The organism is Lysobacter sp. DMC104 (genome assembly GCF_056313665.1).
This window is the reverse complement of sequence record NZ_JBQUZW010000018.1, coordinates 1-56,295: the sequence shown is the minus strand read 5'-3', so window position 1 is coordinate 56,295 and position 56,295 is coordinate 1. Positions and strand designations below refer to the sequence as shown.

51 protein-coding genes and 1 pseudogene (1 of these 52 only partly in view) are annotated in these 56,295 nt (G+C 69.4%); 27 read left to right on the top strand and 25 right to left on the bottom strand.

The window, feature by feature from the left end:
• From ACT53R_RS18455 to ACT53R_RS18420, 8 genes are all read left to right on the top strand, one after another.
• On the top strand, positions 1-167 hold the end of the coding sequence (locus ACT53R_RS18455) for a CaiB/BaiF CoA transferase family protein (protein WP_476173381.1). 1,006 nt of this gene lie to the left of the window's left edge; only the last 167 of its 1,173 coding nucleotides appear in the window; the start codon falls outside the window, past its left edge; it ends in the stop codon at positions 165-167.
• A complete protein-coding gene (gene hutI, locus ACT53R_RS18450) occupies positions 164-1,399 on the top strand; it encodes an imidazolonepropionase (protein ID WP_476173380.1) in 1,236 nt (411 codons plus the stop codon). The genes ACT53R_RS18455 and hutI overlap by 4 nt, the downstream gene beginning before the upstream one ends.
• Positions 1,400-1,424: 25 nt before the next feature.
• Positions 1,425-2,630, top strand: coding sequence for a dipeptidase (locus ACT53R_RS18445; protein ID WP_476173379.1), 1,206 nt, complete (start codon positions 1,425-1,427; stop codon positions 2,628-2,630).
• 61 nt (positions 2,631-2,691) lie between these two features.
• On the top strand, positions 2,692-3,615 hold the full coding sequence (locus tag ACT53R_RS18440; RefSeq protein ID WP_476173378.1) for an STM4015 family protein: 924 nt from the start codon (positions 2,692-2,694) through the stop codon (positions 3,613-3,615).
• Complete coding sequence (locus ACT53R_RS18435; RefSeq protein ID WP_476173377.1) at positions 3,612-4,787, top strand: STM4014 family protein; 1,176 nt, start codon at positions 3,612-3,614, stop codon at positions 4,785-4,787. The genes ACT53R_RS18440 and ACT53R_RS18435 overlap by 4 nt, the downstream gene beginning before the upstream one ends.
• Entirely contained in the window at positions 4,780-5,649 is an 870-nt protein-coding gene (locus ACT53R_RS18430) for an STM4013/SEN3800 family hydrolase (protein WP_476173376.1), read from the top strand. The genes ACT53R_RS18435 and ACT53R_RS18430 overlap by 8 nt, the downstream gene beginning before the upstream one ends.
• Entirely contained in the window at positions 5,646-7,016 is a 1,371-nt protein-coding gene (locus ACT53R_RS18425; RefSeq protein WP_476173375.1) for an STM4012 family radical SAM protein, read from the top strand. Before ACT53R_RS18430 ends, ACT53R_RS18425 begins: the two co-directional genes overlap by 4 nt.
• A gap of 31 nt (positions 7,017-7,047) precedes the next feature.
• On the top strand, positions 7,048-7,929 hold the full coding sequence (locus tag ACT53R_RS18420) for an STM4011 family radical SAM protein (RefSeq protein ID WP_476173396.1): 882 nt from the start codon (positions 7,048-7,050) through the stop codon (positions 7,927-7,929).
• Positions 7,930-7,990: 61 nt separating this feature from the next.
• On the opposite strand, the gene ACT53R_RS18415 is transcribed toward ACT53R_RS18420, so the two are convergent.
• The 5 genes from ACT53R_RS18415 to ACT53R_RS18395 form a co-directional block, all read right to left on the bottom strand.
• Entirely contained in the window at positions 7,991-8,176 is a 186-nt protein-coding gene (locus ACT53R_RS18415) for a 30S ribosomal protein THX (RefSeq protein ID WP_476173395.1), read from the bottom strand.
• A 126-nt stretch (positions 8,177-8,302) separates the two neighbouring features.
• Entirely contained in the window at positions 8,303-8,716 is a 414-nt protein-coding gene (locus ACT53R_RS18410) for a MerC domain-containing protein (protein WP_476173374.1), read from the bottom strand.
• 2 nt (positions 8,717-8,718) lie between these two features.
• Positions 8,719-9,495 (bottom strand): metal ABC transporter permease, encoded by a 777-nt coding sequence (locus ACT53R_RS18405; protein WP_476173373.1) that lies wholly within the window; start codon positions 9,493-9,495, stop codon positions 8,719-8,721.
• A complete protein-coding gene (locus ACT53R_RS18400; RefSeq protein WP_476173372.1) occupies positions 9,492-10,400 on the bottom strand; it encodes a metal ABC transporter substrate-binding protein in 909 nt (302 codons plus the stop codon). The genes ACT53R_RS18405 and ACT53R_RS18400 overlap by 4 nt, the downstream gene beginning before the upstream one ends.
• 13 nt (positions 10,401-10,413) lie before the next feature.
• Entirely contained in the window at positions 10,414-11,829 is a 1,416-nt protein-coding gene (locus ACT53R_RS18395; RefSeq protein ID WP_476173371.1) for a hypothetical protein, read from the bottom strand.
• Positions 11,830-12,047: 218 nt separating this feature from the next.
• Between ACT53R_RS18395 and ACT53R_RS18390 the strand changes: the two genes are divergently transcribed.
• Positions 12,048-14,090, top strand: a complete 2,043-nt coding sequence (locus tag ACT53R_RS18390) for a TonB-dependent receptor (protein WP_476173370.1) — start codon at positions 12,048-12,050, stop codon at positions 14,088-14,090.
• A 167-nt stretch (positions 14,091-14,257) separates the two neighbouring features.
• Here the strand turns inward: ACT53R_RS18390 and ACT53R_RS18385 are convergent, their stop codons facing one another.
• Positions 14,258-14,764, bottom strand: a complete 507-nt coding sequence (locus tag ACT53R_RS18385; protein ID WP_476173369.1) for a transcriptional repressor — start codon at positions 14,762-14,764, stop codon at positions 14,258-14,260.
• Between the two features lie 58 nt (positions 14,765-14,822).
• Positions 14,823-16,235 carry a glutamate--tRNA ligase gene (gene gltX, locus ACT53R_RS18380; protein ID WP_476173368.1) on the bottom strand — a complete coding sequence of 471 codons (1,413 nt, stop codon included), beginning with the start codon at positions 16,233-16,235 and terminating at the stop codon, positions 14,823-14,825.
• A 93-nt stretch (positions 16,236-16,328) separates the two neighbouring features.
• Here gltX and lpxH point away from each other — a divergent pair, with 93 nt between their 5' ends.
• Positions 16,329-17,072 carry a UDP-2,3-diacylglucosamine diphosphatase gene (lpxH, locus tag ACT53R_RS18375; RefSeq protein WP_476173367.1) on the top strand — a complete coding sequence of 248 codons (744 nt, stop codon included), beginning with the start codon at positions 16,329-16,331 and terminating at the stop codon, positions 17,070-17,072.
• 144 nt (positions 17,073-17,216) lie between these two features.
• On the opposite strand, the gene ACT53R_RS18370 is transcribed toward lpxH, so the two are convergent.
• The 5 genes from ACT53R_RS18370 to folC form a co-directional block, all read right to left on the bottom strand.
• On the bottom strand, positions 17,217-17,411 hold the full coding sequence (locus tag ACT53R_RS18370) for a hypothetical protein (RefSeq protein ID WP_476173366.1): 195 nt from the start codon (positions 17,409-17,411) through the stop codon (positions 17,217-17,219).
• A gap of 157 nt (positions 17,412-17,568) precedes the next feature.
• Complete coding sequence (locus tag ACT53R_RS18365; protein WP_476173365.1) at positions 17,569-18,384, bottom strand: ferritin-like domain-containing protein; 816 nt, start codon at positions 18,382-18,384, stop codon at positions 17,569-17,571.
• Positions 18,385-18,474: 90 nt separating this feature from the next.
• Entirely contained in the window at positions 18,475-19,944 is a 1,470-nt protein-coding gene (purF, locus tag ACT53R_RS18360) for an amidophosphoribosyltransferase (protein WP_476173364.1), read from the bottom strand.
• Between the two features lie 87 nt (positions 19,945-20,031).
• On the bottom strand, positions 20,032-21,285 hold the full coding sequence (locus ACT53R_RS18355; protein ID WP_476173363.1) for an SPOR domain-containing protein: 1,254 nt from the start codon (positions 21,283-21,285) through the stop codon (positions 20,032-20,034).
• A gap of 74 nt (positions 21,286-21,359) precedes the next feature.
• Positions 21,360-22,661: a bifunctional tetrahydrofolate synthase/dihydrofolate synthase gene (gene folC, locus ACT53R_RS18350; protein ID WP_476173362.1), complete on the bottom strand. Its 1,302-nt coding sequence runs from the start codon at positions 22,659-22,661 to the stop codon at positions 21,360-21,362.
• A gap of 49 nt (positions 22,662-22,710) precedes the next feature.
• On the opposite strand from folC, the gene ACT53R_RS18345 reads away from it, so the two are divergent.
• A complete protein-coding gene (locus tag ACT53R_RS18345; protein ID WP_476173361.1) occupies positions 22,711-23,580 on the top strand; it encodes an aldo/keto reductase in 870 nt (289 codons plus the stop codon).
• Positions 23,581-23,682: 102 nt separating this feature from the next.
• On the opposite strand, the gene ACT53R_RS18340 is transcribed toward ACT53R_RS18345, so the two are convergent.
• Entirely contained in the window at positions 23,683-24,333 is a 651-nt protein-coding gene (locus tag ACT53R_RS18340; RefSeq protein ID WP_476173360.1) for a histidine phosphatase family protein, read from the bottom strand.
• Positions 24,334-24,337: 4 nt separating this feature from the next.
• Positions 24,338-25,915: a phosphoglycerate dehydrogenase gene (gene serA, locus ACT53R_RS18335; RefSeq protein ID WP_476173359.1), complete on the bottom strand. Its 1,578-nt coding sequence runs from the start codon at positions 25,913-25,915 to the stop codon at positions 24,338-24,340.
• A gap of 389 nt (positions 25,916-26,304) precedes the next feature.
• Between serA and ACT53R_RS18330 the strand changes: the two genes are divergently transcribed.
• The gene (locus ACT53R_RS18330; protein WP_476173358.1) at positions 26,305-26,550 is read left to right on the top strand and encodes a hypothetical protein; all 246 of its coding nucleotides are present in this window, start codon (positions 26,305-26,307) and stop codon (positions 26,548-26,550) included.
• Between the two features lie 73 nt (positions 26,551-26,623).
• Here ACT53R_RS18330 and ACT53R_RS18325 read toward each other — a convergent pair whose 3' ends face one another.
• On the bottom strand, positions 26,624-28,816 hold the full coding sequence (locus tag ACT53R_RS18325) for a S46 family peptidase (protein WP_476173357.1): 2,193 nt from the start codon (positions 28,814-28,816) through the stop codon (positions 26,624-26,626).
• 196 nt (positions 28,817-29,012) lie between these two features.
• Between ACT53R_RS18325 and tdh the strand changes: the two genes are divergently transcribed.
• Positions 29,013-30,035 carry an L-threonine 3-dehydrogenase gene (tdh, locus tag ACT53R_RS18320; protein ID WP_476173394.1) on the top strand — a complete coding sequence of 341 codons (1,023 nt, stop codon included), beginning with the start codon at positions 29,013-29,015 and terminating at the stop codon, positions 30,033-30,035.
• 133 nt (positions 30,036-30,168) lie between these two features.
• On the opposite strand, the gene ACT53R_RS18315 is transcribed toward tdh, so the two are convergent.
• The gene (locus tag ACT53R_RS18315) at positions 30,169-30,876 is read right to left on the bottom strand and encodes a TorF family putative porin (RefSeq protein ID WP_476173356.1); all 708 of its coding nucleotides are present in this window, start codon (positions 30,874-30,876) and stop codon (positions 30,169-30,171) included.
• Between the two features lie 217 nt (positions 30,877-31,093).
• On the opposite strand from ACT53R_RS18315, the gene ACT53R_RS18310 reads away from it, so the two are divergent.
• From ACT53R_RS18310 to ACT53R_RS18280, 7 genes and pseudogenes are all read left to right on the top strand, one after another.
• Positions 31,094-31,948 carry a response regulator gene (locus ACT53R_RS18310; RefSeq protein WP_476173355.1) on the top strand — a complete coding sequence of 285 codons (855 nt, stop codon included), beginning with the start codon at positions 31,094-31,096 and terminating at the stop codon, positions 31,946-31,948.
• A gap of 53 nt (positions 31,949-32,001) precedes the next feature.
• Positions 32,002-32,361 (top strand): response regulator, encoded by a 360-nt coding sequence (locus ACT53R_RS18305; protein WP_476173354.1) that lies wholly within the window; start codon positions 32,002-32,004, stop codon positions 32,359-32,361.
• An 8-nt stretch (positions 32,362-32,369) separates the two neighbouring features.
• Positions 32,370-32,882, top strand: coding sequence for a chemotaxis protein CheW (locus tag ACT53R_RS18300; protein ID WP_476173353.1), 513 nt, complete (start codon positions 32,370-32,372; stop codon positions 32,880-32,882).
• An 85-nt stretch (positions 32,883-32,967) separates the two neighbouring features.
• Entirely contained in the window at positions 32,968-35,199 is a 2,232-nt protein-coding gene (locus tag ACT53R_RS18295; RefSeq protein WP_476173352.1) for a methyl-accepting chemotaxis protein, read from the top strand.
• A gap of 31 nt (positions 35,200-35,230) precedes the next feature.
• Positions 35,231-38,830 carry a hybrid sensor histidine kinase/response regulator gene (locus ACT53R_RS18290; RefSeq protein ID WP_476173351.1) on the top strand — a complete coding sequence of 1,200 codons (3,600 nt, stop codon included), beginning with the start codon at positions 35,231-35,233 and terminating at the stop codon, positions 38,828-38,830.
• A gap of 136 nt (positions 38,831-38,966) precedes the next feature.
• The gene (gene kbl, locus ACT53R_RS18285; RefSeq protein WP_476173350.1) at positions 38,967-40,169 is read left to right on the top strand and encodes a glycine C-acetyltransferase; all 1,203 of its coding nucleotides are present in this window, start codon (positions 38,967-38,969) and stop codon (positions 40,167-40,169) included.
• Between the two features lie 10 nt (positions 40,170-40,179).
• Positions 40,180-40,565, top strand: a pseudogene (locus tag ACT53R_RS18280) (HNH endonuclease).
• A gap of 4 nt (positions 40,566-40,569) precedes the next feature.
• Here ACT53R_RS18280 and ACT53R_RS18275 read toward each other — a convergent pair.
• From ACT53R_RS18275 to ACT53R_RS18255, 5 genes are all read right to left on the bottom strand, one after another.
• Entirely contained in the window at positions 40,570-40,884 is a 315-nt protein-coding gene (locus tag ACT53R_RS18275; protein ID WP_476173349.1) for a hypothetical protein, read from the bottom strand.
• Between the two features lie 118 nt (positions 40,885-41,002).
• Positions 41,003-41,737 carry a pseudouridine synthase gene (locus ACT53R_RS18270; protein ID WP_476173348.1) on the bottom strand — a complete coding sequence of 245 codons (735 nt, stop codon included), beginning with the start codon at positions 41,735-41,737 and terminating at the stop codon, positions 41,003-41,005.
• A complete protein-coding gene (locus ACT53R_RS18265; protein WP_476173347.1) occupies positions 41,734-42,222 on the bottom strand; it encodes a DUF3592 domain-containing protein in 489 nt (162 codons plus the stop codon). The genes ACT53R_RS18270 and ACT53R_RS18265 overlap by 4 nt, the downstream gene beginning before the upstream one ends.
• Before the next feature lie 76 nt (positions 42,223-42,298).
• Positions 42,299-42,826: a hypothetical protein gene (locus ACT53R_RS18260; RefSeq protein ID WP_476173346.1), complete on the bottom strand. Its 528-nt coding sequence runs from the start codon at positions 42,824-42,826 to the stop codon at positions 42,299-42,301.
• 201 nt (positions 42,827-43,027) lie between these two features.
• Positions 43,028-44,146, bottom strand: a complete 1,119-nt coding sequence (locus ACT53R_RS18255; RefSeq protein WP_476173345.1) for an OmpA family protein — start codon at positions 44,144-44,146, stop codon at positions 43,028-43,030.
• A 438-nt stretch (positions 44,147-44,584) separates the two neighbouring features.
• Between ACT53R_RS18255 and ACT53R_RS18250 the strand changes: the two genes are divergently transcribed.
• The 3 genes from ACT53R_RS18250 (at position 44,585) to ACT53R_RS18240 (ending at position 48,303) form a co-directional block, all read left to right on the top strand.
• Entirely contained in the window at positions 44,585-46,612 is a 2,028-nt protein-coding gene (locus tag ACT53R_RS18250) for an oxidoreductase (RefSeq protein WP_476173344.1), read from the top strand.
• Between the two features lie 445 nt (positions 46,613-47,057).
• A complete protein-coding gene (locus ACT53R_RS18245; protein ID WP_476173343.1) occupies positions 47,058-47,531 on the top strand; it encodes a cell wall hydrolase in 474 nt (157 codons plus the stop codon).
• Between the two features lie 157 nt (positions 47,532-47,688).
• Positions 47,689-48,303, top strand: coding sequence for a glutathione S-transferase family protein (locus ACT53R_RS18240; RefSeq protein WP_476173342.1), 615 nt, complete (start codon positions 47,689-47,691; stop codon positions 48,301-48,303).
• A gap of 88 nt (positions 48,304-48,391) precedes the next feature.
• Here ACT53R_RS18240 and ACT53R_RS18235 read toward each other — a convergent pair whose 3' ends face one another.
• The 4 genes from ACT53R_RS18235 to prpB all read right to left on the bottom strand — a co-directional run bounded on the left by ACT53R_RS18235 (position 48,392) and on the right by prpB (position 51,718).
• Positions 48,392-48,946 carry a 3'-5' exonuclease family protein gene (locus ACT53R_RS18235; RefSeq protein WP_476173341.1) on the bottom strand — a complete coding sequence of 185 codons (555 nt, stop codon included), beginning with the start codon at positions 48,944-48,946 and terminating at the stop codon, positions 48,392-48,394.
• 22 nt (positions 48,947-48,968) lie between these two features.
• Positions 48,969-49,445 carry an ion channel gene (locus ACT53R_RS18230; RefSeq protein WP_476173340.1) on the bottom strand — a complete coding sequence of 159 codons (477 nt, stop codon included), beginning with the start codon at positions 49,443-49,445 and terminating at the stop codon, positions 48,969-48,971.
• A gap of 184 nt (positions 49,446-49,629) precedes the next feature.
• Entirely contained in the window at positions 49,630-50,787 is a 1,158-nt protein-coding gene (gene prpC / locus ACT53R_RS18225; protein WP_476173339.1) for a bifunctional 2-methylcitrate synthase/citrate synthase, read from the bottom strand.
• A gap of 46 nt (positions 50,788-50,833) precedes the next feature.
• The gene (gene prpB, locus ACT53R_RS18220; RefSeq protein ID WP_476173338.1) at positions 50,834-51,718 is read right to left on the bottom strand and encodes a methylisocitrate lyase; all 885 of its coding nucleotides are present in this window, start codon (positions 51,716-51,718) and stop codon (positions 50,834-50,836) included.
• Between the two features lie 147 nt (positions 51,719-51,865).
• On the opposite strand from prpB, the gene ACT53R_RS18215 reads away from it, so the two are divergent.
• The 4 genes from ACT53R_RS18215 (at position 51,866) to ACT53R_RS18200 (ending at position 56,135) form a co-directional block, all read left to right on the top strand.
• Positions 51,866-53,068: a citrate synthase family protein gene (locus ACT53R_RS18215; protein WP_476173337.1), complete on the top strand. Its 1,203-nt coding sequence runs from the start codon at positions 51,866-51,868 to the stop codon at positions 53,066-53,068.
• A gap of 167 nt (positions 53,069-53,235) precedes the next feature.
• The gene (locus ACT53R_RS18210) at positions 53,236-53,574 is read left to right on the top strand and encodes a hypothetical protein (protein ID WP_476173336.1); all 339 of its coding nucleotides are present in this window, start codon (positions 53,236-53,238) and stop codon (positions 53,572-53,574) included.
• A 479-nt stretch (positions 53,575-54,053) separates the two neighbouring features.
• On the top strand, positions 54,054-55,106 hold the full coding sequence (locus tag ACT53R_RS18205) for a hypothetical protein (RefSeq protein ID WP_476173335.1): 1,053 nt from the start codon (positions 54,054-54,056) through the stop codon (positions 55,104-55,106).
• A 786-nt stretch (positions 55,107-55,892) separates the two neighbouring features.
• On the top strand, positions 55,893-56,135 hold the full coding sequence (locus ACT53R_RS18200) for a SymE family type I addiction module toxin (RefSeq protein WP_476173334.1): 243 nt from the start codon (positions 55,893-55,895) through the stop codon (positions 56,133-56,135).
• Positions 56,136-56,295 lie beyond the last annotated feature (160 nt).

Here is a 56,295-nt window from a genome sequence, read left to right as displayed (position 1 = left end):
GCATCGAGGCGGACGGCATCCCGATGATCGCCAGCCCGCTGCGGATGTCGGCCACGCCGATGACCGACCCCGTGCGTCCGCCGTATCTCGGCGAACACGCAGAGGCGATCTGCGCGCAGGCGGGGTTCGATGCGAGCGCACTGAAAGCTGCGGGAGCGATCCGATGACGACCGAACACCTCCGCTTCGACACCCTGCTGCTCGGCGCGCATCTCGCCACGCTCGACGGCGACGGTTACGGCGCGATCGAAGACGGCGCGATCGGCTGGCGCGACGGCGTGCTGGCGTTCGTCGGCCCGCGCGCATCGCTGCCGGCCGCGCCGGAAGCGCTTGCGGATGAAGTGATCGAGGTCGATGGCGGCTGGATCACCCCCGGGCTGGTCGACTGCCACACGCATCTGGTGTTCGCCGGCGATCGCGCGCACGAATTCGAGCTGCGATTGCAGGGCGCGAGCTACGAGCAGATCGCGCGTGCCGGCGGCGGCATCGTCTCGACCGTGCGCGCGGTGCGCGCCGCGGACGAGGACGCGCTGCTCGCGCAGTCGCTGCCGCGCGCGCGGACGCTTCTTGCGGACGGCGCGACGACGCTGGAGATCAAGTCCGGCTACGGCCTCGATTTCGAGAGCGAACGCCGCATGATGCGCGTCGCGCGCCGCATCGGCGAGACGCTGGGCGTGACGGTACGCACCACGTTCCTCGGCGCGCACGCGCTGCCGCCCGAGTTCGCCGGCCTACCCGACGCCTACATCGACGCCGTGATCGACTGGCTGCCGCGGCTGCACGCCGAAGGCCTGGTCGATGCAGTCGATGCGTTCTGCGAAGGCATCGGCTTCACGCCCGCGCAGACGCGGCGCGTGTTCGAGGCGGCGCGCGCGCTCGGCCTGCCGGTGAAACTGCACGCCGACCAGCTCAGCGACCTCGGCGGCGCGGCGCTGGTCGCCGAATTCGGCGGGCTGTCCGCCGATCATGTCGAATACACGAACGACGAGGCCGTGCGCGCGATGGCCGCCGCCGGCACCGTCGCAGTGCTGCTGCCCGGCGCGTTCCACTGCTTGCGCGAAACGCAGCGCCCGCCGATCGACGCCTTCCGCACGCACGGCGTGCCGATAGCGGTCGCGACCGACGCGAACCCCGGCACCTCACCGCTGCTGTCGCTGCGGCTCGCGATGTCGCTGGCGTGCACGCATTTCCGGCTGACGCCCGAGGAAGCGCTGCGCGGCGCGACCGTGCACGCCGCGCACGCGCTCGGGCTGCACGATCGCGGCGTGTTGCAGATCGGGATGCGCGCAGACCTCGTGCTGTGGGACGTGCGGCGCCCGGCCGAACTCTGCTACTGGCTCGGCGGCGATCTCGCGCGCCTCGTCGTCGCGGGCGGACAACGCCTGTCCGCGTCCTTCTGATCACAATCGAACACCGGAGCGCACCATGCGACGCCCCTTGTTGCTGACCGCCCTCGTCGTCGCGCTGACGACCAACCTCGCCCATGCCGTCGATGCGCCCCCCGCCGCGCGCAAGCTCGCGCAGGACGCGGTGATCGTCGACACCCACATCGATGCGCCGACCGAACTGGCGAAGCGCTGGCTCGATCTGTCGCAGGCGCAGGCGCGCGAGTTCGATTACCCGAAAGCGCGCGCCGGCGGCCTCGACGTTGCGTTCATGTCGATCTACACCTCGCCCGGCCAGGATGCCGACGGCAGCGCATGGAATGTCGCGCATCGCATGATCGACGGCGTGCAGGCGCTGGCCGCGGAGCATCCGGACAAGTTCGCCGTGCTGCGCTCGCCGCGCGACGTCGATCGTCTGCGTCGCGGCGGCCGCGTGCTGCTGCCGATGGGCATGGAGAACGGCGCACCGATCGGCGACGACGTCGCGAAGCTGCGCGTGTTCTTCGATCGCGGCGTACGTTATGTCACGCTCGCCCACAGCGACAACAACCGCATCGCCGATTCGTCCTACGCGACGGAAAAACATTGGCACGGGCTCAGCCCGTTCGGCCGCGAAGTGGTCGCCGAGATGAACCGGCTCGGCATGATGGTCGACGTCTCGCATCTGTCCGACGACGCGGTCGCGCAGTCGGTCGCGCTCAGCCGCGCGCCGGTCGTCGCCACGCACTCGGCGTTCCGCCACTTCACGCCGGGCTTCGAGCGCAACCTCAGCGACGAACTCGCGAAAGCCATCGCCGACAAGGGCGGCGTGATCCAGGTGCCGTTCGGCAACGCCTTCGTCGACCCGGCCTCCGCCGCACGCACGCAGGCCTACTTCGTCGCCTACAACGCCTACCAGCGCGAGAAGGCCGCCGGCCGCACCGCGCAGACCGTCGCCGAGTTCGACGCCGCATGGGAACAGTCGCATCCGCCGCTGCCGGTGAAACTCGACGCGGTGCTCGACCAGATCGACTACGGCGTGAAGCTCGTCGGCATCGACCACGTCGGCCTCGGCTCCGACTTCGACGGCGTCGACGGCGCCCTGCCCGACGGTCTGAAGACCGTCGCCGACTATCCGAACCTCATCGCCGGCCTCCAGGCCCGCGGCTACCGCGACGATGACCTGCGCAAACTGCTCGGCGGCAACCTGCTGCGGGTGTGGCGCGCGGTCGAAGCGGGAGCCGCGACCGAAGCCCGAGCGCACTGAATCCACCGAGTCCATTCTCTTCTTTCCATTCCCTGACCGGCGTCCGCGCCAAGGACCTTCCATGACCGTCAACGAGACCCTCGAACGCTTCTTCGACAAACCCGTCATCGAGTTCCGCATGGGCGACACCGTCGCCGACCGCAACGCCGTGCGCACCCACGCCTTCCGTCTGGCGCAGGATTACGACTCGGCCGAGAGCCAGCGCGAACTGCTCGACGCCTTCCTCGCGCAGGTCGACACGACCGCTCTCGACGCGCTGATCATCGGCGCGTGGAGCGAAGCGCACGACACCTCGCCGCAGGACTACCTCGACGCGCTGATCGAACGCCGCGCCGAACTGCCGGCGCTGCGCGCGCTGTTCGTCGGCGACATGACGTTCGAGGACTGCGAGATCTCGTGGATCATCCAGGGCGCCTACAACGCGCTGCTCGCGGCATTCCCCGATCTGCAGGTCCTGCGCATCCGCGGCAGCACCGACCTGACGCTCGCGTCGTTCACGCACGCGGCACTGCAGGAGCTGGCGATCGAGTGCGGCGGCCTGCCCGAAGGCATCGCCAACGCGATCGCGGGTTCGACGCTGCCGGCAGTGAAGCGGCTCGAACTGTGGCTGGGCGACGACAACTACGGCTTCGACGGCGACGTGGAGACCTATGCGCGGCTGCTCGATGCGATCGACGCGTCGCGCCTCGACTACCTCGGCCTGCGCAATGCGCAGATCAGCGATGCGCTGGCGCAGCACCTCGCCGGCTGCGATTGGCTGGGTCGCCTCGACACGCTGGACCTGTCGATGGGCACGATCGGCGATCTCGGCGCGCAGGCGCTGTGCGAAAGCCCTTACCTCTCCGGACTGAAGACGCTCGATCTCAGCCATCACTACATCAGCGACGCCTGGCAGGCGAAGCTGAAGGCGCTGTCGTGCCGCGTGGTGCTGGACGACCCGCAGGACGAGGACGACGGGGAGCGTTACGTCGCCGTCGCCGAGTGAACCGCCGCGACGCGCCACTGGCGGTGTTCGGCGCGCCCGGGCATCGCCGCATCCAGCGGCTCCAGGACGCGCTGCGCGAGCGCGGCCTGCGCCGGGCGGCGGTGATCGACTACGCGGAACACCTGTGCGCGCCTGCACCGCCGCTCGTGCTGCCGTCGGCCGACGACGGCACGCCGACGATGGTCAAGCTCGACGCACCGGCCGCGGGCGCCGGCCTGTACGAACGACTGGTGCAGCGCGGCCATCGGCTGCTCGATCGTGACGGCGCGCCGCCGATCGACATCGACGGCCATGCGCTCGCGCATCGCGACCTGTGGTTCGCGGGCTTCGCCGACCTGCTGCGCACGATCGCGCATGAGGCAGAGACCGTCGCCGGTCCGATCCGCTGGCTGAATCCGGTCGAGGACATCCTGCGCATGTGCGACAAATGGGCGTGCCGCGAAGCGCTGGCCGCGTCCGGCGTCGACGTACCGCCCGCGCTCGGCCGCGTGGCGTCCTACGCGCACCTGCGCGATCTGCTCGATGCGCACGATTGCGACCGCGTGTTCGTGAAGGCGCGCTACGGCTCGGCCGCGGCGGGCGTGGTCGCGTATCGCCGGCATCGCGACGGGCGCGAACTCGCGTGGACCACGGCGGAAGTCGTCGACACGGGCGGACGCACGCAGTTGTTCAACCGACTCTCGCCGCAGCGCTGCACCGACCGCGCACGCATCGCCGCGCTGATCGACGCGCTCGCTGCGCAGGACTGCTATGCCGAGACGTGGATTCCGAAGCCGCGCGCCACGGGTTTCGCCGGTTGCTGCTTCGACCTGCGCGTGATCGCCTTCGCCGGCGAGTCGCGACAGCGCATGGCGCGCATCGCGGACGCACCGATGACCAACCTGCATCTCGGCAATCGGCGCGCCGATCCGACGTCGCTGCTCGACGAAGACGCATGGACGAAGGTCGACGCCACGGTGCGCGCCGCAGCACAGGTGTTCCCCGGCAGCACGATGATCGGCTTCGACGTGATCCCGGGGCGCGACCGCTGCATCGTGCTCGAAGCCAATGCCTTCGGCGACGACGTGCAGCACGCGCGCTGCGATGGCGCGGAGCCGGCGGACGACCAGGCCGACTGGGTGCTCGCCGGTCTCGCGCAGGCCTCCGCACACGAGACGCGCGCCCATGGCTGACGCGCGCGTGCCCGTGCTCGACATGCACGCGATCGTCGGCAGCCACGACGTGCTGTTCGTCGTGCTCGACACGCTGCGCTTCGACGTTGCGCAAGCCTGCTTCCGCGCCGGCCGACTACCGACGCTGGCGCCGCACCTGCCGGCGGCAGGATGGGAGCGGCGGCACACGCCGGCAACGTTCACCTATGCCGCGCACCGCGCGTTCTTCGCCGGCTTCCTGCCGACGCCCGCAGCGCCGGGGCCGCATCCGCGCCTGTTCTCGCTGGCGTTCGGCGGCAGCGAGACGGTCGACGGCAACACCTTCGTGTTTTCGGACGACGGCGGCGCGGATCGCGCGGACATCGTCGGCGGCTTCGCGGCGCTCGGCTACCACACACTGTGCATTGGCGGCGTCGGTTTCTTCAACCCGGCGAACGCGCTCGGCCGCGACCTGCCGGGGCTGTTCGCCGAAGCGCACTGGCATCCCGGGTTCGGCGTGACCGCGGTCGATTCGACCGAACGCCAGGTTGCACTCGCCTGCACACGACTCGACGCCGACGACCTGCGCGGCCGGCGCTGCTTCACCTACCTCAACGTGTCGGCGCTGCACCAGCCGAACCGGCATTACCTGCCCGGCGCCGTCGAGGACAATGCGGACACGCAGGCCGCGGCGCTCGAATACGTCGATGCGGCACTCGCACCGCTGTTCGCGGCCGCACGACGACGCGCGCCGACGTTCGTGATCGTCTGCTCCGACCACGGCACCGCCTACGGCGAAGACGGCTATCGCGGTCATCGCCTCGCGCACGACGTGGTGCTGCACGTGCCGTACACGCATTTCCTGCTTGGACACGCACCTAACGGAGGCGACCTCGACGCATGAACGCCGCCACGCCCTTGCCGTCGCTGGACACGCTGCTGCAACTGCCGCCGTACCAGGCGTATTCGTACTCGTATCCGCACAAGACTGCATATCGCACACTGCCCGAACCGCGTGGACTGCGCGAGGTCTGGGCCGACGAAGCGCGCGACGCGCTGTTCCTGTACCTGCACATCCCGTTCTGCCCGTACCGCTGCGGCTTCTGCAACCTCTTTGCGCTGGCGAAGCCGAACGACGATGTGGTCGAGCGTTACCTCGACCAACTCGCGCTGCAGTTGGCGGTCACCGTCGACGCGCTCGACGGCCCGCGCTTCGCGCGCTTCGCACTGGGCGGCGGCACGCCGAGCTATCTGACCACGCCGCAACTCGAACGCCTGTTCGCGATGCTGCAGCGCCACGGCACCGACCCGCGCGCGCTGCCGTCGGGCATGGAAGTGTCGCCCGACACCGCCGATGCGGAAAAGATGGCGCTGTGCCGCGAGGCCGGCATCGATCGCGTCAGCATGGGCATCCAGAGTTTCGGCGACGCCGAGGTGCGCGCGCTGGTGCGGCCGCAGCAGCGCGACGAGGTCGAACGCGCGATCGCCGCGATCCGCGCGCAGCGTTTCCCCACGCTCAACCTCGACCTGATCTACGGCATCGCCGGACAGAGCGTCGACAGCTTCATCGCTTCGATCGACAGCGCGCTCGCATTCGCGCCGGAGGAACTCTATCTGTATCCGCTGTACGTGCGACCGCTGACCGGGCTCGGGCGCATGGCGGGACGCGACGGCCGCACGCGCTTCGCAGTGCAGGCCGAGCCGCAGGACGATCGACCGGCACTGTATCGCGCGGGACGCGATCACCTGCTCGCCGCCGGCTACACGCAGGTGTCGATGCGCATGTTCCGCGCGCCGCACGCGCCCGCGGGCGACGCCGGCCCTGCCTACTGCTGCCAGGACGACGGCATGGTCGGCATCGGCTGCGGTGCGCGCTCCTACACGCGCGGCCTGCATTACGCGAGCGAATACGGCGTGTCGCGACGCAGCGTCGCCGAGATCCTCGCCCATCACCTCTCGCTGACCGCCGACGATTTCGCGCAGGTGCGGCACGGGTTCATGCTCGACGGCGACGAACAGCGGCGGCGGTACGCGATCCAGTCGCTGCTGGTGAAGCCGGGACTGTCGTTCGAGGCGTGGCGCGCACGCTTCGGCAGCGAACTCTTCGACGACCTGCCGCAGCTGGCGTCGCTGGAGCCGCTCGGCCTCGCGCGACGCGACGGCGCGCTGCTCGCGCTCACCGACGCGGGCTTCGCGCACGCCGACACGATCGGCCCGTGGCTGGCGTCGCCGGCCGTGCTCGCGCGGATGGCCGAACATGCACCGCGCTGACATGCACGTCCCGCAGGCCGTGATCGACACGATGCAAGCAGGCGGCGTGCCCGGGCATCTTTCGCTGCTGTATCGCGGGCGGCTGAGCAGTTGCAATTACGACTGCGCCTACTGCCCGTTCGCGAAGACCCGCGACACCCGCACGACGCTGCAGCGCGACGCCGCGGACCTCGCGCGTTTCGTCGACTGGGCGACGACGTGGCAGCGGCCGTTGTCGATCCTGTTCACGCCGTGGGGCGAAGGCCTGGTGCGGAAGCACTATCGCGAGGCGATGATCGCGCTGAGCCGCCTGCCGCATGTGCGGCGGGTGGCGATCCAGACCAACCTCTGCATCGGCATGCGCTGGCTGGACCGCGTCGATCCGCGCGCGTTCGCGCTGTGGTGCACCTGGCATCCCACGCAGGTGCCGCTGGCGACGTTCGTCGCGCGCTGCCGCGAACTGCACCGGCGCGGGCTGCGCTTCAGCGTGGGCATGGTGGCGCTGCGCGACGCGTTCGACGACATCGACCGGCTGCGCGCGGCGCTGCCCGACGACGTGCCGCTCTGGCTCAACGCCTTCGACGGTCGCGATGCGGACTACTACATGGCCGATGACGTGGCGCGGCTGCGCCGCATCGACCCGCACTTCGGTTTCAGCCTCGATCCGCCGCCCAGCCTAGGCGCGCCGTGCGCGACCGGAGAATCGGTGCTGTCGGTCGACGGCGACGGCGGCGTACGCCGCTGCCATTTCGTCGCCGAATCGCTGGGCAACCTGTACGACGGCAGCTTCGTGGCGCAGTTGCGCCCGCGCGCCTGTCCGAACCGCGCCTGCGACTGCTTCATCGGCTACGTGCACCGCCGCGACCTGCCGTTCGCGACCGACTACGCCGGCGGGCAACTGGAACGGGTGCCGGCGCGGCCGCCGGGCGCCTGAGCCCGGAAACGCGAAACCCCGCCGGAGCGGGGTTTCGTGGCAACCGATCGGGAAGGCCCGATCAGTCCTTGGCAGCGACCTTCTTCACCGCGGCCTTCTTGGCCGGCGCCTTGGCGACCGGCTTGGCGGCGGCCTTCTTGGCGACCGGCGCAGCGCCGGCGGCCAGGCCGGTGGCCTTCGGACGGGCGTTGCCGTAGCTGGAGTTGTAGCGCTTGCCCTTGGCGGTCTTGCGGTCGCCCTTGCCCATGTCGAAACCCTCGATAGCTGTCGTGTTCGGTGTGATCGTGTTGGTACGGATCCGCGGCGATGCGCGGGCCGCGAATGCTACCACGCGGGGGGCCTCCGCGGGCCCGGGCCGGTCCGGCACCGGGATTCAGCCGGCGTCGGCGGCGGCTTCGGCGGCAAGATGGGTCAGGCGCAGGTTGGCCAGGTGGGCCAGCGCCACGAACGTCCCGCCCACGGTCATCACGATGGCGTGCGGCACCACCGTGGCGTGCAGCGGTGCATACAGCACGCCGAACCACAGCGCCGTCAGTCCCGGCAGCAGCAGGCCCAGCGCCCGCACCTCGCGGTGGCGCCGGTAGCCCCAGACCACGCTGAACAGGCCGACCATCGAGGCGAAGACGACGAACCATTCCTCGGCGTCCTTGCTCAGCCAGGTCGCGACGCCGATGCTCGGCAGCAGCGCGATCAGCAGCGGCAGCAGCGCGCAGTGCACGGCGCAGAGCAGGGAGCCGACGGCTCCCATGCGGTCGAGCAGGACGCGGTAGCGGTGTTCCAGGGCCATCGTCATTCCGTGGGGGCGGACCGGCCGCGTCCAAGGGCGAACACCTGCGCCAGCAGCGCGCAGCCGACCAGCGTCCAGACGATCATCGCGCCGCTGGGCAGGTCCAGCAGCGCCGACAGCGCCAGCCCCGAAACGTAGCCGAGGATGCCGATGGCATAGGCGATGCCCAGCCGGCGCCCCAGCGCCACCGTGCCCAGCGCGGGCACGATCAGGCTGGCGAACACCAGGTACACGCCCACCAGCTGCACCGAGGCGGTGATCGCCAGCGCGAACAGCGCGTAGAACAGCAGGCCGCGCGGTTCGCCGCGCTTCCAGACCATCACCGCCAGCAGCGCCGCCGACAGGATCGCCGCCGGAATCAGTTGACCGTAGCTCACCCACAGGATCTGCCCGACCAGCAGGTCCTTCAGGTGTTCGCCGCCCTGCGGGTTGTTGGCCAGCAGCAGCAGGCCGCCAGTCGCGGCCAGCACGAACAGGGTGCCGATCAGCGGTTCCTGGTACTTCGGCCAGCGCTTGTCGGTCCAGGCCAGCAGGCCCGCGCCGGCGAGACCGGCCACCGCGGCGGCGATCTCGACCCCGAAGCCATGCTCGTCGACACCGAGATACTGCGCGAGGATCACGCCGAGACCCGCGATCTGCGCGATCGCCAGGTCGATGAAGATGATGCCGCGCGCCAGCACCTGCCGGCCCAGCGGCACGTGCGTGGACAGCACGATCAGCCCGGCCAGGCACGCCGGGCCGAGGATCGAGAGGTCGAGACCGTCCCAGTTGAGCGTCACTTGGCGGCGCCCAGCAGCTTGGACAGGGTCGAGTCGAACAGGCCGAACAGATCCTTCGACTGCGCATCGCCGCCGACGGTGTACGGCAGCGTCACCGCGGGCACGCCGGTGCGGCCCGCCAGCCAGTCGGCCGGCTTCGGATCCTGGTAGGCGGCGCGGACGATCGCCAGCGTGTTCGACGCCTTGGTGGTCGCGATCAGGCTCGACAGATGCGCACTGGTGGGCGGCACGCCGGGCTTGGGTTCGAGCGCGCCGATCTGCTGCATGCCCAGCCAGTCCCACAGGTACACCCAGCTGATGTGGTGGACCACGACCTTGCGGCCGCGCAGCGGCGCGGCCTGTGCCTGCCAGCGCTTCATCGCGGCCGCCCAGCGGCCGGAGAAATCGGCCAGCCGCTGCTGGTACACCGCGGCGTTGGCGGGATCGAGCTGCGCGAGGCGCGCGTCGAGGCGCTGCGCGATCACCAGCACGCGGCGCGGATCGAGCTGCACGTGCGGGTTGCCATCGGGATGCACGTCGCCGTTGGCGCGGTCCAGCGCGGTCGGCTTCTCCAGCGTCTTCACCTGCATCGCGGCCATGAACGAGCCGTTACCGGACGCCACCTTCGTGTTGCCCGACTGGCGGATCAGCTGCGGCAGCCAGCCCACTTCCAGTTCGGCGCCGGTGCAGACCAGGAGGTCGGCGGCGCGCAGCTTGGCGATCAGGCTGGGCTTGGCCTCGATGACGTGGACGTCCTGCAATGCGGAGGTGGCGACATCGACGTCGACCTTGTCGCCGGCGAGTTCGTGGACGAGCGAGCCCCACTCGGGCTCGCAGGCGAAGACGCGCAGCTTCGCCTGCGCCGGGGCGACGACGGCGGCGCCCAGCAGCAGAGAAAAAAGCACGCGGGAAGCGAAGGACGTCATGACGGTCGATTCCTCAGAACTTGTGGGCGCCGTGCGCGCCGAGGCTGGTCTGGTACTGCAGGGTGACGGCGGTGTCGGTGTCGTCGGCGTTGGGGCGGTCGCGGCTCAGCTGCAGGCGGAACAGGCTGAATTCGCTGTTGCGCCAGGTGACTTCGGCGGTGTGGCGGTCCGGATCGAACGGACTGGCGAACGGGCCGCCGTCGTCCGCCCACAGGCGGTCGTAGCGATAGCCGACGTCCCAGGTGCGGTTGAAGCGGTACACCGCTTCGAGATAACCGCCGCTGCGGCGGCCGTCCCACGGCAGGACGTTGTTGGCGTCGAGCGGATCGACGTACTGGCCGTCGCGGTCGTCGCGCATGTACTCGCCGCGCACGGTCACGCCGCCGTCCTTGAAGTTGCCCTGCGGCGCCCACTTCCAGGTCGCGTCGGCGACGTAGAGCCGGCCTTCGCCATCGAAACCGTCCTCGGCGCCGGCGGCGTGCGTGCGCAACATCGACAGGCCCGCCAGCCATTCGCTGTCGCTGCCGATCGAGCCGCCCACGTGCGCGAACAGGCTGCGCGTGCCGATGCCGCCATGCTGCGCGCCGCCCGACGGGAAGCGATCACCTCGGAACACTTCGCCGCCGAATTCCAGGAAGAACGGCGTCGGCGCCAGCCAACGCACCTGCACGCCGTCGTCGCCGTACTGATTGCCGAGGAACGCCTGGTAGGCCAGCGGCCGGTCGGCGAAGTTGTCGGTGTGGGTGTGGTGGCTGTTGAGGTAGCCGATGTTCGAGTAGAACCGGCCCATGCGCAGGTTGAAGCCGGCCGGCAGCGCGGTCGCATCGACGAACGCCTCCTCGATGCCGACTTCGTCCTGCCCGTCCTCGGTGCCGACGGCCAGCGTGAGCTGACCGTAGAACTTGTCGTCGATGTTCGCGGACATCGACAGTTCGCTCTCGCCCAGCGACAACCCCTGCGGCGACGGCCCACCCTCGCCCACCAGCGGAAAACCGCTGCGCACGTAGGCATCGGGATCGAGCGAGTGATGGCTGTAGCTGCCGTTGAGGATCAGGCTGATCGCCGGATTGAAGGCGTTGGCGTTGCCGCCCGACGACGACGCGGACGCCTCGGGCGCGGCGGCGACGGAGGTCGAGGAACCAGCGTCCGTCGCGACATCGGCCGGTGCGCTCACGTCGTCCGCAGCGACGGCGGCGACGTCATCGGCCGGCGCGGCCGGCTGCGGCGCGGCGGGTGACGCGGTGCCGCGGAGGCGGGCGATTTCGGCGCGATTCGCCTCGGTCTCGCGGCGCAGGGCCTCGACTTCGGCGCGCAGGGCGCGGAGCTGTTCGGCCATGGCATCGACGGTGACCGCAGGCGGATCGGCCGCGAAGGCCGGTGCGCTCGACAGCGCGGCGGCGACGCAAAGCCCGGACAGGACAGTTCTCATGGCGCTCCGAAGGCGTGGTTTTGCATGGTTATAACGTAACAATCATCGCACAGCCGGGGCCGGCTTTGGATGTCGGCCCCAGGCGGATTCAGCCGGGGACGATCCGGACGCGACCCGTTGCGGCGATATCTGCGCCCTCGGGCATGACTTCCGGGGGGTTGCGTCAATATGTAACGTTATAACATTCTTTGACGACTTCCTCCCGATCCAGAGCCGCCATGTCCGACCGCCCTCTTCCTTCTCTTGCCCGCACCCCGGCCCGCAACCGCCTGTGGATCGCGATCGCGCTGCTGCTGCCGGCCCTGGCCTCGGCGCAGGACGCCGCGCCGCCGGCCCGCGACACCCCCGACCAGGACAGCCGCCACACCGAGGCGCACGACCTCGACGCCGTGATCGTGACTGCCAGCCCGCTGCGGCAGACCGCCGAACAGCTCAGCCAGCCGGCCGAGGTGCTGACCGGCGAGGCGCTGGACCGCGCCAAGGCCGGCACGCTCGGCGACACCCTGAGCAAGCTGCCCGGCGTCCAGACCTCGAATTTCGGCGCCGGCGTCGGCCGGCCGATCATTCGCGGCCTCGACGGCCCGCGCGTGGGCGTGCTGTCAGGCGGGCTGAGCAGCCAGGACGTGTCTACCATCAGCCAGGACCACGCGACCGCGGTCGAACCGTTCCTGGCCGACCAGATCGAAGTGCTCAAGGGCCCCGCCACCCTGCTCTACGGCAGCGGCGCGATCGGCGGCGTGGTCAACGTCGTCGACGGCCGCATCGCGGAGCGGGCGCTCGACCAGACCGTCACCGGCCGCGCGGAGCTTCGCTACGACACGGTCAACGACGGCACCACCGCGATGGCGCGCGTGGATGCGTCCGGCGCCGACGGCGCGCTGGTGCTGCATGCCGACGGCGTCTATCGCGAACAAGGCGACTACGACACGCCGCGCGGCACGCAGCAGAACAGCGACGTGCGCACCCGCACCGGCGCGCTGGGCGCCTCGTGGGTCGGCAAGGACGGTTTCCTCGGCTTCTCGGCCTCGCGCTACCAGGACCGCTACGGCAATCCGGGCGAGCCCGGCGACGCCGCGCTGGGCGAGCCGGCCGTCTATCTCGACATGCTGCAGACGCGTTCCGAAGTGAAAGCGGGCGTGAACCGTCCGTTCCTGATTTTCGAGAGCCTGCGCGGCAGCGTCGCGCGCACGAACTACGAGCACACCGAGTTCGAAGGCAGCGTGCCGGGCACGCATTTCGTCAACGACGCCACCGACGGCCGGATCGAGCTGACGATGCAGCCGTTCGGTGCGTGGACCGGCGCGCTCGGCGGGCAGTTCGGCGACCGCACGTTCGAGGCCATCGGCGAGGAAGCCTTCGTGCCACGCACCAACACGCGTTCGCGCGGGTTCTTCTGGATCGAACACGGCGACTACGGCGCGCTGCAGTTCGATCTCGGCGCACGCATTGATCGCGTGCGCACCTCGCCGGATGGTGGCCGCGTCCGCGATTTCTCGCCGAACAGCGTCTCCGCCGGCGCGGTGTGGAAGTTCGCGGACGCGTGGCGGCTGAGCCTCAATCTCGATCGCGCCGAACGCGCGCCGGCCGAGGAAGAGCTGTACGCCGACGGTCCGCACGCGGCCACGGCGTCGTACGAGATCGGCAATCCGGACATGCGCAAGGAGCGCGCCGACCAGGCGGAACTTGGCCTGCACTACCACGGCCAGCGCTTCGAGGCGAAGGCCGCGGTGTACCAGACCGACTTCAAGGGCTTCATCTATCTCGTCGACACCGGCACGACCACGCCCGATGCCGAGGCACTGCCGATTCGCCAGTGGTCGCAGGCGGATGCGCGCTTCCGCGGCATCGAGGCCGAAGTCACCGCGCACCTGCTGGACGACGCGCGCGGCAAGCTCGACCTGCATGCCTTCGGCGACCGCGTGCGCGGCACGCTGGACGGCGGCGAGCACCTGCCGCGCGTGGTGCCGGACCGGTTCGGCCTGGATCTGCGCTGGACCGCGGATGCGTGGCGCGCCAGCGTCGGCGCCACCCGCGTGATGCGCCAGGACCAGCTGGCGCCGGGCGAAACCGCGACCGCGGGCTACACCTTCGTCGACGCGCACTTCGCCTACCACTGGGACACGCCGACGCTCGGCTGGGAAGTGTTCGCCGACGGCACCAACCTCACCGACCAGGTCGGTCGCGTGCATACCTCGTTCCTCAAGGACACCGTGCTGCTGCCGGGCCGCGGCGTCGCCGCCGGCATCCGCGTCTTCTTCTGATCCACGGTTTCCGCAGCTCCGCCTTTCCGCGCGCCCCCTGCGCGCGTCGCGTGCCCGAAGGACCTCTCCCCCTCAGGGCATGCGGCGCGCGCAGTCTTTCGCGACGACGGCGACTGCGTCGTCGGCGATGCGCAATGCGGGGAACGTCGTGCGTGAAGGACGCGCGATCAGCGCGGCGCGGTGGCGCAGCGCGCGCAGAGACCGTGCACTTCCAGCGTCTGCGCCTGCGGCACGAAGCCGAGCGCGCGGGCCATTTCGTCGAGCAGCGCGACGATGCGCTCGTCTTCCAGTTCGACCGCCGCATGGCAGCGGTCGCAGATCAGGAACGGCACCGAATGCTGCGCCGTGCTCGGGTGATGGCAGGCGACGAAAGCGTTGACCGATTCCAGCTTGTGGATGAAGCCGTTGGCGAGCAGGAAATCCAGCGCGCGGTAGACCGTCGGCGGTGCCGCGGAGCCGGCGCTGTCCTCGTCGTCCAGCTTGTCGGCGCGGATGCGATCGAGCAGGTCGTAGGCCTTGATCGGCTTGCCCTGGGCAGCGATCAGGCCCAGCACCTTGGCGCGGATCGGCGTGAGCCGCAGCCCGCGCTCGCGGCAGGCGCGTTCCACCGCGGCCACGAAGCCCGGGGCGTCGTGGACATGGTGGTGCGGGTCGGTGCAGTGATCGTGTGCCATGGCTGGATGATGGCGACGTGCGCGGGGCGACTCAACCCCGCGCCGACGGACGCGCCGCTCAGCCCGCCGCCGCGATCTTCGCCAGCGCGGCGTCGATGCGCACCAGCGCCTCGTCGCGACCAGCGAGGAACACGGTGTGCGAGATGTCCGGGCTGACCTGGGTGCCGGTGATCGCCACCCGCATCGGCTGCGCGACCTTGCCCATGCCGATGCCCAGCGCCTCGGCGACGGCGTGCAGCGCGACGCTCACGGCCTCGGCGCTCCAGTCGCCTGCGTCGATCGCGGCCAGGCGGTCGCGCGCCTCGCGCAGCGGCGCGGCGGCCTCCGGCTTCAGGTGCTTGGCGACTGCGGCCTCGTCGTAGGTCGTCAGCGGCCCGAACCACACCGCGGCGCGCTCGGCCATGTCCTTCAGCGTCTGCACGCGATCGCGCAGCGCGACGACGAGATCGGCCGGCTTCGGGCCCTTCGCCAGGTCGTAGCCCGCGCGCTCCAGATGGAAGACGAGATGCTTGCCCACCGCCTCGGGATCGTCGCTCTTGAGGTACTGCTGGTTGAGCCAGCCGAGCTTCGCCATGTCCAGCCGCGACGCCTTCGGGTTCACGTCCTTCAGCTCGAACAGCGACACCATCTCGTCGCGAGTGAAGATCTCCTGGTCGCCGTGCGACCAGCCCAGCCGCACCAGATAGTTCAGCAGCGCATGCGGCAGGTAGCCGGCGTCCCGATAGCCCATCACGTCGGCGGCGCCGGTGCGCTTGGACAGCTTCGCGCCTTCCTCGTCGAGGATCATCGGCAGGTGCGCGAAATTCGGCACGGTCGCGCCCAGCGCCTTGTAGATATTGATCTGTCGCGGCGTGTTGTTGACGTGGTCGTCACCGCGCACCACGTCGGTGATGCCCATGTCGATGTCGTCGACGACGACGGCGAAGTTGTAGGTCGCGTAGCCATCGGAGCGGAAGATCACCAGATCATCGAGCTCGCTGTTGGCGATCTCGATGCGGCCCTTGACCTTGTCGTCCCACGCCACGGTGCCGTCGAGCGGATTCCTGAAGCGGATCACACGATTCGGGTCGTCGCGGAAGCCGGCGTTCGCGTCGCGGTACGCGCCGTTGTAGCGCGGCTTGAGTTTCGCGGCCTCGGCCGCCTCGCGCATCGCCTGCAACTCGTCCTTGGTCTCGTAGGCGTAGTACGCGGTGCCCGCGGCGACCATCTGCTCGGCGACCTCGCGGTAGCGGTCGAGGCGATGGGTCTGGTAGATCGGGCCTTCGTCGTAGCCGAGGTCCAGCCAGTCCATCGCGTCGAGGATGGCGTCGATCGCGCCCTGCGTGCTGCGCTCGCGGTCGGTGTCCTCGATCCGCAGCACGAACTGGCCGCCGTCGTGGCGCGCGGCCAGCCAGCAGTACAGCGCGGTGCGGGCGCCGCCGATGTGCAGGTAGCCGGTGGGACTGGGGGCGAAACGGGTGCGGGTGGTCATGGCGACGGCATCGGCTGCGTGAAGCCGGCCATTTTACCCGACCGCCGGTGCCGCCCGGTCCGCGGCAGGCGTCGCCGCCCTACAATCGCTGCCATGACGACCCTGTTCATTTCCGACCTGCACCTCGACCCCGAGCGCCCCGAGGTCACCCGCCTGTTCGGCGACTTCATCGACGGCGAGGCGCGCACGTCCGATGCGCTCTACATCCTCGGCGACCTGTTCGAGGCCTGGGTGGGCGACGACGATCCGTCCGAGACCGGCGCCTTCGTCGCGTCGAAACTGCGCGCGCTGGCGGACGCTGGCGTGCCGGTGGCCTTCCAGCACGGCAACCGCGATTTCCTGGTCGGCCGCGAGTTCGCCCGTCGCGCCGGCGTGCGCCTGCTGCCCGAGCACGCGGTGATCCTGCTGTCCGGCAAGCCCGCACTGCTGATGCACGGCGACACCCTGTGCACCGGCGATGCGGCCTACCAGGCGTTCCGCGCGCAGACCCGCGCGCCGGCATGGCAGGCGCAGTTCCTCGCCCAGCCGCTGGCCGCGCGGCTCGCGTTCGCGGCGCAGGCGCGCGCGGCGAGCCAGCAGCGCCAGCAGGCGATGAAGAGCGACGACCGCACGCAGTTCGAGACGATCACCGACGTCGCGCCCGACGCCGTGCACGAGACCCTCGCCCGCTACGGCGTGGACACGCTGATCCACGGCCACACCCATCGCCCGGCGATCCACGCGCTCGACGTCGACGGCCGCGCCTGCCGGCGCATCGTGCTGGGCGACTGGTACACGCAGGGCTCGGTGCTGCGCGTCGATGCACACGGCGCGATGCTGTCCGCCCTGTCGCTCTGACCGGGCGGCACCGCGGCCTCCAAGCCATCCCCATCGCGGCAACGCGCCTGCGTCGGGCACGCGGCATGCAGGCGCCCGGCTTGGCCACAGCAACAGGGTTGGAAAACGCGAAGGCGGGGATCGCCGCCGTCGCGCGCGATGCGATCAGGCCGTCGGAGAGACGGTCGGCGCAGGCGGCGCTGAGCGGTGCTTGTGCAGATACAGCAGGGTCATCACGCCACTGATCACGGAACCGACCAGATACGGGATCGCGATGAACAAGCCAAGCACCAGGAACACGACGGTGAGCGTGTTCAACACGAGCAATACGTCCCGCTTGCGGCGTTCCAGCGACATCATGGCGTTCTCCTGATCCTGTTGGTGTGCGGCGGACCTGTCGCGGTGGATTCGGACGGCCCGGCCCCATTATGCGTACACCCCGGGGCTCGCGACAGCGCCGTTGGTCGCCTGCCGGGCGGATCGATGCGCCCCGCGGCTGCTCCCGGCGATGCCCGGATCACGCCATTTCCGCCACCGCACTCTGCAGTGCCGCGAGCTCTCGTTCACTGAAGCCGGCCGCGCTCCGCGCATCGAGATTGAACGGGCCGTGGAGCACGCCGCGGCCGTACTCGACGAGCAGCCGGCGGAACGTCGGTTCGGGATCGACGCCCTCGCGTTCGCAATGCCAGCGGAACCAGCGCGAGCCCGCGGCGACGTGGCCCACTTCCTCGCGCAGGATCACCTCGAGGATGTCGGCGGTCGCGTGGTCGCCGAGCTGCCGCAGCTTCAGGATCATGCCGGGCGTGACGTCCAGCCCGCGTGCCTCCAGCACGCGCGGCACCAGCGCCATGCGTTCCAGCCCGGAATGCGCGGTCTTCTCGGCCATTTCCCACAGGCCGTTGTGCGCGTCGAAATCGCCGTAGTCGTGGTCAAGCGCTTTCAGTCGCTCGCGCAGCATGACGAAATGCCGCGCCTCGTCGTGCGCGACCTGCGCCCAGTCGGCGTAGAAATCGCGCGGCATGCCACGGAAGCGATACACCGCATCCCAGGCCAGATCGATCGCGTTGAACTCGATGTGCGCGACCGAATGCAGGAACGCGGCGCGACCTTCGTTCGTGCCGAAGCCGCGACGCGGCAACTCGCGCGGATGCACCAGCCGCGGACACGCGGGACGGCCGGGCATGCGGATGGGCTCGGGTGGCGGCGCGTCGTCGTCGATGGCGAGTTCGCCACGGGCGAAGGCCTCGGCCGTGGACAACGTCAGCGCGACCTTGTCCTCCGGCGTCGCGGCGCAGAGGCAGGCGTGGGCGGCGGTGAACAACATCGATTCCATCGCTTCGGCTTTTCGTAGGAGCGACGTGAGTCGCGACTCGGTGTCATGGATCGCCAGGTCGCGACTCACGTCGCTCCTACAAGAAGCGCTTCACCCCGCCATCCGCCGCTTCTTCTTCGCCTCGTCGGAACGCAACTGACGCAGGCGCTCGAAGTAGCCGGGTTCGATACCGGTGACGTATTCGCCGTTGAAGCACGAGCTGTCGAACTTGCGGCCCGGGAACTTCGGGCCGGCGACGGCGGCTTCGAGGTCGGCGAGGTCCTGGTAGACCAGCCAGTCGCAGCCGAGCAGATCCTGGATCTGCTGCTCGGTGCGGTTGTGCGCGACCAGTTCGTCGGCCGACGGCATGTCGATGCCGTACACGTTCGGGTAACGCACCGGCGGCGCGGCGGAGGCGAGATAGACCTTCTTGGCGCCGGCATCGCGCGCCATCTGCACGATCTGTTGCGACGTGGTGCCACGCACGATCGAATCGTCGACCAGCAGCACCACGCGATTGCGGAATTCGAGCGGGATCGGATTGAGCTTGCGGCGCACGGATTTCGCGCGCTCGCCCTGCCCCGGCATGATGAAGGTGCGGCCGACGTAGCGGTTCTTGATGAAGCCCTCGCGGTACTTCACGCCGAGCACGTTCGCGATCTCCAGCGCGGCGTCGCGCGAGGTGTCGGGGATCGGGATGACGACGTCGATGCCGTGGTCGGGCCGCTCGCGCAGGATCTTCTCGCCGAGGGTCACGCCCATGCGCATCCGCGCCTTGTGCACCGAGATCTCGTCCATCATCGAATCGGGGCGCGCGAAGTACACGAACTCGAAGATGCACGGCCGCAGGTCGCCTTCGGCGCACTGGCGCGAATGCAGTTCGCCGCGAGGCGTGATCACCACCGCCTCGCCCGGCGCCACGTCGCGCAGGCGCTCGAAGCCGAGCACGTCCAGCGCCACCGACTCGGAGGCCAGCGCGTATTCGGTGCCGGCGTCGGTCTGGCGGCGGCCCAGCACCAGCGGACGGATGCCGTTCGGGTCGCGGAACGCCACCAGGCCCAGGCCCAGCACCACGGTCAGCACCGCGTAGCCGCCCTTGGCGCGGCGGATCACGTTCTCGATCGCGCGGAACGCGGCGTCGGGCGTCAGCACGCGCTGCTTGTCCAGCTCGTGCGCGAACACGTTGAGCAGCACTTCCGAATCGGACTCGGTGTTGACGTTGCGGCGGTCCTGTTCGAACACCTCGCGCCGCAACGTGTCGGTGTTGATCAGGTTGCCGTTGTGCGCCAGCGCGATCCCGAACGGCGAATTCACGTAGAACGGCTGCGCCTCGTCGCTGCCCTCGCTGCCCGCGGTGGGATAACGGCAGTGGCCGATGCCGACGCGCCCCTGCAGCAGCGCCATCTCGCTGGCGCGGAAGGCGTCGCGCACGAGGCCGTTGCCCTTGACCACGCGCAGCGCGGTGCCGTTGGCGGTGGCGATACCGGCGGCGTCCTGTCCGCGATGCTGGAGCACGGTGAGCCCGTCGTAGAGCTGGGCCGCGACGTCCGTGGTGCCGACGATGCCGATGATGCCGCACATGGTTGGGGACTCCGGGTCACGCGAAAACGCGCCTCGCGGGCGCGGGACACACGATGGCCGCTGCGCCGGACCGGGCCGGCGCGACGGTCAGGGATACGGGCGGACGATGCCGTCGACGCCGACCTTCGCCTGCACCTGCGCCTTGAGCTGGTCGGCGGCGGCGCGATCGACGGCGGGACCGACGCGGACGCGGGTGAGCTTGCCCTTGTCGGTGCTGACGGTCTCGGTGAAGGCGGTGAAGCCGGCGGCGCGGAGCTTCTCGCGCAGGGCGCCGGCCTCGGTGGCGTCGGAGAACGCGCCGACCTGCACCGCGAAGCCGACCTTGGCGGCAGCGGGCACGGTCGCAGCCGGCTTGGGCGCCGTCGGCTTCGGCGCGACGGGCGTCAGCGCGGAGGATTTCGGCGCGACCGGGGTCAGCGGCTGCGAAGCGGCGGTCGATGTCGGGGCCGGCTTGGCCGGGACAGGCGCGGGCTTCGTCGTGGCGACCGGCGGGGTCGGCGCAGGCTTGGCCGGCGTGGTCGCGGTCGGCTTCGGTTCCGGCTTCGCGGCGACCGGCGGGGCGGGCTTCGGTTCCGGCTTCGCGGGCGCGGGCTTCGCCGGCTCGGTCGCGGTCGGCTTCGGCGGCTCGACGGGCGTGGCGGCGGCGGTCGCGGGCGCCGGAGTCGTTGTCGCGGCCGGCGCAGGCTCGGCATCCAGCGCCACCACGCGCACCGGCACGTCGCTGCGCACTTCCAGCGCCTTCAGGCGGACGCTTTCGGCCTCGGCGCGGGTGGCGTACGGCCCGATCCGCACCCGGAACGCGGGCTTGCCGTTGACGGTCGTGGTTTCGCTGTAGGCCGGCAGGCCGGCGTTCTTCGCCAGCGCGACCACGGTGTCCGCGCCCTTCTGGGTGGCGTAGGCGCCGAAGTGGACGGCGTAGTCGCCGGCGGCGGTGGTCGGCGGCAGCGCGCTGGCCGGGGCGGTCGCATCCGCGGGCGTCGTGCCGGCAGCGGGCGGGGTGGTGCCATCCGCGGGCGTCGTGCCGGCAGCGGGCGGGGTGGTGCCATCGGCGGGCGGCTGGCCGGGGACGGCGGCGGGATCGGTGGGCGTCGCGGTGGCGGCGGGACGATCGACCGGCGTCGCATCCATGCCCACCGCACCACCCTGCGGCACCTGACCCGGGGCCGCCAGCGGCAGCTCGCGGGTCTCCATCTCGCCGGCCGGGGCGTCGGGCATCTTGAGCGACACGTCCGAGACGCCGCTGTCGGGCGCCGGGCCCTTGACCAGCATGGGCAGGAAGATGACCGCCAGCGCGACCAGCACGGCCGCGCCGATGAGGCGCTGTTTGAGGGCAGTGTCCATCGACGACGGGGGTCCGCAGGAAAGGCGGGCGGATTATACCCTCCGGCCACCGGGCCGACCGGCCGCGGACCGTCTCAGGCGTCCCCTGCTTCAGCCGCCAGCGCCGCGGCCGCGGTGTGGAACGAGCCGAACACCAGCACGCGCGTGCCCGGCGTCGCGGCGGCGCGGGCGGCGGCCAGGGCGTCGGCGACACTCGCGCAGCGAGTGCCCGCGGCGGCGGGGGTGCCCGCGAGCGCGCCCGCGAACGCGTCCACGTCGCGTCCGCGCGGGCCGGCGTCGGCGAGGCCGGCAAGCCACCAGCGGTCGACCTGCGGCGCGAGTGCATCGACGACGCCGACGATGTCCTTGTCGGCCAGCGCCGCGAAGACCGCGAATGTCGGGCCGGCGGCCGGCGACGCCGCCAGCGCCTCGGCCAGCGCGCGCGCCGCCTGCGGGTTGTGGCCCACGTCGACCAGCACCTCGACGCCGTCGCGCACGAACCGTTGCAGTCGTGCCGGCACCCGCACCGCGCCCATGCCGTCGACGAAGGCCGCATCGGGCAGTTCGTCGGGCAGCGCATGCAGCGCGGCGATGGCGACCGCGGCGTTGCGCAGCTGCACCGGCACCGCCAGCGCGGGCATCGGCAGCTCGAATTCGCGGCCGAGCGTGCGCCAGCGCCAGTGCGCGGTGCCGCCGTCCTCGGCGTCGACCGGCTCGAAGAAGAAATCGCAGCCGATGCGCACCGCCGACGCGCCGATCGCGTACGCACGGCCGAGCACGCTCGACGGCGGATCGTCGTCGCCCAGCACCAGCGGCGTCCATGCGCGGGCGATGCCGGCCTTCTCGGCGCCGATGGCCTCGATCGTGTCGCCCAGCCAGTCCTGGTGGTCGAGATCGACCGTGGTGATGACGGCGACGTCGGGATCGACGAGGTTCACCGCGTCGAGACGCCCGCCGAGACCGACTTCCAGCACCGCGAGATCGAGATCGCGGCGCGCGAACAGCCACAGCGCGGCCAGCGTGCCGTACTCGAAGTACGTCAGCGGCACGGCGCCGCCGGGCATCGCGTTGCGCGCGGCGTCCACGGCCTCGAACGCTGCGACGAGCGACGCGTCGTCCGCGTCGATGCCGTCGATGCGCACGCGTTCGTTGTAGCGCAGCAGGTGCGGCGAGGTGTAGGCGCCGACCCGCCAGCCGGCGGCACGGGCGATGGCTTCGATGAAGGCGACGGTCGAGCCCTTGCCGTTGGTGCCGCCGACGGTGATCACGCGGCGCGCGGGTTTCGGCAGCGCCATGGCGTCGGCGACGGCGCGCACGCGCTCCAGTCCCATTGCAATCGTTTTCGGGTGCTGTGCCTCGATGAAGGCCAGCCAGTCGGACAGGGTGCGCGTGGTCATGCCGCTATTATCCGGCGCGGACACCCCGCCCGGCCACCGCGAGACCCGCATGCCCCTGCCCGCGCCCATCCTCGGTTCGATGCGTTTCGGCGACTGGGGCGCGCGGCTGTCGCCGGACGCCGTCGCCGACCTGCTGTCGGCGGCCTTCGACCACGGCATCGATACGCTGGACCTCGCCGACATCTACGGCGGCCACACCACGAACGCGCTGGTCGGCGCCGCGCTCGCGCGCCGGCCGGGCTTGCGTGCACGTCTGCACCTGGTCGCGAAGATCGGCATCGTCATGGCGTCCAGCCCCGGCAACCCGCGCGGCGTGCAGCACTACGACCTGTCGATCGCGCACCTGCGCCGGGCACTCGACGACACGCTGATCGCGCTCGGGACCGACCGCGTCGACACGCTGATGCTGCACCGCTTCGATCCGCTGCTGGACCCGGCGACGATCGCCGACTGGGTGCGCGACGAACAGCGCGAGGGCCGCATCGGCGCGTTCGGCGTGTCGAACTTCGATGCGCAGGCGCTGCCGCTGTTCGACGGCCAGTTGTCGATCGTCGCGAACCAGATCGAACTGTCGCTGGCGAACGCGCGTGCGCTCGACGACGGCACCCTCGCCGCCACCCGCGCCCGCGGCGCCGAGGCACAGGCGTGGTCACCGCTGGGCGGCGGCGCGTTGCTCGATCCGCATTCGCCGATGGGCAGTCGCCTGCACGCGCCGCTGCAGGCGATGGCCGCGGAATTCGGCCTCGATCCCGCGTCACTGCTGCTGCGCTGGGTCGCGACGTTGCCCGACACCCGCGTCGTGCTCGGCACCGCAAATCACACCCGCCTCACCGACGCCGTCCGCGCCTGCAGCGAACCGCTGCCGCGCGATGCGTGGTACGCGCTGTACGAAGCGGCGCGCGGACATCCCGTGCCGTAGTCCCGTAGGGCGGGTCTTGACCCGCCATTCTGATCGGAAGAGGCGGGTCAAGAGCGGCGGGTCAAGACCCGCCCTACGGCGTCTTGCGGGATGGCGATCCGATCACAGCGCCCGATGCACCGCTTCCCCGAACAAGGCCGTGTGATGCGCGCAGTCGTTGAGCCGCACCACTTCCATGCGCGCGGCCTCGGGGCCTTCGAGCAGGTTCAGCGTCGCCGGCGCCTGGCGGAAGCTCCACAGGCGGTTGAGCGGAATGCCGAGGATCCGGCACAGCAGCACGCGGTTGACCGCATCGTGCGCGACGATCAGCAGCGTGTCGCCGTCGCCGAGACCGGCGGTGGCGCGCTCGAACGCAGGCCACGCACGATCCAGCACCTGCTGCAGCGATTCGCCGCCGGCGCCGGGCATCTGCACCGTCTCCGGCGCTTCGCGCCAGTCGCGCAGGCGCTCCGGATCGCGTTCGCGGATCTCGCTGGCGAGCAGGCCTTCCCACTCGCCGTGCGCGATCTCGAGCAGGCCGGCGTCGGTGCCGAGCTGCGCCTTGCGCGCATCGCCGAGCGCGAACTCGGCGGTGGTGCGGGCGCGGGTCAGCGGCGACGCGATGGCACGATCGATGCGCACGTCGGCGAGGCGCGCACCGAGGGCGCGCGCCTGGCCTTCGCCCGTGGGCGACAGCGGGATGTCGATCTGGCCCTGGTAGCGGCCTTCGGCGTTCCACGGCGTTTCGCCGTGGCGTGCGAGGAGGACGCGCATGGGATCAGACCTGCTGCAGCGAGAGGATGCCCGGCGTCGCCTTCAGCGTCGCGAGCTGGTCCTCGGTGAGCGGCTTGTCGACCGTGATCGCCGCGCGTGCCTGGCCGTCGCCGGCGGCACCGAGCGCGAAGTTGACGATGTTCACGCCGGCCGCGCCGAGCTGCGAACCCACCAGGCCGATCATGCCAGGGCGGTCCTCGTTGCGCATCAGCAGCACGTGCGCGAGCGGGTCGAACTCGATCTCGACGCCGTCCAGACGCACGACGCGCGGGCCGCGATGCAGCGTGGCCTCGATCTCGCGGGTGCGGACCTTGCCGGTGCCGTTGTCGCCGACCACGCGCACCTTCAGCAGGCGATCGAAACCGTCGCCATCGCCGCCGACGGTCTCGGCCACGGTCAGGCCGCGCGCGGCCGCTTCGGCGAGCGCGTTCACGGGCGTGACGCGACCGGACGCGGTGCCGAGCAGCGCGGCGACCAGCAGGCGGGTCAGCGGGCGGGTGTCGAGCGCATCGGTGCGGCCGGCGTAGGTGATCTCGAGGCGCGTCGGCGCGCGGACGAGGCGCACGGCGAGACGGCCGAGCGCGGACATCAGCGGCATCCACGGGCCGACTTCGCGCGCGGCTTCGGCGGTCAGCGGCGGCAGGTTGACGCAGCCGGCGACCGCGCCGGTGGCGACGAAATCGATGATCTGCTTGGCGAGGATGGTGCTCACCGCCTGCTGCGCTTCGCTGGTGGACGCGCCGAGGTGGGGGGTGAGGATCAGCTTCGGATGCGCGCGCAGCGGCGAATCGGCCTGCAGCGGCTCGGTCGCGAAGGTATCGAGCGCGGCACCGGCGAGATGGCCTTCGTCCAGCAGCGCGAGCAACGCGTCTTCATCGACCAGCCCGCCGCGCGCGGCGTTGACGAGGTACGCGCCCTTCTTCATCTGGCGCATGCGCGCCTCGGACAGCAGGTTGGTGGTGTCCTTGGTGCGCGGGATGTGCAGGGTGATGATGTCGGCCCAGGCCAGCAGCTCGTCGAGCGTCTTCAGCGCGACGCTGCCCTTGGCGGCGGCGTTGGGCGGCAGGAACGGATCGTAGGCGGCAACGTCCATGCCGATGCCCTGCGCCTTGCGCGCGACGGTGCCGCCGATGCGGCCCAGGCCGATCACGCCGAGCTTCTTCCCTTCGAGTTCGAAGCCGGTGAGGCCAGCCTTCGGCCACTGCCCGGCCTTCATGCCGGCGTCGGCCTTCGGGATGTGGCGGGCCAGCGCGAACAGCAGCGAGATCGCGTGTTCGGCGGCGGCGAGGGTGTTGCCGTCGGGGGCGTTCATCACCGCGATGCCGCGGGCGGTGGCGGCATCGACGTCGATGGTGTCGACGCCGGCGCCGGCGCGGCCGATGACCTTCAGCTGCTTCGCGGCCTCGATGGCCTCGGCGGTGATCAGCGTGGACGAGCGCACGAGCACGGCATCGACGCTTTCGAGCGCCGCGGCGAGCTTCGCGGGGTCCTTGATCGGATCGGAGATTTCGACGGTCCAACCGGCGTCACGGAACATCGCCAGGCCGTCTTCGTGGATACCATCGCATGCCAGCACTTTCATTGGGGTCGGCTCCTGAGTGGGGAAGAAATCCCGCGGAGCCCTGCTGGCCGGCACTGCGCAAACATCGTGGATCGATGCGTGGACCGATGACGCTGGTCCGGGGGATCGGCTGCAGCCGTGACGGCTGGACAGGCGATCCACCTGCGGGTCGGGAGACGGGGCCGGCTGGCATGGGAATCCGCGACCCGGAAAGCGTAGCAGAGGCGGCACCGGCATGACCAGCGCGGCCGCGACCGGCCGTCGGAATCCTCCGGCGCTGCCATGACGGCCGTCGCGCGCGGGCGAAAACGTGATCGCAACACCGGCATCACGACATGCGAACACCGGCGCGGCTACAGTCGGGCGGCCGGGCCCTGTCCCCGGCATCCGTACACACAAGGAGTCCCGTGATGAAGACATCGATCCTGCGCGGCCGCCGGCCGTGGCTGCTCGCCCTGTTCGCTTCCCTCGCCCTCGGCACGGCGTTCGCCGCGAACCCGGGGCCGACCTCGATCGGCGAGTTCTACTACTACTTCGACACCAGCGGCAACACGATCGGGTACCGCGCGATCGACTGCAACGGCAACCTCACGGCATGGGGCAAGACCAGCGCGCGCTATTCCAACGGCTACGCGATCTGCCTGCCGCGCGACTGACCGCCGGGCAGAACGTCGCACGCGAAAACGCCGGCTCGCGCCGGCGTTTTCGTGTTCGCGATGCGGGCGTCGATCACTTCTTCGCCGGCACGCCCAGTTCCTGCAGCAGCTGCGGCGCCGGGAACACTTCCTGCATGATCCAGCGCATGTAGCGCTGGTCGACCGAGATCATGCGGTTGATGCTGCCGTCGTACACCCAGTTGGAGCTGACCGACTCCCAGTTGCCGTCGAAGGCCAGGCCGACGAGGCGGCCGTTGCCGTCCAGCACCGGCGAACCCGAATTGCCACCGGTGATGTCGAGGTCGGACAGGAAGTTCACCGGCACGGTGCCCAGCTTCTTGTCGGCGAGCCCGCCGTAGCGGCGCGCCTTGATCGCCTCCAGCAGCGAGGCCGGGGCGTCGAACGGGTCCTGGCCGGTCGCCTTCGCCGCGACCTCCTCCAGCAGCGTGAACGGCTTCTGCCGGGTGCCGTCGCGCTTGGTGTAGGCGACGACGTTGCCGAACGTGATGCGCAGCGAACCGTTGGCGTCGGGATACACCGCTTCGCCGCGGCTCTTCTTGTAGTCGGCCACTGCCTGCAGGTAAACCGGGCGCGCGGCCAGCGCATCGCCGGCGCGTGCCTTGCGTGCTTCCTCGAGGCGCAGCAGGGTCGGCATCATCGACACGACGTAGCGGATCGCCGGGTCCTTGCTGGTCTCGAACGCCTTGCGGTCGGCCTTCATCCAGCGCAGGCGCTCGTCGGTGGCGCCCAGCTTGCTGGTGCCCATCGCCTTCAGCGCGGCGGCGATGGCCTTGTCGTCGCTGCCCTTGAGCCAGGCGTCGAGCGGCGCGAGGCGCTGCTCCTTCGGCAGCTTCACGTATTGCTGCAGCCAGTAGCGGGTCAGCTCGCGATCCATGCTCGGCGCGTAGCGGCGCTCCATCTGGCGCAGGTCGCCCTCGATGCGCGCGTAGTCGCGCTGCTGGTAGCCGGGCTCGCGCTCGGCGTCGGGCTTGGCGCGTTCGATCGCCAGCCGGTACAGCTGCACCGCGGTAGCCAGCACGCCGTTGCGGCCCAGCTGGGCCAGCACGAGGTCGCGCTCGCGGGTGGCGGCGGCCTGGGTCTGCAGGCCGACCAGGGTCTTGTACGCCGCCAGCGCCGGCTCGCCGGCGCGGCCGCGCTTGCGCAGGAACATCTGCACCGCTTCTTCCTGCTTCTGCTTGATGCCGATCGCGCCCATGCGCTCGAAACCTTCGAGCTGGCCGTCGTAGTTCTTCAGCGTGTTCTCGAGGCTGCGCACGATGCTGGCGTACTTCACCGCGACGTCGGGGTTCTTGCGACCCTCGGCGTCGACCAGCGCGACCATCGCCTTGTAGTGGCGGCTGATGGTGGGATAGGACCAGTCCACCGTCTGCACGAACTCGTCCGCCAGCGCGTAGCGGTTGGTGCTGCCCGGGTAGCCGGCGACCATCACGAAATCGCCCGCGGCCAGCGGCTTGTCGGCGAGCTTCAGCCACTGCTTCGGGCGATACGGCACGTTGTCGGCTGAATACGGCGCCGGGCGGCCGTCGCGGGCGACGTAGGCGCGGTAGAACGAGAAGTCGCCGGTGTGGCGCGGCCACATCCAGTTGTCGACCTCGCCGCCGTAGTTGCCGACGCTGCCGGGCGGCGCGTAGACCAGGCGCACGTCCTTGATCTCGAGGTTGCGGAACAGCCGGTAGGCGCCGCCGCCGGCGAAGCTGTACAGGCGACAGCGGAAGCCTTCGGTCTTCTCGCAGTCGGCGATCAGGCGCTTCTCGATGGTGTCGTAGGCCTGGCTGCGGGCCAGCGCGTCGGGCGCCGCGGCGATGGCCGCCTGCACCTGCGAGGTCACGTCGTCGATGCGGTCGAGCACGAAGATGCGCGCGCCGGGGCCGGCGCTCAGCTCCTGCGCCTGCGTGGCGGCATTGAAGCCGTTCACGATCAGGTTCTTCTCCGGCGTGGAGTTCAGCTGGATCGCACCGTAGGCACAGTGGTGGTTGGTCGCGAGCAGGCCCTGCGGCGAGACGAAGCTGCCGGTGCAGCCACCCAGCGAGACCACGGCGCCCAGCGGGTCGCCGGTGAGGTCGGCCATCTGCTTCGGGGTCAGCTTGAGCCCTGCGGTCCTGAGCGGCCCGGCGATCTCCGGCAGCTGCTGCGGCACCCACATGCCTTCGGCAGCGCGGGCGGAGGGCGAGGCGGCACCGGCGGCGGCGGTCAGGGCGGCGACGGCGAGGACGAGGGGACGCGTGGCGGAACCGGGACGGGACATGGGCAGGTCTGGCGCGGGACAAAGAGCGCGAGTGTATCGGCTGGCCGGTGACACCCGCCATGCCCGTTAGTCACACCCCGGCCACGTCGCGCGCGCCGCCCGGGCATGCCCATCGGCACGGTCCGGACGCCACGGCCCGGGGCTTATAATCCGCGCCCCCAGTAGTACGAACGGGCAGGCCATGGCCGCGACGATGATGAAGGCGCTGGTGAAGCGCGAAGCCGCCAGGGGCATCTGGATGGAACAGGTGCCGGTGCCCTCCCCCGGCGCCAACGAGGTGCTGATCAAGCTGGAGAAGACCGCGATCTGCGGCACCGACCTCCACATCTACCTGTGGGACGAGTGGAGCCAGCGCACGATCCGGCCCGGACTGGTGATCGGCCACGAGTTCGTCGGCCGCATCGCCGAGATCGGCCCGGGCGTCACCGGCTACCGGCCGGGCCAGCGGGTGACCGCCGAGGGCCACATCGTCTGCGGCCACTGCCGCAACTGCCGCGCCGGCAAGCAGCACCTGTGCCCGAACACAGTCGGCATCGGCGTGAACCGCGACGGCGCGTTCGCCGAATACATGGTGATCCCGGCCAGCAACCTGTGGCCGATCCCGGACCAGATCCCCAGCGAGCTGGCCGCGTTCTTCGACCCTTACGGCAACGCCGCGCACTGCGCGCTGGAGTTCGACGTGGTCGGCGAGGACGTGCTGATCACCGGCGCCGGCCCGATCGGGGTCATGGCGGCGGGCATCTGCAAGCACATCGGCGCCCGCAACGTGGTGGTGACCGACGTCAACGACTACCGCCTGAAGCTGGCCGCCGACATGGGCGCCACCCGGGTGGTGAACGTTTCCAAGGCCTCGCTGAAGGAAACGATGGCCGACCTGCACATGGAAGGCTTCGACGTGGGCTTGGAGATGAGCGGCAACCCGCGCGCCTTCAACGACATGCTCGACTGCATGTACCACGGCGGCAAGATCGCCCTGCTCGGCCTGCAGCCCAAGGGCGCAGGCATCGACTGGGACCGGATCATCTTCAAGGGCCTGACGCTGCACGGCATCTACGGCCGGCGCATGTACGAGACCTGGTACAAGATGACCCAGCTCGTCCTCTCCGGCTTCCCGCTGGGCAAGGCGCTGACCCACCAACTGCCGATCGACGAGTTCCAGACCGGCTTCGACCTCATGGAGTCCGGCCGGTCCGGCAAGGTCGTCCTGAGCTGGAATTGATCGCTGAATACGATTTCAGGTCGGATTCCGACAATTCTGAACCGTATTGATAGAAATTCCGGATAGCGTGACCCCCAATGAAAACGGGCGCCACGAGGGCGCCCGTCGGGTCTTGCGGACGTCGCTGGCAGAATCAGCCGCCGATCGCGAAGGTCAGCACGACCTTGTCTTCGGCATTGTCCTTGCCGAACACGTTGTCGGCGTCGCCGTTGGTGCCGACGTAGCCCAGGCCGACGTTGACCGGCCCGAAGTCGCGGTTCACGCCGACCGAGTAGTCGAAGTAGCCGTCTTCGGTGGCGATGTCGTTGTCGAGGGTCGTGTAGCCGACGCTGGCGGTCAGGTTCACGTCCTTGCCGACGCCCCAGTTGCCGCCCAGGCCGAGATAGGTGCTGTCGGTGTCGGTGTTGAGGTAGTCGTTGGTGTAGCCGAGGGTGACGGTGTAGTTCTCGGCGATCGTGGCCTTGCCGACCAGCTCGTTGTAGGCGTAGTTCACGCCGTCCGGCTCGCCGGCATAGTTGTAGCGGACCAGCTGCACGTCGAGATTCACCTTGTCGGACACGTCGCCGTTCCAGCCGACGAAGGTGTCGATCTCGGCGTCGGTGGGATCGCTGTGGCCGAAGTCCACGTTCGAGGCCCAGGCGCCGACGTACAGGCCGTTGGTCCAGCTGTAGCCGACGCCGCCCTGGAGGGCCGGATGGTCATCGGTCTGCGAGATACCGCGGAAGAAGTATTCGGACGTGGCGGCGGCGTTCCAGTTGAGGCCGGAGCTGTCTTCGTCCTGGGCAAAGGCCGCGAACGGCGTGGCGGCCAGCAGGGCGAGGGCGATGAGATGTTTGCGCACGAGGTCCTCCTGAAGGAAATGGGATGGCGGGATCTGGGGGGGGAGTGGGTGCGCATTTCGGCGGCACCGTCCCGAGATTAACCCATATTTAACCCCTGCGGGCGCGAGGTGTCCGGGCTGTCGAACAGGGCCCGTTCATCTTTGGCACCTTCCTTGCTTCCAGTCGACGGGGGATTCGACGCCCGTCACCCGGGCCGTCAAAGGGAAATCTGAAGCCATGACCTACGCCGTCGCGCTCTGTGGACTTACCGCCAGGGATTCCAGGCTGCTGGAGATCGTCGTCAACCGCGCCAGCAGCGGCCGGCACGCCTTCCATGCCGCGGAGGTCGAGAACACGGCCGACCCGCGCGTGGTGATCGTCGATGCCGGCTCGCCGCGCTCGATGGAACTGTACGAAACGCTGCGCCAGCACCATCCGGGCGTGATCTCGGTGACCATCTCCGACCACGGCATGGCCGGCGACACCCGCTACCGGATCCAGCGCAAGTCGCTGCTGCTGCACGTGATGAAGGTGCTGGACGACCTGGCCGACCACGAGTTCGTCGGCAGCAAGGTCCGCGCCCATCCCGCCGCCACCGCCCCGGCCGCGCAACCCGGCGCGGACACCGGCGGCACGGCCGAGGCCGCATTCGTCGCCGGCGGTGCCGGCGAACCCCGGCCGCTGCGCGCACTGGTGGTGGACGACAGCCTCACCGTGCGCGAGCAGATGCGGCAGGCGCTCCAGCGCATCGGCATCGCCAGCGACCTGGCCGACAGCGCGGAAGCCGCGATGCGCCTGCTGGAACACGGCCGCTACGACCTCGCCTTCCTCGACGTGGTCATGCCCGGCACCGACGGCTACGAACTCTGCCGCCGGATCAAGCACAACAGCTACCTGCGCGGCATGCCCGTGCTGATGCTGACCAGCCGCTCCTCGCCGTTCGACCGCGCCCGCGGCGCGCTCTCGGGCTGCGACAGCTACCTGGTGAAGCCGATCACCTGGGAGATCTTCAGCCAGGCCGTCGACAAGGCGCTGCTGAAGCATTTCCGCAACGACCGCGCGCAGATGATCGCCCGCGGCTACCGGCTCTGACGCGCAGCAGCGCGCCTCTCCCCTCCCCTGCTTACTCCACGGACCCCGGACCCATGCCCAAGGCCCTGATCTGCGACGATTCCGCCGCCGAACTCGCGAACCTCCGCACCATCCTCACCGACGCCGGCTGGCATTCGGTCACCGCCTCCAACGGCGCCGAAGCGGTGCAGAAGGCAACGGCCGAGCGACCCGCTCTGATCTTCCTCGACATCATCATGCCGGACATGGACGGCTACGAAGCCTGCCGCCAGTTGCAGGCGAACGCCGAAACCAAGGGCATCCCGGTGGTCTTCGTCTCCAGCAAGAACCAGAAGGCCGACCAGATCTGGGCGAAGATGCAGGGCGCGAAGGCGCTGATCGGCAAACCCTACTCGTCCGACCTCATCCTCGAAACCCTGCGGGCCTACAGCTGACCGCGCCGATGACCGCGCCCGCCGGCCTGGAGCCCTTCGCCCCGGACATCGCCGCGACCGTGCGCGCGGCGCCGAAGATCGCGTTCCGCGCCCACCCCGCGCTGCCCTGGCTGGTGCTGCCCGACGGGCTGCCGATGCAGGTGGTGATCGACGCCGTGCCGGTGCGCGTGCCGAACACGCAGCCGTGGTTCCTCGGCGTGGTGAGCCAGCGCGGCGTGCTGCTGCCGGTGTTCGACCTCGCCGCCTGGGTCGGCCTGCGCCACGATCCGTCGGAACGCACGCAGATCGCGTCGATCGGCAGCGGCAGCAGCGCCTGCGCGATGCGTTGCAGCGGCATGCCGACCCTGTTGTCGCTGGCGAGTGCCGCGCAACCGCCCGCCACGAGCGGCCCGCTCGACGCCTACCTCGATGCCGCTTACGACAGTGCCTCCGGCGCGGCGCGCGGTTTCGACGTCGCCCGCTGGCTGGGCATCGAGGCACCGAAGATCGCGGCTGGCGGCAGCCTCGCGCTGCCGGGCTGACCCTGCCCCGCGACCGCCGCCTCCCGAACCCGCCGACGCCATCCGCCACGCACTTCCCCTTTCGCAACCTTCCGGGCGAATCCCCATGACCGACCAGACGTCTCCTTCCCCCGCCCGCCGCCGGTCCCTGATCGGCCGACTGCGCTTCCCGCAGAAGCTGACGTTGCTGTCGCTGGTGTTCGTGGTGCCGGCAATCGTCGCCATCGCGTTCCTGATCCGCTTCACCCAGGAGCAGATCGACTTCGCCGAGAAGGAAAAGCTGGGCACCGAGGTGATCGCGCCGCTCGGCGACCTCGCGCTGACCGTGCAGCGCCACGGCGGTGCCATGGGGCTGGCGATCGCCACCGGCCAGCCGCGGACGCAGGACCTCACCGCGCTGCGCCAGCGCGCGGGCAACGACATCGCCGAGATCGACCGCTGGATGGCCCGCCACGGCGCCGCCTGGGCGATGGCCGACGACTGGGCCGCGTTCAAGGCCGGCTGGCCCGGGCTGCAGCGGTCCGGTGCCGGCGTCGGCGCCAACGTCGTCGCGGATGCGCACCTGGCCCAGATCCAGCGACTCGCGAAGCTGGTCTCGGAGGCCTCCGACGTCTCCAACATCACCCTGGACCCGGAGATGGCGGCGTACATGATGGGCGACACCGCGGTGAACAACATTCCCGCCGCCGGTGCCAACCACCACCGCGCCCGCGCTGCGGCGCTGGCCGGCCTCGCCACCGCGAACTTCTCGCCCGAAGACCGCACCCGCCTGCAGAACAGCCAGGCGCTGCTGTCCGACGCCGTCGCCCGTTCGCGCTCCGACACCGACAAGGCGATCGCGGCGCAGCCGACGGTGAAACTGTCGGTGGACACCCCGATGCGCAAGGTCGAGGCCGCGCAGGCCGCGTTCTCCGGCGCGCTCGACCAGTTGCTCGCGGCCACGCTGCTCCCGGAGGAACTGCAGGCCCGCAGCAACCAGGTCTATGCCGCAGGCGATGGCGTGATGTCCGCGCTGAACGACCTGCACCTCGCGGTGGTGAAGGAGCTGGACCGCCAGCTCGACATCCGCCTGGACACGCTGAACCGCCAGCGCACGATCGTGGTGGGCAGCTGCATCGTCGCCCTGCTGCTCGCGCTGGTGCTGGCGTTCGCGATCGCGCGCAACCTGATCGGCGACGTCGGCCGCATCTCCGACACGGTAAGCCGGGTGAACCAGGGCGACTACGCCGCGCGCGTGCGCCTGGGCACCGCCGACGAAATCGGCAACCTCGCGAACGCATTCGACACCCTGCTCGACCAGCGCGTGGCCACGCTGCAGTCCAGCCAGCAGGAGAACGAACAGCTCAACAACTCGGTGATCGACATCATGACCTCGGTCGCACAGCTGGCGCAGCGCGACCTGACGGTGCGCGTGCCGGTGTCCGAGGACGTGACCGGCGCGGTGTCGGACGCCATCAACATGATGACCAACGCCACCGCCCGCGCGCTGCGCGAGGTGAACACCATTTCCTCGCAGGTGTCGGACAGCTCGACCCGCGTCAAGGCGCGCGCCGACTCGGTGCTGCGCCTTGCCGACGAAGCCAGCGACCAGGCGAACGCCGCATCGGCGGAACTGGGCAGCACCGCGAACGCGCTGCGCCAGATCGGCGAACAGGCGCAGGACGCCGGCCGCGAAGCCGAGCGCGCGCTGACCACCACCGCCGAGGCGATGACGGTGGTGCGCGCGACGGTCGAGGGCATCACCGCGTCGCGCGACCAGATCCGCGAGACCGAAAAGCGCGTGAAGCGCCTCGCCGAACGTTCGCAGGAAATCTCCTCAGCGGTGACGATCATCGGCCAGATCGCCGAACGCACCTCGGTGCTGGCGCTGAACGCGTCGATGCAGGCGGTCGCCGCCGGTGAAGCCGGCCGCGGTTTCGCGGTGGTGGCCGACGAGGTGAAGCGCCTCGCCGAGAACGCACGCGAAGCGACGCAGCAGATCGCCGGGCTGGTGAGCGCGATCCAGTCCGACACCACCGAAACATTGCAGGCGATGAACGGCACGATCTCGCAGGTCGTGGACATCACCCGCCTCGCCGACCGCGCGGGCACGCAGATGAGCGACACCCGCGCCGCGACCGAAGCGCTGGTGAACTCGGTGCGCACGATCTCGCAGGCGACGCGCGCGCAGGCCGAGACCTCGCAGCGTCTGCTGGCGCGCGCGAACGAACTCATCGACGCCTCGCAGCGCACGCTGGTGGAGATCGAACAGCAGCGCGGCGACACCGACGCGCTGAGCGCCTCGGCGACGGCGCTGGTGCAGACGGTCGGCGAATTCAGGCTGCCGGCCTCGGCCTGATCCGCTCCCACGCCCGAGGACGCCTTCCGCCATGACCTTCCCGTCCGGCAGCGACGCCGCGCCACCCGCGCCCGCGGCCTACCGCGCCCAGCTCGACACGCTGCTGTCGCTGCTGCGCGCGGCGAACGCCATGCCCGGCATGGGCGATGCCGTGCTGCTGGAACCGATGGTGGACGCGCTCCAGCGCGGTGCGGCCGCCCTGCCGCTGCCCGGCGTGGCCGAACTGCTGCGCAGTTGGCAGGCGGCGCTGCGCGACCTCGCCCGCACCGGCGACGCCCCGAACGGCGACGATCTCGTGCGGATGACGCTGTGGTTCACCGGCCTGCAGGAATACCTCGCCGGCCGCCTCGACCACGACGGCTACCGCATGCTGGCGGAACTGCCCGAGGGCATCCGCTGGCTGCCGAAACTCTCGCCCGGCTTCGTCCACGCGATCACCCGCCGGCTGGCGCTGTCGGCACCGCAGCCCGAATCATCGCCCGCGATCGCGACGCCGTCGCCCGCCACCGAACCTGTCGTCGAATCCGCCACGGCCGAATCGATCGCGGCCGAAACCGTGGCCATCGAAACGACCGACATCGATGCGTCGACCGACGACATCGCGTCCGTGCGGATCGATGAGGCCCCGATCGATGCGGAGGCCCCCGCGTTCGCCTTCGACGCGCCGGCCACCGTCGTCGCGACGGAGCCCGATGTCGCGCGACCAATGCCGCCGGCACCGCACGCGGCCGCTGATGCCTTCGCACACGACGACGCGCCGGATGCCGACGACGACGATGCCGCGCCGGCCGCGCTGTGGATCGGTCGCGAGGAACTCGACCTCACCCGCCAGGCGATCGCCGAGCAGGTGCTGCCGCTGGCGCAGGCCTGGGCGGACGCCGTCGACGGCGGCGACGCGACCGCCGCGGCCGGCCACGTCGTCGAACTGACCTACCAGACGCAGCTCATCGCGAACGTGATGGAGCTGATCGGCACGCGCACGCTCGAACGCGGCATGCTCGCCGTGCACGACGGTCTGGAGCGCGGCGATGCCGCGATCGGCCCGGACACCGTGGCGACCTGGTGCAGCGCGCTGCTCGGCGTGCTCGAAGCGCCGGGACGTGAATCCGGAGAACTGCTGGCACTGGTGTCCGAGGGCCTGCCGGGGCTCGACGCCGACTGGGCCGCGGCGCTCGGCGACGAACTCGACCGGGTGACGGTCGGCCTCGATCCGGCCCTGATCGCACAGCGCAAGACCGTCGCGGACTTCGACGACATCGGGCTCGCGCCCGCCGACGACGTGCTGCCCAGCGTGCTCGAAGGCATGTACCGCGAGCTGCCGGGCAACGCCGCGCGCCTCGGCGCCTCGGTGCGCGCACTGGTCGACACGCGCTCGCCGGAACCGATCGACGAGGCGCGCCGGGTCGCGCACACGCTGAAGGGCGACGCCAACACCGTCGGCATCCGCGGACTGGCGAACCTCACGCATGCGCTGGAAGACATCCTGCTGGCGCTGGACAAGCATCCCGAGCGGCTGGACGACGCTTGCGCCGATCTGCTGACCACCGCCAGCGACACGGTCGAGGAGATCGCCGACCACCTGCTCGGCCGCGGTCCGGCGCCGGACCATCTGCTCGACGTCTACCAGCAGGTGCTCGACACCGCCAACGCGCTGGCCGACGACGCGCACGCGCCGGTCGACCGCGCGACGACCGATGCGACCGCAACGGCCGCGGACACGATGACGGCCGCGACACCCGCGGCATCGCCCGTCGCCGCGGCAGCCGAACCCGCGACGGAGACCGCCGCCGGCGGCATGGCCGAGAGCGGCATCCAGAGCCTCAACGTGCCGAGTGCGCTGCTCGACGAATTGCAGCGCCTGTCCGGCGAAAGCCTCGTGACCTCGCGCCAGATCGACCAGCAGTTGGACGGCCTCGGCGCGATCCATCGCGAACAGCGCCAGTCGGTGCGCAGCGCACAGGACCTGATCGCGCGTCTCGACGACCTCGTCGCACTGCGCGGTGCAGCGCTGCAATCCACCGCGCAGAAGGCCGGCGCCGAACTCGATCCGCTGGAGATCGACCAGTACAACGAACTGCACGTGATCTCGCGGCAGTTGCTGGAATCGCACGCGGACAGCGCGGAATTCATGCGCCGCATCGAGCGCATCATGAACGCGCTGGCCGACCTGCGCAGCGGCCAGGAACAGCTCAACCGCGACCTGCAGCGCACCATCCTGCGCACGCGCACGGTACCGTTCGGCCAGATCGCCGCGCGCCTGCAGCGCATCGTGCGCCAGACCGCGAAACAGGTGTTCAAGCCGGTGCGGCTGGACATCGTCGGCGAGGAGATCCCGGTCGACGCCGAACTGCTGGAACGCATCGTCGAACCGCTGGCGCACCTGCTGCGCAACGCCGTCGACCACGGCATCGAACCGCCGGCCGTGCGTACCGCCGCAGGCAAACCCGAGACCGGCGTGCTGACGCTGCGCGTGGGCCTGCAGGGCGACGCCGCGCTGATCGACCTGCAGGACGACGGTGCCGGCCTGGACCTCGTCGCGATCCGCAAACGCGCCATCGAAGCCGGCCTGCTCGAACCCCATCACGCCATCGACGAACGCGCGCTGGCGCGCATGATCCTGCTGCCCGGCTTCTCGACCCGCAGCGAGGCGACCGAAGTGTCCGGCCGCGGCATCGGCATGGACGTGGTGGAACGCCGCATCGCCGCGCTGCGCGGCACGCTGACGCTGTCGACCGAAACCGGGCGCGGCACCCGCGTGCAATTGCGCCTGCCGGTCACGCAGACGCTGGCGAACGTGATCGTCGCCCGCGGCCAGCGCCAGGCCAGTGCGGTGGTCGCGGCGTCGATCGAGCGCGTGGTCAGCTTCGGCGCCGGCGAATGCCGCGAGGTCGACGGCCGCCTCGTCGCACTGGTCGACGGCGAATCGCTGCCGGCGCTGCCGATCGAAGCCTTCTACGGCGAGACCGCCGATCCCGCGCAGTGGGCCAACGGCGGCATCGGCCTGTCCCTGCGCGACACCGACGGCGTCGGCCACGTCGTGCTGGTGCGCGGCATCGACGAAGTCCGCAGCGTGGTGGTGAAGCCGCTCGCGGCCTACCTGCCGCCGATTCCCGCGGTGCGCGGCGTCACCCAGCTCGGCGACGGCGGCCTGGCGCCGGTGATCGACCTCGACGTGCTGCTGCGCGCCACGCGCGAACGCCGCTTCGACATCGCGGCGCTTGCGCACGAGACCGCGCCGGTGCAGCGCGTGGTGGTCGCCGACGACTCGCTCAGCGTACGCCGCGCGCTGGAGCAGCTGATGCAGGACGCCGGCTTCGAGGTCGCCACCGCCCGCGACGGCTTCGAGGCGCTGGCCGCGGTGCAGGCGAAACCCACGCAGGCGCTGCTGATCGACCTCGAAATGCCGCGCATGAACGGTCTGGAAGTCGCGCGCAACCTGCGCAACCACGCCGAGACCCGCGACCTGCCGGTGGTGATGATCACCTCGCGCGCCACCGACAAGCACCGCGCGATGGCCGAAGAGGCCGGCGTGACCCGGCTGCTGGGCAAGCCCTTCGCCGAGGACGCGCTGGTGACGCTGGTGCGCGAACTGATCGCCGCGCAGGCCGACGGCACCGCGACGCAGGCCTGACCCGGCCGCGCGTCGCGACCTCGGGCATTGCAACATCGGGCAGCGCGCAAGCGGTCGCCCGCCGATACGGCCCCGCACGGCGTCGTCGCGGCCCGCCGCGTACACTGTGCGCCCGTTCCCGACGCCGCGCCTCACCATGACCGACGCCGCCCTGACCCGCCGCTACGCCGACGAACTCGACCAGATCCGCGCCCAGGGCCTGTTCAAGTCCGAGCGCATCATCACCAGCCCGCAGTCGGCCGAGATCACGTTGGCCGACGGCCGCACCGTGCTGAACTTCTGCGCGAACAACTACCTCGGCCTCGCCGACCATCCGGACATCATCGCCGCGGCCAAGGACGCGCTGGACAGCCACGGCTTCGGCATGGCGTCGGTGCGCTTCATCTGCGGCACGCAGGACCTGCACAAGCAGCTCGAACAGACCATCGCCGACTTCTTCGGCACCGAGGACACCATCCTCTACGCCGCCTGCTTCGACGCCAACGGCGGCCTGTTCGAGCCGCTGCTGGACGAGCACGACGCGATCATCTCCGACGCGCTGAACCACGCCTCGATCATCGACGGCGTGCGCCTGTGCAAGGCGAAGCGCTACCGCTACGCCAACTGCGACATGGCGGATCTGGAGAAGCAGCTGCAGCAGGCCAAGGCCGACGGTGCGCGCACGATCCTGATCACCTCCGACGGCGTGTTCTCGATGGACGGCTTCATCGCGCCACTGGACGAAATCACCGCACTGGCCGCGAAGTACGGCGCGCTGGTGCACATCGACGAATGCCACGCCACCGGCTTCCTCGGCGCCACCGGCCGCGGCTCGGCGGAAGTGAAGGGCGTGATGGACCGGATCGACATCTTCACCGGCACGCTGGGCAAGGCGATGGGCGGCGCGCTCGGTGGCTTCACCACGGCGCGCAGGGAAGTGATCGAGATGCTGCGCCAACGTTCGCGGCCGTACCTGTTCTCCAACTCGCTGCCGCCGCACGTGGCCGCGGCCGGCATCAAGGCGTTCGAGATGCTGTCCGCCGCCGGCGACCTGCGCGAGCGGCTGACCGACAACACCCGCCATTTCCGCGAGAAGATGACCGCCGCCGGCTTCGACCTCCGCCCGGGCGTGCATCCGATCTGCCCGGTGATGCTGTACGACGCGCCGCTGGCGCAGCGCTTCGCCGAGCGGCTGCTGGAGGAAGGCATCTACGCGATCGGCTTCTTCTTCCCGGTCGTGCAGAAGGGCCAGGCGCGCATCCGCACGCAAATGAGCGCCGCGCACACCCGCGAGCACCTCGACCGCGCGATCGACGCGTTCACCCGCATCGGCCGCGAGCTGGGCGTCATCAAGTCCTGATCCGGCCGCGTTGCGCCCCGCCCTGCGCCGCCTGTTCCTGCGCGCGCTGTCGACCGACGGCGCGGCCACGCTGCACGACGGCGTCTGGGAAACGCGCTGCCTGCACTGCCGGCGCCGACTGCAGGTGCGCGCCGACGGCGAGGCGCTGGGCCACGCGACGCTGGAGCACGTGGTGCCGCAGGCGTGGTTCGGCAAGCGCTCGGCCGCGGCGCTGACCGCGCAGGTCGGCGACGACGCCGACGACGCCCGCAACCTCGCCCTCGCCTGCGCGGCTGCAACCACGGCAAGGGCGTGCGCCACGATGCGCGCGGGTCGTCCGATGCCCGCGCCAGGGAAGTCGTCGCGCAACTGCTGGAGCAGCGGCTCGCGCGCTGGCGCGAACCGCCCGGCGACTAGGACCTCAGCGCCGCTTAGGCGCGCTGCCGCGACGCGCGGGCTGCGCGTCGGCTTCGGTCCTGGCCGCGGGTTTCGCGCGCCCCGTGCGGCTTGCCGGTGCCGGCGCGCCCTTGGCCACGCGGATGCCGCGCGCCTTCATCCAGGCATCGAAATCGTCGGCGGTCATGCGTTGCCCGTGCTGGGTCATCTCGAAACGGTTGGTGCCATGCGAGACCGGTACCGGCGGCGGCGCCGTCTTGATGGCTGCGGGCGAGGAGTGGCCGGCACAGCCGGCAAGCAACAGCGCCGCGGCAGCGGCGGCGGGAAACACAAGGCGCATGGACGGGATTCCTGCAACGTACGATCCGGATTCCCCCGCGGCAGTCTAGGCCGGCCACCATGCGATCTGCATGAATGTGCGAGTGATCCGGCGCACATTTCCGGACATTGCGCCGGCTTCAGCGCCGCAACGCCGCCAGATCGTCGGCATCGAGCCGCCGCCACGCCCCCTTCGCCAGCTCGCCCAGCGCCAGTCCACCGATCGCCACGCGCATCAGCCGCAGGGTCGCGATGTCGAACGCCGCCAGCAGCCGGCGGATCTGCCGGTTGCGGCCTTCGTCGAGCACGATCTCGATCCACGCGTTGCGCTGCCCCGCCTGGAGCAGTGTGACCGACACCGCCGACAGGCGCTCGCCGGCATCGACCGTGCCGGCGCGCAGCGCCTGCAGCAGCGTGTCATCTGGGATGCGGTCGATCTGCACGCGGTAGGTCTTCGTCGGCCCGGTGTCGGGATCGGTGATGCTCGCCGCCCACGCCGGGTCGTTCGAGAACAGCAGCAGGCCTTCGCTGGCCTGGTCGAGGCGACCGACGGGCGCGACCCACGGCAGCGGCGCGCCGTCGAGCACTGCGCCGTCGAAGCAACGATAGACGGTGTCGCGGCCGCGCTCGTCGCGCGCCGTCGTCACCAGACCGCGCGGCTTGTTGAGCATGAGGTACAGCGGCGCGGCAGGCGATGCCGACAGGCCTTCGACGGCGATGTCGTCGTCGAGCAGGGTCGGGGATTCGGGGTCGCGCACCACGCGCCCGTGCACGCGCACGCGTCCGGCGCGCACCCAGTCCGCCGCCTGCGTGCGCGAGCACAGTCCGCGCTTGGACAGCACGCGCGCAAGACCGTGACGCGGGGAGCGGGTCATCGCACGATGAGGCGATCGATCAGCGCGGTGTCGGCGGAGCCGGTCAACCCGACCAGCACCATCAACCCGAGCGTGAAGCCGGTCCAGACCAGCCCGAACACCGCAAGCATCACCGTGGACTTGTTGAGCCCGTGCGCCAGTGCGGCTTCGGCGGGGTTGTCGGGGTTGTAGCGCACGCGGACGTGGTCGCCGCTCATGAGCTTGTCGTAGATCGCCTGGTGCCCCGCCTGCCCGCTGCTGCCGACATAGCCGAAGGCGACGCGATCGCCCTCGTAGCGGCGGCCGGCGACGGCGTAGGCATAACGCACCTTGACCTGCCAGGTGCTGCCGTCGGAGTCACTGTTCTCGACGAGCGATCGCTGCAGCCATTCGCCCTCGACGGAGGGCCACTGCTCGACCTGCGTCGACTTCCACCACGCACGCCCGGCGAAACCCAGCATGGTCAGGCCAATGACGAGGAACAGCGCGAAGAAGAGCGTCGGCACGACAATCGGGATCCGCTTCATGGCATCGGGTCCGCCGGCCAACGCTTTCGCGCAAGGCGGTGGCGTGCGCGGGAATTCAGCGCTTGCGCTTCTTCGGTGGCGGCGCCGGCGGCGGTGCGGGGGGCGGCGGAGGCGGCGTGGCCGGCTTCGGCCCCTGGACGACACGCACGCCGCGCGCCTTCATCCAGGCGTCGAATTCGTCGGCGGTCATCCGCTTGCCGTTCTGGGTCATGTTGAAACGCCAGGCCTGCGGATCGTTGGCGGCCGGCTGGTAGGCGCCCGCCGCACCCGACAGCGGCTGGGTGGCGGCGGCGGTCGCGAGGCATTCGCTGTGCTTGGCGCGCGCCAGCACGAGTTCGACCGTGGTGCCGTCCGCGAACAACTGGGCGAAACCGACGCCACTGCCGACCTGGGCATCCGGCGCAGCCAGTTCACTCGCCAGAGGAAGGGTCTGCAGGGCATTCGCGGGCGCCGGCGGCTGCGGCTGCAACGTGGCGCAATCGACCGAAGCCTGTGCGGCGAAGGACAGGCACAGCACCGACAGCCCGATCAGGCCGCGGGCCGGGATCGCGCGGATCGCGATGGCAGCCGCATGGAAACGCATCAGGAACTCTCCCGCAGGTCGATGCCGGCGAGTGTAGGTCGGCGGCCGGGGCCGGGACAACCCGAGGCCGGCACGGATCGCGCGGAGCGTGACCGTCCACCCCGGAAAGCGCCTGCAAACGAGCACTTCGGATTCCCTCCCGGAAACGACGAAGCCCGGCACGAGGCCGGGCTTCGGGGGTTGCGACGAGCGCGTCCGGAATTACTGGACGTTGAGCTCGGTGCGACGGTTGGTTTCGTTCTTGCACTCCGGCAGCGTCTGCGCGGTCTGGACCAGCGGACGGCTCTCGCCGTAGCCGTTCGGACCCGCCAGGCGACCGGCGTCGATGCCGTTCTTGGTCAGGTAGTCGTACACGGCCTGGGCGCGGCGCTGCGACAGATCCTGGTTGTAGCCGTCGTTGCCGCAGAGGTCGGTGTGACCGGCGACTTCGACGCGGATGTCGGGGTAACGCTTCAGGATTTCGACGGCCTCGTTCAGGATCGAAACCGCATCCGGACGCAGGGTGGCCTTGTCGAAGTTGAAGTTCACGCCCTTCAGGTCGATCGCGATCTTGACCTTGCAGCCGTCGGGACCGATGGTCTCACCGGCCATCGAGTTCGGGCACTTGTCGTTGCAGTCGTTGACGCCATCGCCATCGCTGTCCTTGTCGGCGCAGTTGGCAACCGGCGGCGGCGGCGGCGGCGGAGCGACGACGTCGGAGGTCGGTTCCGGACCCAGCGGGACGATGAAGCCGACCGAGGCGAGCACGTCGCCGAACCAGTCTTCGCCGGCGGCGTTGACGCTGGTGTCGTCGAAATCGGCGCGGTAGGCGAGTTCGGCGCGGACGCCGACTCGGCCCAGGTCACCCTGCAGACCGCCACCGATCTTGGCGGCGAGGTTGCCGTCGGTGCGCTGGCCGGGCGAGTTCGGGTTCGGGAAGTTGTCGAACTCTTCTTCCGAACGCTGGTAGCCGAGGCCGACCAGGACGTACGGGTTCCAGTTGCGGCCTTCGGCGGTGAAGTGGCGACGCAGGTCGACCGACACGCCGTACTGGCTCCAGTTCTGGTTGATGGCGCGCTGGTACGGCGCACGGATGTTGCTCTGGTTCTCGAAGTGCGGGTTCTGGTAGTTGAACTCGCCGTCGAGCGACCACTTGTCGTTGATGAACTTGCCGAAGCCGATGGTGCCGAAGGGCGCGTTGTGGGTGCCGCGGTCGCCATCCTGCAGGTTGAAGCCCGCGGAGGTGGAGAGGTACCAGCGGCTATCGAAATCCTGCGCGGAGGCGGTCTGGGCCACGGCCAGCCCGCTCAGCAGCGCGGCACAGAGGAGTTTCTTGTTCATTGACTCAATGCTCCTTGGAGGAAATTGATGAAGACTCGGTAGATCAATGTGGGACGTGGGCGCCGCGGATGCGGGGCCATATCCTACCGTCCGGCCGCGTCATGGCCTTGTTAACACTAGCATAACAGTTGGGGGAATCCAAGCACAGTTCAGCTTTCCGGGAACACCCCGGGAACCTGCGAATCCGGATCGTTGTCCCATCCCGGCGGCTATGATTCATCTTCACAGCTGAACGGATTCATTCATGCGGAACGCGGCCGGGGCCGTGCGGATCGCCCTGACGCGTTCGGCGACTGCGCTGCCTCTGGCAGGACACCTCGCTCGCGTCCACTGCCGCCATCCCGCCCCCGGCCGCGGCGCCCTCTTGAGGCGCCGCGCGTTTCGCGGCATGGTGCGCGCTTCCATACGTCGACGTATGCCGACCGCAGCCCGGGCCCGATGACCGCCTCGTCCGCTTCCTATCCGCATCTCTTCTCCCCGCTCGACCTCGGCTTCACCACCCTGCGCAACCGGGTGCTGATGGGGTCCATGCATACCGGTCTGGAAGACCGCGCCGGCGATTTCCCGAAGCTCGCGGCCTACTTCGCCGAACGCGCGGCCGGCGGCGTCGGGCTGATCGTCACCGGCGGTTTCTCGCCGAACATGATGGGCTGGCTGGCGCCGTTCGGCAGCAAGCTCAGCTGGCCGTGGGAGGCGCGCAAGCATCGGCAGGTGACCGCGGCGGTGCATGCGCACGGCGCGAAGATCTGCCTCCAGTTGCTGCACGCCGGCCGTTATTCCTATCACCCGCTGCAGGTGGCGCCGTCGCGGATCAAGGCCCCGATCAATCCGTTCACGCCGCGGGCACTGACCGGGTTCGGCGTGGAACGCACGATCTCGGCCTACGCGAGCGCCGCGAAGCTGGCCCGCGACGGCGGCTACGACGGCGTCGAGATCATGGGCTCCGAGGGTTACCTCATCAATCAGTTCCTCAGTGCGCGCACCAACCGCCGCACCGATGCCTGGGGCGGCGACCTGCAGAAGCGCATGCGCTTCGCGACCGAGATCGTGCGCCGCGTGCGCGAGGCCTGCGGCCGCGACTTCATCATCATCTATCGCCTGTCGATGCTGGAACTGGTGCCGGAAGGCTCGGCGTGGGACGAGATCGTGGCGCAGGCCAAGGCGATCGAGGCCGCCGGCGCAACGATCCTCAACACCGGCATCGGCTGGCACGAGGCCCGGGTGCCGACGATCGCCACCTCGGTGCCGCGCGCCGCGTTCGCCGGCGTCACCGCCAAGCTGCGGCCGGAAGTGAAGCTGCCGCTGGTCGCGACCAACCGCATCAACATGCCGGACGTGGCCGAGGGCATCCTCGCCGGCGGCGGCGCGGACCTCGTGTCGATGGCCCGCCCGCTGCTGGCCGACCCGGACTGGGTGAACAAGGCCCGTGCCGGCCGCGCCGACCGCATCAATACGTGCATCGCCTGCAACCAGGCCTGCCTGGACCACGTGTTCTCGCAGAAGAAAGCCAGTTGCCTGGTCAACCCGCGCGCCTGCGCCGAGACCGAACTGGTCTACGCACCGACGACCGCACCGAAGCGGATCGCCGTGGTCGGCGCCGGTCCCGCCGGGCTGGCCTGCGCCACCGTCGCCGCCGAGCGCGGCCACCAGGTGACACTGTTCGATGCCGCCGACGCCATCGGCGGGCAGTTCAACCTCGCCAAGCGCATCCCGGGCAAGGAAGAGTTCCACGAGACCCTGCGCTATTTCGATCGCCGGCTGCAGGACACCGGCGTCGAGGTGCGGCTGTCGACGCCGGTCGACGCCGCGGCGCTGGCCGGCTTCGATGCGGTGGTGGTCGCGACCGGCATCCTGCCGCGCAAGGTGGATTTCCCGGGTGCGGACCATCCGAAGGCGATCAGCTATCTGGACGTGCTGTCCGGCCGCGTGCGTCCGGGCGGGCGCGTGGCGATCGTCGGTGCCGGCGGCATCGGCTTCGACGTCGCCGAATTCCTCGTCCACGACGGCCCGTCGAGCACGCTCGACCGCGATCGCTGGCTGGCCGAATGGGGCGTCGCCACCGATTTCTCGGGCCAGGGCGGCCTGCGCCCGCCGCAGCCGGAGCCGCCGGCGCGTCAGGTCTGGCTGCTGCAGCGCAGCCCGGGCAAGCCGGGCGCGAAGCTGGGCAAGACCACCGGCTGGATCCATCGCGCCACGCTCAAGGCCAAGCAGGTGGCGATGCTGGGCGGGGTCAGCTACCTCGGGCTGGACGACGACGGCTTCCGCATCCGCGTCGACGGGCAAGAACAGGTGTTGCCGGTCGACCACGTGGTGATCTGTGCCGGCCAGGAGCCCCGCCGGGAGCTGTTCGACGCCCTGCAGGCGGCCGGGACCGCGGCCCATCTGATCGGCGGCGCGGACGTCGCGGCCGAACTGGACGCCAAGCGCGCCATCGCCCAGGGCAGCCGACTGGCCGCCACCCTCTGACCGGCCCGGGAAACGGGCTGGACATGCGCAGTTCGGCCCCGACCCGGGGTCCGCAGGCCGGAAGCGGACCGGCGTCCCGGTTCGGTTGGCACGCCTGCACGGCGGCCCCCGCCCCTGCCGCGACAGGGGCTTACGCCACCTTCTGAACAAAAACTCCAATCGAATCAGGCGTTTCCTGTTTTCGCATTCAGCTGGCGTTACGTTTCAGACCCTACCCTACGCCCGCTTTCCCGCCACCGGATGCGGGACCAGCGCGCGATCGCCCGGCGATGTCGCACCCCGAAGGCGGGTCCGACCCCGATGCGATCCACGTTTGGGCTACAAGCGGCCATAGAGCACGCAGCCCTCCCCAGTACGCCATGTCGTCCCGTCGAACGGTTCTTGTCGCGCAGTCCGCTGCCGGCATCCCGCGCCTCGGCCCGAAGCAACGGAGCAAGGAGTTCACATGAAGCTCGCATGGATCCTCTGGATCGCGTCGGTGTTGCCGCCCCAGGCCGCCGATTCTTTGTGTCTCAGTACCACCCTGTATCTCGAAGCGCGCGACCAGCCCGTCATGGGCCAGCGTGCGGTCGCGGAGGTCGCCCTCCGCCGCGAGGACAGCGGGCTGTGGGGCGACTCGATGTGCGAAGTCGTCACCGCCCGCAAGCAGTTCGCCCCGGCCCTGGTTTCGCCGGGCACCGAACTGGGCAATGCCGAAGCCTGGTCCCGGGCGGTCACCATCGCCCTGGAGTCGGAGCGCAACTGGGCGCTGCCGCCCGGCGAGCGCAAGGAGATCGTCCCCGGTGCCAGCCACTTCGCCGCGCTGGGCATCGCCCAGCCGAGCTGGCGCAATGCGTACCAGGTCGCCACCATCGGCGATCACAGCTTCTTCAAGGTCCAGTCGTTGAAGCCGCAGAAAGACCATCCCGGCCGGGGCTGACGCCCCACCGGACCACGCAACTCCGGAACATCTTTCGACGCCGCCTCGTGCGGCGTCGTTTTTTTGCGGGTGTCGTTCTTTCGCCACCCGGCTTGCGCCGTACGCGAGGCGTCGCCATATCGGCGAACCCTTTCGCCATTTCCCCTCGGAGTCCTGCATGAAGCTGTACTACTCGCCCGGCGCCTGCTCGCTGTCCGACCACATCGTCCTGGAATGGATCGGCAAGCCCTACGAGGCCGTGCGCGTCGGCCGCGAAGAACGCAAGTCGCCGGAATTCCTCGCGATCAATCCCGCCGGCGCGGTGCCGGCGCTCGTCGACGGCGACTGGGTGCTGACCCAGAACGCGGCGATCCTGACCTATCTCGCCGAAACCTCGCCCGAAGCCGGGCTGTGCGGCGACGGCTCGGCACGCGGTCGCGCCGAGGTGATCCGCTGGCTCGCGTTCGCGAACTCCGACGTGCACCCGACGTTCAAGCCGATCTTCGGCAGCACCGCGTATCTGGAAGACGCGGCGCTGATCGACAAGAGCAAGGCCGACGCGCGCGCGAAACTGCGCGACCTCTATGCCGCCGCCGATCGCCAGCTCGAAGGCCGTGACTGGATCGCCGACAACCGCCGCAGCATCGCCGACCCGTACCTGTACGTGACGCTGCGCTGGGCGCGCGGCACCGGCGTGGATCTGTCGGGCTTCGACAACCTCGCTCGCTACATGGCCGCGTTCGAGGCCGATCCGGCCGTGCAGCGCGTGCTGAAGGACGAAGGCCTGGCCTGAGTCGTCGCATCCGCATGCGCATCTCGAAGCCGCCTCCGGGCGGCTTCGTCGTTTGCACACAACGAAAAAAGTCGTCGGTGGAAACGCGTCAGCCGCCGCGCAGTTCGCGCAGCATGTTGCAGAACAGCGCGCCCTGCTCGATCGCGTCGTCCAGCGCCACGTGCGTGTGCGGCATCGGGTCGAACCAGCGCTTCGGCATGTTGCGCTTGGTCGCATCGCGATACCCGCCGCCGAGCATCGCCATCGCCAGCGTCTTGATGTCCAGCGCGGAATGGCTGAAGGGGCTCTCGCCGGCGAAGCGGATCAGGTACCAGTGGACGAACATGAAATCGAAGCCCGCCGGATACGCGACGAACACCGGCTTGCCCGGCAGCGCCTTCAGCCAGTCGCGGTAGCGCGGCATCGCGACCTGCGACGGCTCGGCATCGCGACGACAGGCGGCCCACGCCTCCGGCTGCGTCGCCCACCACGCGGCGGTGCGCGGGTCGGGCGCGGCATCGGGCAAGGTGTCGAGGTTCGCCGAGAACGTCGCGATCAGGCGCTTGTCGGCGGTGTACGCCGCGGAGCCGAAGCTGAGCATCGAATGCGGGCCGGGAATCGGGCCGTCGGTCTCGACGTCGGTGCTGACATAGAGTTCGGTCATGGCCCGAGGATAGCGCGCCGGGTCAGTCGTCGCGGCGCCAGTAGCGCGACATTTCCAGGTACGTGAACGACGCCGACCACGTCACCAGCAGGAAGCCGGTCAGCGATTCCATGCCCGACAGCAGCCGCACCGCACCGACCGGTGCAAGGTCGCCCAGGCCCAGCGTCGTGTACATCGTCGCGGACAGATAAATCGCGTCGAACACGTTGTCGAAGCCGTGCTCGCCGTGGACGTAGCCGACGTCCGGCACCTTCAGCAGCGCCCAGAAGGTCAGGCCGTAGCACCAGATCTCGATGATGTGCAGCGCAAGCAGCGCGAAGATGATCTTGAGCATCACCCGGCGATCGCGGGTCGGCGCGCGCCCGGAATAGCGCCTGGCGAGGCCGTGCAGGCCTTCGTAGTGGATCACCACCACCAGCGCGGTGATCGCGAAGGCGGCCACTGCGACGAGCAGGTGCTCGCCCCAGCGTTCGGCGGGAATCAGCCAGGTCGTGTCCATTCGGGAAAGAAGATGCGGCAGTGGCCCCTAGCGTACGCGACGAAGGGGGCTTGCCGGAATCGGCGCGACGGGGCGATCCACCGGAGACTCGTCGCGCGTCGACGATGGTCACGGAACGCGGCCTTGAAACGACACGGGGCGCCCGTAGGCGCCCCGCGGAAGCCGGTGACGGCGGCGGTGCCGGTCAGCCGCGCTTGTCGATCGCCACGTAGTCGCGATCTTCCGGACCGGTGTAGTTCGCGCTCGGGCGGATGATCTTGCCGTCCTCGCGCTGCTCGATCACGTGCGCGCTCCAGCCGGTGGTGCGCGCGATCACGAACAGCGGCGTGAACATCGGCGTCGGGATGCCCATCATGTGATAGGCCGACGCGCTGTACCAGTCGAGGTTCGGGAACATCTTCTTGGTGTCCATCATCAGGTTCTCGATGCGCTCGGACACGTCGAACAGCGTCTGGTTGCCGCCGTCCTGGCACAGCTTGCGGCTGATCTCCTTGATGATCGGGTTGCGCGGATCGCCGATGGTGTACACCGGGTGGCCGAAGCCGATGATGATCTCCTTGCGCTCCATCCGCGCGCGGATGTCGGCCTCGGCCTCGTCGGCCGCGCCATAGCGGCTGATGATGTCCATCGCCACTTCGTTCGCACCGCCGTGCTTCGGGCCGCGCAGCGCGCCGATCGCGCCGGTGATGCACGAATGCAGGTCCGAACCGGTGCCGGCGATCACGCGCGCCGTGAACGTCGAGGCGTTGAACTCGTGCTCGGCGTAGAGGATCAGCGACTTGTCCAGCGACTCGGCGTGCAGCTTCGACGGCGGCTCGCCGTGCAGCAGGTGCAGGAAGTGCGCGGCGACCGAATCGTCATCGGTTTCCAGATCGATGCGGCGGCCGTTGCGGGTGAAGTGCCACCAGTACAGCAGCATCGAACCGAAGCTGGCGATCAGGCGGTCGGCGATGTCGCGCGCCTCGCTGGCCGGATGGCCTTCGCGCTCCGGCAGCACGGTGCCCAGCACCGAGCAGCCGGTGCGCATCACGTCCATCGGGTGCGCGTTGGCCGGCACCAGTTCCAGCGCTTCCTGCACGATCGCCGGCAGGCCGCGCAGGCGCTTGAGCTTGGCCTTGTAGGCCTTCAGCTGCGAGGTGGTCGGCAGCACGCCGTGCACCAGCAGGTGCGCCACTTCCTCGAACGTCGACTTCGTCGCGAGGTCATGGATGTCGTAGCCGCGGTAATGCAGGTCGTTGCCGCTGCGGCCGACGGTGCACAGCGCGGTGTTGCCCGCCGCGGTGCCGCTCAGCGCGACGGACTTCTTGGCTTTCGGAAGCGTTTGGTTGGCGTTGTCGCTCATGGTCGTGTCCTTGTTTGCGTATCGCGGTGTGCGTATCGCGGTCTGCTCATTTTTTCGCGGCGAACAGCGCGTCGAGCTTGCCTTCGAACGCGTGGTAGCCGATGCGGTCGTAGAGTTCCTCGCGCGTCTGCATCGTGTCGACCACGGCCTGCTGATGGCCGTCGCGGCGGATGCTTGCGTACACGTTTTCCGCAGCCTTGTTCATGGCGCGGAACGCGGACAGCGGGAACAGCTGGATGGCGACGCCGGCCGACGCCAGTTCGTCGCGGGTGAACAGCGGGGTCTTGCCGAACTCGGTGATGTTCGCCAGCACCGGCACCTTCACCGCATCGACGAAGCGGCGATACGTCGGCAGGTCGTAGGCGGCCTCGGCGAAGATGCCGTCGGCGCCGGCCTCGACGCAGGCGATGGCGCGCTCGATCGCCGCGTCCACGCCGTCGACGGCGATGGCGTCAGTGCGCGCGATCAGGAAGAAGTCGGGATCGGTCTTCGCGTCGGCGGCGGCCTTCACGCGGTCGACCATCTCGCCGGTGGTCACGATCTCCTTGCCGGGACGATGGCCGCAGCGCTTGGCGCCGACCTGGTCCTCGATGTGGCAGGCGGCGGCGCCGGCCTTGATCAGCGACTTCACCGTGCGCTCGATGTTGAAGGCGCTGGGCCCGAAGCCGGTGTCGATGTCGACCAGCAGCGGCAGGTCGCAGACGTCGGTGATGCGGCGGGTGTCGATCAGCACGTCTTCGAGCGTGTTGATGCCGAGGTCCGGCAGGCCCAGCGAGCCGGCGGCGACGCCGCCGCCCGACAGGTAGATCGCGCGGTAGCCGGCGCGCTTGGCGAGCAGGGCGTGGTTGGCGTTGATCGCGCCGATGACCTGCAGCGGGGATTCTTCGGCGAGGGCGGCGCGGAACCTTGCGCCTGCGGACGGATGGCTCATGGGAACTCCTCGTGTCGACGGGCCCGGGGCGGCGCCCCGGGCCGCAGGCATCGTCGCGCGGAAGTCGGCGGCGGCACCTGTCGGGGCGCAAATCTGGCAGCATCCCGAGGGTTGATCAATCTTGATCGGACGAATCAATCTGTCGCCATGCCCGACCTGCTCACCGCCCGCGAAACCTGCCGCCTGCTCGGCATCAGCCAGGCCACGCTGTATGCGTATGTCAGCCGCGGCCTGCTGGAATCCCGGCCCGGCCCCGACCATCGCACGCGGCTGTATCCGCGGCTGGACGTCGAGCGCCTGGCGCAGCGCAAGCAGGTCGGTCGCAGCGCCGCCGCCGCCGCCGCGCACAGCCTCGATCGCGGCCTGCCGGTGCTGGAGACGCGGATCTCGCTGATCCGCCCCGACGGCCCGTACTACCGCGGCCGCTCCGCGATCACCATGATCCGCGATGGCGCGACGCTGGAAGACACCGCCCGCCAGCTCTGGGACTGCGGCGAGCACGACCCGTTCGCCGCGCTGGAAGGCGGCGACTGGCCGGCGCACGTCGCGGCCATCGCCGAAGCCGACACGCTGCCGCCGCTGGAACGCGCGATGGCCGCGATCCCGCTGCTGGCGATCGGCGCCCGCGGCGCGCTGAATTCCACGCCGCGCGCCCGCCACGAGATCGCCGCCGCCCTGCTCCGCCAGAACGCCGCGCTGCTGGTCGGCCGCCCGCCGCCGGCCGGCCCGGTGCACGCGCTGCTCGCCGACGTGTGGAAACCCGGCGACGCCGGTTTCGCCGACCTCGTCCGCGCCGCGCTGGTGCTGTGCGCCGACCACGAACTCAACGTCTCCGCCTTCGCCGCGCGCGTGGTCGCCTCCACCGGCGCGCACCTGCACGCGACCGTCTGCGCCGGCCTGGCCGCGCTCTCGGGCCCGCGCCACGGCGGCGCCACCGCCCGCGCCTACGCGCTCATCGCCGACGCCCGCGACGCCGCCTCGCCGCGCGACTTCATCGAAACCCGCCTGCAGCGCGGCGACGACCTCCCCGGCTTCGGCCACGCCCTGTATCCCCACGGCGACCCCCGCGCCGCCGAACTCCTCGCCCGCCTCCGCACCCAGCACGCCGGCGCCCCCGCGATGCGCGAACTCGATGCACTCGTCGCCGCCACCGAAGACGTCAGCGGCCAGCACCCCAACATCGACTTCCTCCTCGCCGCGATCTGCCACGCGAATGCCTTGCCCGCGACGCCTGCGCTGGTGATGTTCGCCGCGGGACGACTCGCGGGATGGCTCGCGCATGCGCTGGAGCAGCAGGCGGAGGGGAAGCTGATAAGGCCGCGGGCGAGGTATACGGGGGTGGAGCCTTGATTGCCTACATCAGGCAGACCTGTCGTTTCTGACAGGTGGCCTCGATGACGTCGGACCGGTTAGAACGATAGACAAAGCGCCGTCATCAATGCCGCCCCGCCATGGCTGGGCGCATCGAGGGGAACCGACGCGCTGCAAGGGCCACCATCCAGGATCAGGGGGATCCGATGTTCGGTTTTTTGACGCTTTGCCTGAAGCTCGCCATCTACGCGGGCGCACTCACGACCGTCGTCGCCAGCGCACTGTTCGGCCCGGAGATCACGACGGAACTGGGCTTCCCGGGCACATCGCCGCCCATCGCCTATAGCATCGGGGGCGTGATCGGCATTTTCTCCGCCGCGATCCTCTTCGGCATCCCGATCGTGCTGCTCAGCATCAACGCCAATCTCGAACGGGCCGTGGTGGTGTTGAAGACGATGCAGCCAGCGCGAAAGGAATCGGGGCTCGTCGAATCCCTGACGCCGATACTTGTCGATCATGCGTTGGGCGCGTTGGAGTCGGATTAGGAATCCATGAGTCCAGTCTTCCGCCATCGAAAGCGTCAGCAATCATCGCCCCGGCATCGACCGTCCAGTAGCCGCCATCTGCCATGCCAACGCCCTGCCTGCGCCACCGGCGCTGGTGATGTTTGCGGCGGTCAGGCTGGCCGGCTGGTTCACGCACGAGGCTGGAGAAACAGGCGGAGTGGAAGCTGATCCGACCGCGGGCAAGGTATACGAGTTGCCGCCAACGCCGTCATGATGGAAACCCATGAAAGCACAGATATATCGAGACATCCGCGCGGCGACATTTGATTCAGGGGTGAGGGCGCCCTCTAACACCGCCAATACGAACCACTAAACGCACAGACAGCCCCCACTCAACGCCTTGTTTTCTATGGAATCCCTTCGATTGACGACCACAAAATGCCGTCTCAGCCTCCGCGCCACACCCCACCTCGGGGTCTACGCCTAGTTTATCCACCCAAACCGCTTCCATAGCCACCATGACCGAAGAACCAAGAATTCACAAAAAAAGAATACGCGACGATGTCTACTTCCGTGCGGCATCTTCGGAGTATGAACTTGAAGCCGCGAAGGAACTCCGTCGTGAAATGCGAAGAAGGCAGTTCATGGTCATGACCAACTATGCAATGATCATGACCGCTACGCTTGCCGGACTCTTCTACTTCCGGGAGTACATGGGGGATCGGTTTGGAGTTCGAATTTCTGATCTTCTAGCTCCTTTGGTGATCTTGGTCAGCGTCTTCGGCTTCCTCGCATTCCGCTATCTTGAACCATCAAACAATGAGCCGCCTCAGGGTCTTCGCGACCCCGACCTACGTCGCCTTCGATATGAGATTGAGCGTCGCTTTGAGGTTATAAAACGCGAGCTATCAACCTCACGCTCTTCGACTGAACTCTCCGAAACGGACAAGAAGTCAATTCGCGATCAATTGACAGCTCGTTTTGAATCAGACGCTCTAGCCGATTATCTGAATGCTCTAAAAGAGTCAGTCGGCCGCCAGATGAAGGCACAATCACTGGAGGATCACTTTCAATTAACACGATCACGTCTTTCCCAAGAAAAAAAAGACCTCGCCAAGCGCGGAAATTTCAATTTAATTATCGGAGCATTTGTGGCGTTATCCGGCCTGGGGGCTCTAAGTTACACGGTTGCAAACACTCCAATTGCCACTGAGCCCACGGCACTGATTGCCTACTACATCCCTCGGACAACACTGGTCGCTCTCATCGAAGTGTTCGCATATTTTTTTCTGAGCCTTTATCGTTCAAGCCTAACCGAGATCAAGTACTTTCAGAATGAACTGACAAACATCGAAAGCAAACATCTTGCATGGGAACTTTCACTAAAAACAGATGATGACGCAGTGAAAGTTAAGGTCATCGAGCAACTCGCCGCGACAGAGCGAAACCTCATCATTCGTGATGAGACGTTGCTGAAAGCAACCCCAGCGGATGCTCCTACTCTGAAAGAGGTATGGGATCTGTATCGAAAGATCAAGAGCGAATTGCCGAAAGAAGCCAAAGGTGGCTAGCTCCGCTCAAAGCGACGCCCGAGAAGCTGCACTTCTCGCCCCCTCCGGCCGCCCCTGAACTAAGGCTGTAAGGCGCATATGTAGGGTGCATATAAGAGAAGCGTCATGCACCTTCTTGATGTCGTCAGCTCTTTATGAGGAAGGATGGCGCATGACGCCTTTGGCTTATGCGCCCGACGAGACTATCGACACGACAATCCATATATTCCGATAAAGCAGCTCCAGACACCCACATTGCGCCGAGAACAAAAAAACGCTACGGCATCGGAGGATTAATCCTGATCGGTAATATTTTAAAGATGTACGACGTAAAAGCCGTAAGGCGCATACGTAGGGTGCATAAGCAAAGCGTCATGCACCTTCTTGATGTCGCCAGATCTTCGTGAGGAAGGATGGCGCATGACGCCTTCGGCTTATGCGCCCCACGAGATTACGCAATCCTTTCTGCCGTGAATGCAGTGGCTCATGTGCCTGCTGCAGAAGCCACAAGACGCATGCACGAGGCACGCAAGAGAACGCCGTCCGCGTGCCCGCTCCGATTGACCGCCTCCGCATCCGCCGCTAGATTGACCGCAGGTGCCGAACACACCTGCTACCAGCGGCCGAAACCGCGTCCGACAACTTGCGGTTTTTTTGCGCCCATCGATTTTGCATCCATGGTCGGGTAGCGCGCAGCCATACAACACCCGAAAGGGGAAATCTGCGGGCCGCCTGGTAGCGGTGTTCGAGTACCCGACCGCCCTCCTGAACAGAGGGCTTCCTCGAACGACTACCAGAGAACCCGCCATGCCCATCCGCAAGCGCATCCCCGCTCGCCCCCGCCGTCTCACCGTCGGCTACCACTACTACGACCAGCGCCTCGACGGCGAACGCATCCGTCCCCGCACCGTGCCCGTCCTCCGGTTCGGCGGCGACTGGCTGCAACAGGCCGGGTTCGCCATCGGCCAGCCGGTGCAGGTCCGCGTGACCGACCGCCGGATCGTCATCGTGCCCGCGCCGGTGCTCCCGGCAGGGCGCCCCGGCGCCTGAGCAGCGCGGGCGAAGGCCGTCGCTTCGGGCGGCGGCCTTCGTCCTTCCGGCCGGGTGCGCGCCCCGTTTTCCGGCAGGCGCCACGAGGGTGTCAGGAATTTTGTGTGTCGGGGCATACCATGACCCAGAGGAGGTCGTATGCCACGCAAGAAGAGACCCG

Bases quoted from the DNA above. Each gene is read 5' to 3' on its own strand.
- ACT53R_RS18210 (WP_476173336.1), top strand. From the start codon at position 53,236: ATGTTCGGTTTTTTGACGCTTTGCCTGAAGCTCGCCATCTACGCGGGC.
- gltX (WP_476173368.1), bottom strand. From the start codon at position 16,235: ATGACCACCCGCACCCGTTTCGCCCCCAGTCCCACCGGCTACCTGCAC.
- ACT53R_RS18235 (WP_476173341.1), bottom strand. From the start codon at position 48,946: ATGACCGAACTCTATGTCAGCACCGACGTCGAGACCGACGGCCCGATT.
- serA (WP_476173359.1), bottom strand. From the start codon at position 25,915: ATGAAAGTGCTGGCATGCGATGGTATCCACGAAGACGGCCTGGCGATG.
- ACT53R_RS18355 (WP_476173363.1), bottom strand. From the start codon at position 21,285: ATGGACACTGCCCTCAAACAGCGCCTCATCGGCGCGGCCGTGCTGGTC.
- ACT53R_RS18295 (WP_476173352.1), top strand. From the start codon at position 32,968: ATGACCGACCAGACGTCTCCTTCCCCCGCCCGCCGCCGGTCCCTGATC.
- ACT53R_RS18275 (WP_476173349.1), bottom strand. From the start codon at position 40,884: ATGCGCCTTGTGTTTCCCGCCGCCGCTGCCGCGGCGCTGTTGCTTGCC.
- ACT53R_RS18445 (WP_476173379.1), top strand. From the start codon at position 1,425: ATGCGACGCCCCTTGTTGCTGACCGCCCTCGTCGTCGCGCTGACGACC.
- tdh (WP_476173394.1), top strand. From the start codon at position 29,013: ATGAAGGCGCTGGTGAAGCGCGAAGCCGCCAGGGGCATCTGGATGGAA.
- ACT53R_RS18200 (WP_476173334.1), top strand. From the start codon at position 55,893: ATGCCCATCCGCAAGCGCATCCCCGCTCGCCCCCGCCGTCTCACCGTC.
- folC (WP_476173362.1), bottom strand. From the start codon at position 22,661: ATGACCACGCGCACCCTGTCCGACTGGCTGGCCTTCATCGAGGCACAG.
- ACT53R_RS18270 (WP_476173348.1), bottom strand. From the start codon at position 41,737: ATGACCCGCTCCCCGCGTCACGGTCTTGCGCGCGTGCTGTCCAAGCGC.
- ACT53R_RS18430 (WP_476173376.1), top strand. From the start codon at position 4,780: ATGGCTGACGCGCGCGTGCCCGTGCTCGACATGCACGCGATCGTCGGC.
- ACT53R_RS18370 (WP_476173366.1), bottom strand. From the start codon at position 17,411: ATGATGTCGCTGGAACGCCGCAAGCGGGACGTATTGCTCGTGTTGAAC.
- ACT53R_RS18365 (WP_476173365.1), bottom strand. From the start codon at position 18,384: ATGGAATCGATGTTGTTCACCGCCGCCCACGCCTGCCTCTGCGCCGCG.
- ACT53R_RS18260 (WP_476173346.1), bottom strand. From the start codon at position 42,826: ATGCGTTTCCATGCGGCTGCCATCGCGATCCGCGCGATCCCGGCCCGC.
- hutI (WP_476173380.1), top strand. From the start codon at position 164: ATGACGACCGAACACCTCCGCTTCGACACCCTGCTGCTCGGCGCGCAT.
- ACT53R_RS18415 (WP_476173395.1), bottom strand. From the start codon at position 8,176: ATGGGCAAGGGCGACCGCAAGACCGCCAAGGGCAAGCGCTACAACTCC.
- kbl (WP_476173350.1), top strand. From the start codon at position 38,967: ATGACCGACGCCGCCCTGACCCGCCGCTACGCCGACGAACTCGACCAG.
- ACT53R_RS18400 (WP_476173372.1), bottom strand. From the start codon at position 10,400: ATGACGTCCTTCGCTTCCCGCGTGCTTTTTTCTCTGCTGCTGGGCGCC.
- ACT53R_RS18255 (WP_476173345.1), bottom strand. From the start codon at position 44,146: ATGAACAAGAAACTCCTCTGTGCCGCGCTGCTGAGCGGGCTGGCCGTG.
- ACT53R_RS18340 (WP_476173360.1), bottom strand. From the start codon at position 24,333: ATGCGCGTCCTCCTCGCACGCCACGGCGAAACGCCGTGGAACGCCGAA.
- ACT53R_RS18330 (WP_476173358.1), top strand. From the start codon at position 26,305: ATGAAGACATCGATCCTGCGCGGCCGCCGGCCGTGGCTGCTCGCCCTG.
- ACT53R_RS18420 (WP_476173396.1), top strand. From the start codon at position 7,048: ATGCAAGCAGGCGGCGTGCCCGGGCATCTTTCGCTGCTGTATCGCGGG.
- ACT53R_RS18245 (WP_476173343.1), top strand. From the start codon at position 47,058: ATGAAGCTCGCATGGATCCTCTGGATCGCGTCGGTGTTGCCGCCCCAG.
- ACT53R_RS18385 (WP_476173369.1), bottom strand. From the start codon at position 14,764: ATGGCACACGATCACTGCACCGACCCGCACCACCATGTCCACGACGCC.
- ACT53R_RS18345 (WP_476173361.1), top strand. From the start codon at position 22,711: ATGCCCCTGCCCGCGCCCATCCTCGGTTCGATGCGTTTCGGCGACTGG.
- ACT53R_RS18215 (WP_476173337.1), top strand. From the start codon at position 51,866: ATGCCCGACCTGCTCACCGCCCGCGAAACCTGCCGCCTGCTCGGCATC.
- purF (WP_476173364.1), bottom strand. From the start codon at position 19,944: ATGTGCGGCATCATCGGCATCGTCGGCACCACGGACGTCGCGGCCCAG.
- prpC (WP_476173339.1), bottom strand. From the start codon at position 50,787: ATGAGCGACAACGCCAACCAAACGCTTCCGAAAGCCAAGAAGTCCGTC.
- ACT53R_RS18290 (WP_476173351.1), top strand. From the start codon at position 35,231: ATGACCTTCCCGTCCGGCAGCGACGCCGCGCCACCCGCGCCCGCGGCC.
- ACT53R_RS18305 (WP_476173354.1), top strand. From the start codon at position 32,002: ATGCCCAAGGCCCTGATCTGCGACGATTCCGCCGCCGAACTCGCGAAC.
- ACT53R_RS18440 (WP_476173378.1), top strand. From the start codon at position 2,692: ATGACCGTCAACGAGACCCTCGAACGCTTCTTCGACAAACCCGTCATC.
- ACT53R_RS18300 (WP_476173353.1), top strand. From the start codon at position 32,370: ATGACCGCGCCCGCCGGCCTGGAGCCCTTCGCCCCGGACATCGCCGCG.
- ACT53R_RS18250 (WP_476173344.1), top strand. From the start codon at position 44,585: ATGACCGCCTCGTCCGCTTCCTATCCGCATCTCTTCTCCCCGCTCGAC.
- prpB (WP_476173338.1), bottom strand. From the start codon at position 51,718: ATGAGCCATCCGTCCGCAGGCGCAAGGTTCCGCGCCGCCCTCGCCGAA.
- lpxH (WP_476173367.1), top strand. From the start codon at position 16,329: ATGACGACCCTGTTCATTTCCGACCTGCACCTCGACCCCGAGCGCCCC.
- ACT53R_RS18205 (WP_476173335.1), top strand. From the start codon at position 54,054: ATGACCGAAGAACCAAGAATTCACAAAAAAAGAATACGCGACGATGTC.
- ACT53R_RS18240 (WP_476173342.1), top strand. From the start codon at position 47,689: ATGAAGCTGTACTACTCGCCCGGCGCCTGCTCGCTGTCCGACCACATC.
- ACT53R_RS18230 (WP_476173340.1), bottom strand. From the start codon at position 49,445: ATGGACACGACCTGGCTGATTCCCGCCGAACGCTGGGGCGAGCACCTG.
- ACT53R_RS18310 (WP_476173355.1), top strand. From the start codon at position 31,094: ATGACCTACGCCGTCGCGCTCTGTGGACTTACCGCCAGGGATTCCAGG.
- ACT53R_RS18410 (WP_476173374.1), bottom strand. From the start codon at position 8,716: ATGGCCCTGGAACACCGCTACCGCGTCCTGCTCGACCGCATGGGAGCC.
- ACT53R_RS18390 (WP_476173370.1), top strand. From the start codon at position 12,048: ATGTCCGACCGCCCTCTTCCTTCTCTTGCCCGCACCCCGGCCCGCAAC.
- ACT53R_RS18395 (WP_476173371.1), bottom strand. From the start codon at position 11,829: ATGAGAACTGTCCTGTCCGGGCTTTGCGTCGCCGCCGCGCTGTCGAGC.
- ACT53R_RS18425 (WP_476173375.1), top strand. From the start codon at position 5,646: ATGAACGCCGCCACGCCCTTGCCGTCGCTGGACACGCTGCTGCAACTG.
- ACT53R_RS18325 (WP_476173357.1), bottom strand. From the start codon at position 28,816: ATGTCCCGTCCCGGTTCCGCCACGCGTCCCCTCGTCCTCGCCGTCGCC.